Annotated in this window: 54 protein-coding genes (2 of these 54 cut by a window edge); 36 read left to right on the top strand and 18 right to left on the bottom strand. The window is 60.9% G+C overall.

Annotated features, from left to right (window positions below; all coding sequences use genetic code 11):
- The 3 genes in view from PF1751_RS01310 to PF1751_RS01300 are tightly spaced (at most 26 nt apart) and all read left to right on the top strand, a layout consistent with a single transcriptional unit that may run on beyond the window.
- Positions 1–484 carry the end of a sensor histidine kinase gene (locus PF1751_RS01310; protein ID WP_021492341.1) on the top strand. Its footprint begins 1,325 nt before the window's first position, so only the last 484 of its 1,809 coding nucleotides appear in the window; its start codon lies beyond the left edge, outside the window; the stop codon is at positions 482–484.
- Complete coding sequence (locus tag PF1751_RS01305) at positions 481–1,857, top strand: sigma-54-dependent transcriptional regulator (RefSeq protein WP_010214047.1); 1,377 nt, start codon at positions 481–483, stop codon at positions 1,855–1,857. Before PF1751_RS01310 ends, PF1751_RS01305 begins: the two co-directional genes overlap by 4 nt.
- Positions 1,858–1,883: 26 nt before the next feature.
- On the top strand, positions 1,884–2,339 hold the full coding sequence (locus tag PF1751_RS01300; protein ID WP_021492342.1) for a YiiD C-terminal domain-containing protein: 456 nt from the start codon (positions 1,884–1,886) through the stop codon (positions 2,337–2,339).
- A gap of 126 nt (positions 2,340–2,465) precedes the next feature.
- On the opposite strand, the gene cysQ is transcribed toward PF1751_RS01300, so the two are convergent.
- A complete protein-coding gene (cysQ, locus tag PF1751_RS01295; protein WP_010214052.1) occupies positions 2,466–3,302 on the bottom strand; it encodes a 3'(2'),5'-bisphosphate nucleotidase CysQ in 837 nt (278 codons plus the stop codon).
- Entirely contained in the window at positions 3,299–3,865 is a 567-nt protein-coding gene (gene nudE, locus PF1751_RS01290) for an ADP compounds hydrolase NudE (protein ID WP_010214054.1), read from the bottom strand. The genes cysQ and nudE overlap by 4 nt, the downstream gene beginning before the upstream one ends.
- Positions 3,866–3,952: 87 nt before the next feature.
- On the opposite strand from nudE, the gene yrfG reads away from it, so the two are divergent.
- Positions 3,953–4,615 (top strand): GMP/IMP nucleotidase, encoded by a 663-nt coding sequence (gene yrfG / locus PF1751_RS01285; RefSeq protein ID WP_010214058.1) that lies wholly within the window; start codon positions 3,953–3,955, stop codon positions 4,613–4,615.
- A gap of 141 nt (positions 4,616–4,756) precedes the next feature.
- On the opposite strand, the gene lysM is transcribed toward yrfG, so the two are convergent.
- A complete protein-coding gene (gene lysM, locus PF1751_RS01280) occupies positions 4,757–5,197 on the bottom strand; it encodes a peptidoglycan-binding protein LysM (RefSeq protein WP_010214059.1) in 441 nt (146 codons plus the stop codon).
- 132 nt (positions 5,198–5,329) lie between these two features.
- Between lysM and PF1751_RS01275 the strand changes: the two genes are divergently transcribed.
- The 4 genes from PF1751_RS01275 to PF1751_RS01260 all read left to right on the top strand — a co-directional run bounded on the left by PF1751_RS01275 (position 5,330) and on the right by PF1751_RS01260 (position 10,182).
- Positions 5,330–6,217 (top strand): LysR family transcriptional regulator, encoded by an 888-nt coding sequence (locus tag PF1751_RS01275; RefSeq protein WP_038452531.1) that lies wholly within the window; start codon positions 5,330–5,332, stop codon positions 6,215–6,217.
- Between the two features lie 97 nt (positions 6,218–6,314).
- Entirely contained in the window at positions 6,315–7,154 is an 840-nt protein-coding gene (gene fdhD, locus PF1751_RS01270; protein ID WP_044286470.1) for a formate dehydrogenase accessory sulfurtransferase FdhD, read from the top strand.
- Positions 7,151–9,499, top strand: a complete 2,349-nt coding sequence (locus PF1751_RS01265) for an FdhF/YdeP family oxidoreductase (protein WP_021492346.1) — start codon at positions 7,151–7,153, stop codon at positions 9,497–9,499. The genes fdhD and PF1751_RS01265 overlap by 4 nt, the downstream gene beginning before the upstream one ends.
- 203 nt (positions 9,500–9,702) lie before the next feature.
- Positions 9,703–10,182 carry a glycine zipper domain-containing protein gene (locus PF1751_RS01260; protein WP_010214066.1) on the top strand — a complete coding sequence of 160 codons (480 nt, stop codon included), beginning with the start codon at positions 9,703–9,705 and terminating at the stop codon, positions 10,180–10,182.
- 25 nt (positions 10,183–10,207) lie between these two features.
- On the opposite strand, the gene PF1751_RS01255 is transcribed toward PF1751_RS01260, so the two are convergent.
- The 3 genes from PF1751_RS01255 to PF1751_RS01245 form a co-directional block, all read right to left on the bottom strand.
- Positions 10,208–10,639 carry an acyl-CoA thioesterase gene (locus PF1751_RS01255; protein WP_010214067.1) on the bottom strand — a complete coding sequence of 144 codons (432 nt, stop codon included), beginning with the start codon at positions 10,637–10,639 and terminating at the stop codon, positions 10,208–10,210.
- A gap of 22 nt (positions 10,640–10,661) precedes the next feature.
- Positions 10,662–12,599, bottom strand: a complete 1,938-nt coding sequence (locus tag PF1751_RS01250; RefSeq protein ID WP_021492347.1) for a RecQ family ATP-dependent DNA helicase — start codon at positions 12,597–12,599, stop codon at positions 10,662–10,664.
- Between the two features lie 284 nt (positions 12,600–12,883).
- A complete protein-coding gene (locus tag PF1751_RS01245) occupies positions 12,884–14,059 on the bottom strand; it encodes a tetratricopeptide repeat protein (protein WP_044286469.1) in 1,176 nt (391 codons plus the stop codon).
- Positions 14,060–14,234: 175 nt separating this feature from the next.
- On the opposite strand from PF1751_RS01245, the gene PF1751_RS28130 reads away from it, so the two are divergent.
- From PF1751_RS28130 to PF1751_RS01225, 5 genes are all read left to right on the top strand, one after another.
- A complete protein-coding gene (locus PF1751_RS28130) occupies positions 14,235–14,405 on the top strand; it encodes a YhfG family protein (RefSeq protein WP_010214072.1) in 171 nt (56 codons plus the stop codon).
- A complete protein-coding gene (locus PF1751_RS01240) occupies positions 14,405–15,004 on the top strand; it encodes a putative adenosine monophosphate-protein transferase Fic (RefSeq protein WP_021492348.1) in 600 nt (199 codons plus the stop codon). Before PF1751_RS28130 ends, PF1751_RS01240 begins: the two co-directional genes overlap by 1 nt.
- Positions 14,977–15,222, top strand: coding sequence for a hypothetical protein (locus PF1751_RS01235; RefSeq protein WP_021492349.1), 246 nt, complete (start codon positions 14,977–14,979; stop codon positions 15,220–15,222). The genes PF1751_RS01240 and PF1751_RS01235 overlap by 28 nt, the downstream gene beginning before the upstream one ends.
- 610 nt (positions 15,223–15,832) lie before the next feature.
- Positions 15,833–16,189 carry a DUF1493 family protein gene (locus tag PF1751_RS01230; RefSeq protein ID WP_021492351.1) on the top strand — a complete coding sequence of 119 codons (357 nt, stop codon included), beginning with the start codon at positions 15,833–15,835 and terminating at the stop codon, positions 16,187–16,189.
- Between the two features lie 16 nt (positions 16,190–16,205).
- Positions 16,206–17,069: a DMT family transporter gene (locus PF1751_RS01225; RefSeq protein WP_010214083.1), complete on the top strand. Its 864-nt coding sequence runs from the start codon at positions 16,206–16,208 to the stop codon at positions 17,067–17,069.
- Between the two features lie 56 nt (positions 17,070–17,125).
- On the opposite strand, the gene PF1751_RS01220 is transcribed toward PF1751_RS01225, so the two are convergent.
- Together PF1751_RS01220 and hslO are read right to left on the bottom strand one after the other, a co-directional pair.
- Complete coding sequence (locus tag PF1751_RS01220) at positions 17,126–18,667, bottom strand: phosphoenolpyruvate carboxykinase (RefSeq protein WP_021492352.1); 1,542 nt, start codon at positions 18,665–18,667, stop codon at positions 17,126–17,128.
- Positions 18,668–18,846: 179 nt separating this feature from the next.
- Entirely contained in the window at positions 18,847–19,749 is a 903-nt protein-coding gene (hslO, locus tag PF1751_RS01215; RefSeq protein ID WP_010214086.1) for an Hsp33 family molecular chaperone HslO, read from the bottom strand.
- Between the two features lie 104 nt (positions 19,750–19,853).
- Between hslO and PF1751_RS01210 the strand changes: the two genes are divergently transcribed.
- Positions 19,854–20,654: a phosphatase PAP2 family protein gene (locus PF1751_RS01210; protein WP_010214087.1), complete on the top strand. Its 801-nt coding sequence runs from the start codon at positions 19,854–19,856 to the stop codon at positions 20,652–20,654.
- A 39-nt stretch (positions 20,655–20,693) separates the two neighbouring features.
- Here the strand turns inward: PF1751_RS01210 and PF1751_RS01205 are convergent, their stop codons facing one another.
- Positions 20,694–21,101: an RNA-binding S4 domain-containing protein gene (locus PF1751_RS01205; protein ID WP_010214088.1), complete on the bottom strand. Its 408-nt coding sequence runs from the start codon at positions 21,099–21,101 to the stop codon at positions 20,694–20,696.
- A 115-nt stretch (positions 21,102–21,216) separates the two neighbouring features.
- Between PF1751_RS01205 and rimA the strand changes: the two genes are divergently transcribed.
- From rimA to rimK, 3 genes are read left to right on the top strand one after another with little or no spacing between them, the layout of a single operon-like run.
- Complete coding sequence (gene rimA, locus PF1751_RS01200; RefSeq protein ID WP_010214089.1) at positions 21,217–21,996, top strand: S6 modification regulatory phosphodiesterase RimA; 780 nt, start codon at positions 21,217–21,219, stop codon at positions 21,994–21,996.
- A 13-nt stretch (positions 21,997–22,009) separates the two neighbouring features.
- Positions 22,010–22,492, top strand: a complete 483-nt coding sequence (gene rimB, locus PF1751_RS01195; RefSeq protein ID WP_016979043.1) for a retropepsin-like aspartic endopeptidase RimB — start codon at positions 22,010–22,012, stop codon at positions 22,490–22,492.
- Entirely contained in the window at positions 22,489–23,394 is a 906-nt protein-coding gene (rimK, locus tag PF1751_RS01190; RefSeq protein WP_010214091.1) for a 30S ribosomal protein S6--L-glutamate ligase, read from the top strand. Before rimB ends, rimK begins: the two co-directional genes overlap by 4 nt.
- A 140-nt stretch (positions 23,395–23,534) precedes the next feature.
- Here the strand turns inward: rimK and PF1751_RS01185 are convergent, their stop codons facing one another.
- Both PF1751_RS01185 and ompR read right to left on the bottom strand, forming a co-directional pair.
- Complete coding sequence (locus PF1751_RS01185; protein WP_010214092.1) at positions 23,535–24,848, bottom strand: ATP-binding protein; 1,314 nt, start codon at positions 24,846–24,848, stop codon at positions 23,535–23,537.
- A 117-nt stretch (positions 24,849–24,965) separates the two neighbouring features.
- Positions 24,966–25,706: an osmolarity response regulator transcription factor OmpR gene (gene ompR / locus PF1751_RS01180; RefSeq protein ID WP_010214095.1), complete on the bottom strand. Its 741-nt coding sequence runs from the start codon at positions 25,704–25,706 to the stop codon at positions 24,966–24,968.
- Positions 25,707–26,063: 357 nt separating this feature from the next.
- On the opposite strand from ompR, the gene PF1751_RS01175 reads away from it, so the two are divergent.
- The 7 genes from PF1751_RS01175 (at position 26,064) to tauD (ending at position 34,268) form a co-directional block, all read left to right on the top strand.
- Positions 26,064–28,388: a Tex family protein gene (locus tag PF1751_RS01175; protein WP_044286467.1), complete on the top strand. Its 2,325-nt coding sequence runs from the start codon at positions 26,064–26,066 to the stop codon at positions 28,386–28,388.
- On the top strand, positions 28,388–28,771 hold the full coding sequence (locus tag PF1751_RS01170; protein ID WP_010214097.1) for a PaaI family thioesterase: 384 nt from the start codon (positions 28,388–28,390) through the stop codon (positions 28,769–28,771). The genes PF1751_RS01175 and PF1751_RS01170 overlap by 1 nt, the downstream gene beginning before the upstream one ends.
- Positions 28,772–28,985: 214 nt before the next feature.
- Entirely contained in the window at positions 28,986–30,569 is a 1,584-nt protein-coding gene (gene gshA / locus PF1751_RS01165; RefSeq protein ID WP_010214098.1) for a glutamate--cysteine ligase, read from the top strand.
- A 241-nt stretch (positions 30,570–30,810) separates the two neighbouring features.
- Complete coding sequence (gene tauA, locus PF1751_RS01160) at positions 30,811–31,788, top strand: taurine ABC transporter substrate-binding protein (protein ID WP_010214099.1); 978 nt, start codon at positions 30,811–30,813, stop codon at positions 31,786–31,788.
- Positions 31,789–31,804: 16 nt separating this feature from the next.
- Positions 31,805–32,584, top strand: a complete 780-nt coding sequence (gene tauB, locus PF1751_RS01155) for a taurine ABC transporter ATP-binding subunit (RefSeq protein ID WP_029529277.1) — start codon at positions 31,805–31,807, stop codon at positions 32,582–32,584.
- On the top strand, positions 32,581–33,417 hold the full coding sequence (gene tauC / locus PF1751_RS01150) for a taurine ABC transporter permease TauC (RefSeq protein WP_010214101.1): 837 nt from the start codon (positions 32,581–32,583) through the stop codon (positions 33,415–33,417). The genes tauB and tauC overlap by 4 nt, the downstream gene beginning before the upstream one ends.
- A gap of 14 nt (positions 33,418–33,431) precedes the next feature.
- Positions 33,432–34,268: a taurine dioxygenase gene (gene tauD / locus PF1751_RS01145; RefSeq protein WP_010214103.1), complete on the top strand. Its 837-nt coding sequence runs from the start codon at positions 33,432–33,434 to the stop codon at positions 34,266–34,268.
- A gap of 128 nt (positions 34,269–34,396) precedes the next feature.
- Here the strand turns inward: tauD and mgrA are convergent, their stop codons facing one another.
- The 4 genes from mgrA to epsC form a co-directional block, all read right to left on the bottom strand.
- Positions 34,397–35,434: an L-glyceraldehyde 3-phosphate reductase gene (gene mgrA, locus PF1751_RS01140; protein WP_010214105.1), complete on the bottom strand. Its 1,038-nt coding sequence runs from the start codon at positions 35,432–35,434 to the stop codon at positions 34,397–34,399.
- A 108-nt stretch (positions 35,435–35,542) separates the two neighbouring features.
- Positions 35,543–36,871: an OprD family outer membrane porin gene (locus tag PF1751_RS01135; protein ID WP_029529278.1), complete on the bottom strand. Its 1,329-nt coding sequence runs from the start codon at positions 36,869–36,871 to the stop codon at positions 35,543–35,545.
- A gap of 179 nt (positions 36,872–37,050) precedes the next feature.
- Positions 37,051–39,012, bottom strand: a complete 1,962-nt coding sequence (gene betT, locus PF1751_RS01130; RefSeq protein ID WP_206759194.1) for a choline BCCT transporter BetT — start codon at positions 39,010–39,012, stop codon at positions 37,051–37,053.
- A gap of 309 nt (positions 39,013–39,321) precedes the next feature.
- A complete protein-coding gene (epsC, locus tag PF1751_RS01125) occupies positions 39,322–40,248 on the bottom strand; it encodes a serine O-acetyltransferase EpsC (RefSeq protein ID WP_010214109.1) in 927 nt (308 codons plus the stop codon).
- A 165-nt stretch (positions 40,249–40,413) separates the two neighbouring features.
- Here epsC and PF1751_RS01120 point away from each other — a divergent pair, with 165 nt between their 5' ends.
- From PF1751_RS01120 to PF1751_RS01065, 12 genes are all read left to right on the top strand, one after another.
- Positions 40,414–41,406, top strand: coding sequence for a D-cysteine desulfhydrase (locus PF1751_RS01120; RefSeq protein WP_021491622.1), 993 nt, complete (start codon positions 40,414–40,416; stop codon positions 41,404–41,406).
- A 175-nt stretch (positions 41,407–41,581) separates the two neighbouring features.
- On the top strand, positions 41,582–42,376 hold the full coding sequence (gene tcyJ / locus PF1751_RS01115; protein ID WP_010214111.1) for a cystine ABC transporter substrate-binding protein: 795 nt from the start codon (positions 41,582–41,584) through the stop codon (positions 42,374–42,376).
- A complete protein-coding gene (gene tcyL / locus PF1751_RS01110) occupies positions 42,376–43,041 on the top strand; it encodes a cystine ABC transporter permease (RefSeq protein ID WP_010214112.1) in 666 nt (221 codons plus the stop codon). Before tcyJ ends, tcyL begins: the two co-directional genes overlap by 1 nt.
- A gap of 3 nt (positions 43,042–43,044) precedes the next feature.
- The gene (gene tcyN, locus PF1751_RS01105; RefSeq protein WP_010214113.1) at positions 43,045–43,791 is read left to right on the top strand and encodes an L-cystine ABC transporter ATP-binding protein TcyN; all 747 of its coding nucleotides are present in this window, start codon (positions 43,045–43,047) and stop codon (positions 43,789–43,791) included.
- A 371-nt stretch (positions 43,792–44,162) separates the two neighbouring features.
- On the top strand, positions 44,163–44,927 hold the full coding sequence (locus PF1751_RS01100; protein ID WP_010214115.1) for a hypothetical protein: 765 nt from the start codon (positions 44,163–44,165) through the stop codon (positions 44,925–44,927).
- A gap of 186 nt (positions 44,928–45,113) precedes the next feature.
- A complete protein-coding gene (locus tag PF1751_RS01095) occupies positions 45,114–46,355 on the top strand; it encodes an SfnB family sulfur acquisition oxidoreductase (protein WP_010214117.1) in 1,242 nt (413 codons plus the stop codon).
- Positions 46,356–46,379: 24 nt separating this feature from the next.
- Positions 46,380–47,573, top strand: a complete 1,194-nt coding sequence (locus tag PF1751_RS01090; protein ID WP_010214119.1) for an SfnB family sulfur acquisition oxidoreductase — start codon at positions 46,380–46,382, stop codon at positions 47,571–47,573.
- Positions 47,573–48,925: an LLM class flavin-dependent oxidoreductase gene (locus tag PF1751_RS01085; RefSeq protein WP_010214121.1), complete on the top strand. Its 1,353-nt coding sequence runs from the start codon at positions 47,573–47,575 to the stop codon at positions 48,923–48,925. Before PF1751_RS01090 ends, PF1751_RS01085 begins: the two co-directional genes overlap by 1 nt.
- Positions 48,926–48,978: 53 nt before the next feature.
- Positions 48,979–49,794, top strand: a complete 816-nt coding sequence (locus tag PF1751_RS01080; RefSeq protein WP_010214122.1) for a MetQ/NlpA family ABC transporter substrate-binding protein — start codon at positions 48,979–48,981, stop codon at positions 49,792–49,794.
- On the top strand, positions 49,791–50,906 hold the full coding sequence (locus PF1751_RS01075; RefSeq protein ID WP_010214124.1) for a methionine ABC transporter ATP-binding protein: 1,116 nt from the start codon (positions 49,791–49,793) through the stop codon (positions 50,904–50,906). Before PF1751_RS01080 ends, PF1751_RS01075 begins: the two co-directional genes overlap by 4 nt.
- The gene (locus tag PF1751_RS01070) at positions 50,896–51,540 is read left to right on the top strand and encodes a methionine ABC transporter permease (protein ID WP_010214125.1); all 645 of its coding nucleotides are present in this window, start codon (positions 50,896–50,898) and stop codon (positions 51,538–51,540) included. The genes PF1751_RS01075 and PF1751_RS01070 overlap by 11 nt, the downstream gene beginning before the upstream one ends.
- Positions 51,541–51,671: 131 nt before the next feature.
- The gene (locus tag PF1751_RS01065) at positions 51,672–52,298 is read left to right on the top strand and encodes a class I SAM-dependent methyltransferase (protein ID WP_010214127.1); all 627 of its coding nucleotides are present in this window, start codon (positions 51,672–51,674) and stop codon (positions 52,296–52,298) included.
- Between the two features lie 117 nt (positions 52,299–52,415).
- Here the strand turns inward: PF1751_RS01065 and PF1751_RS01060 are convergent, their stop codons facing one another.
- The 3 genes in view from PF1751_RS01060 to PF1751_RS01050 are tightly spaced (each overlapping or abutting the next) and all read right to left on the bottom strand, a layout consistent with a single transcriptional unit that may run on beyond the window.
- Entirely contained in the window at positions 52,416–55,481 is a 3,066-nt protein-coding gene (locus PF1751_RS01060; RefSeq protein WP_010214129.1) for an efflux RND transporter permease subunit, read from the bottom strand.
- Positions 55,478–56,548 (bottom strand): efflux RND transporter periplasmic adaptor subunit, encoded by a 1,071-nt coding sequence (locus PF1751_RS01055; protein ID WP_044286465.1) that lies wholly within the window; start codon positions 56,546–56,548, stop codon positions 55,478–55,480. Before PF1751_RS01055 ends, PF1751_RS01060 begins: the two co-directional genes overlap by 4 nt.
- Positions 56,545–57,418, bottom strand: partial view of an efflux RND transporter periplasmic adaptor subunit gene (locus tag PF1751_RS01050; protein ID WP_010214134.1) — the 3' portion only. Its footprint extends 209 nt past the window's final position; only the last 874 of its 1,083 coding nucleotides appear in the window; the start codon falls outside the window, past its right edge; it ends in the stop codon at positions 56,545–56,547. The genes PF1751_RS01055 and PF1751_RS01050 overlap by 4 nt, the downstream gene beginning before the upstream one ends.

The raw sequence follows: 57,418 nt of genomic DNA, 5'->3' as shown, positions 1-57,418 counted from the left end.
CCTGCAACCGGCGCTGGACGATGCCCTGGCGCTGCTGGCCAAGCGGCGGCGGTCGATGGAGGTGGAACTGGTCCGTGACTTGCCCGAAGCCACCCTCTGGGTACAGGCGGGCGAAACCCGTTTGCGCCAGGTTCTGGGCAACCTGCTGGCCAACGCCCTCGACGCCCTCACCGAAAAAGGTCCGCCGCGCAAACTGTGGCTGAGTGCCGAAACCACCGATCAGGGCGTCAACCTGTACATTCGCGACAACGGCCCGGGCTTTTGCATGGAAGCCCTGGGCCGCGCCAGCGAGCCGTTCTACACCACCAAGACGCGCACCCAGGGCCTGGGGTTGGGGCTGGCGATCTGCGACACTCTGATGCGTGCCTTTGGCGGCGAACTGCTGTTTGCCAACCACAAGGAAGGCGGTGCGCTGTTAACCTTGAAATTGCGTGCCGGTGCGCCGGGCGTCAGTCTGCAACCGTCCGAGGACCGCAGTGTATGAGTATCGATAACCAGATTCAGGTGGTGTTGATCGACGATGATCCACACCTGCGTCAGGCGCTGTGCCAGACCCTGGACCTGGCCGGGCTGAACGTCCTGACCCTGGGCGAAGCCACCGGCCTCACTGCGCGCCTGTCGCGGGACTGGCCGGGCGTGGTGGTCAGCGACATCCGCATGCCCGGCATGGACGGCCTGGAGCTGCTCGCCGAGCTGCACGGCCAGGACCCGGAGTTGCCGGTGCTGCTGATCACCGGCCACGGCGATGTGCCGCTGGCGGTGCAGGCCATGCGTGCCGGGGCCTATGACTTCCTGGAAAAACCTTTCGCCAGCGACGCCCTGCTCGACAGTGTGCGCCGCGCCCTGGCCCTGCGCCGCCTGGTGCTGGACAACCGCAGCCTGCGCCTGGCCCTTAGCGACCGTCAGCAGTTGAGCACGCGACTGGTGGGCCACTCGCCGCAAATGCTGCGCCTGCGCGAGCAGATCGGCGCGCTGGCCGCGACCCGGGCTGACGTGCTGATCCTCGGCGAAACCGGCGCCGGCAAAGAGGTGGTCGCCCGCGCGCTGCACGATTTGTCGAGCCGCCGTAGCGGGCCTTTTGTGGCAATCAACGCCGGGGCACTGGCCGAGTCGGTCGTGGAGAGCGAACTGTTCGGCCATGAGCCGGGCGCCTTTACCGGCGCGCAGAAACGCCGTATCGGCAAGTTCGAATTCGCCAACGGCGGCACCTTGTTCCTCGATGAAATCGAAAGCATGAGCCTGGATGTTCAGGTCAAACTCTTGCGTCTGTTGCAGGAGCGCGTGGTGGAACGCCTGGGCGGCAATCAGCTGATCCCACTGGATATCCGCATCATCGCCGCCACCAAGGAAGACCTGCGCCAGTCCGCCGACCAGGGCCGCTTCCGTGCCGACCTGTATTACCGCCTCAACGTGGCGCCGCTGCGCATTCCACCCCTGCGCGAGCGCGGCGAAGATGCGTTGATGCTGTTCCAGCACTTCGCCGACGAAGCCAGCAGCCGCCACGGCCTGCCGCTGCATGAACTGCAACCGGGGCAGCGCGCGCTGTTATTGCGCCATAGCTGGCCGGGCAATGTGCGCGAATTGCAGAACGCGGCAGAGCGCTTTGCCCTGGGCCTGGAACTGGCGCTGGATAACACGCCGGACAATCCATCAGCTGGCACCCTGACCTCTACGCCCGGTGGCTTGAGCGAGCAAGTCGAGCAGTTCGAAAAAAGCCTGATTGCCGCCGAGCTGACCCGCCCCCACAGCTCCATGCGCAGCCTCGCGGAAGCCCTGGGCGTCCCGCGCAAGACCCTGCACGACAAGCTACGCAAGCATGGCCTGAACTTCGCCAACCAAAGCAGCGACGACGAATGACAGCCCCCACCCGCCAAGAGGCCCCCATGAGCCGCGACAGCCGTTACCTGGAATCCATCCTTCACCACGACATCCCCCTCACACGGGACATGGGCCTCAAGGTGCTCGACTGGACACAGGGGCAGTTGGAACTGCATCTGCCCTTGCAAGCCAACATCAATCACAAGAGCACCATGTTCGGCGGTAGCCTGTATTGCGGCGCGGTACTGGCGGGCTGGGGCTGGCTGCACTTGCAGTTGCGTGAAGAAGGGATTGAAGACGGGCATATCGTGATCCAGGAAGGCCAGATCAGTTACCCGTTGCCGGTTACGCGGGATGCGACGGTGGTGTGCCCGTCGCCGGAGGAAAAGGTGTGGAAGCGGTTTGTGGCGACGTACAAGCGCTATGGCCGCGCGCGGCTGACGCTGCAGACGTGGGTTGTGAATGAGGGCAGTGAAGCGCGAGCAGTCGTTTTCACCGGCCAATACGTCCTGCACCGCTAAAAGCTCCGGCACCGCCCACTGTAGGAGCGAGCTTGCTCGCGAAAAACCTGAGAGCGCCGCGATCAACCAGGGTCACTGCGTTATCGTTGACGATTTTCGCGAGCAAGCTCGCTCCTACACAAGGCGTCAGGAACGGGCGAGGGTCAGCAATCGCTCGCGCCATGCGGCTTTGGCCGGCAACGCTAAAAAGAACGGGTTCAACAACGATGCCCGCGCCGGGTAGCTGAACGGCTCACCGCTCAATTCCAGCACTTCCCCTCCTGCGCCTTCCAGCACACCCTGGGCCGCCGCCGTGTCCCACTGCGAGGTCGGCGCCAGGCGCGGATAGCAATCCGCACTGCCCTCGGCCAACAGGCAGAACTTCAGCGAGCTGCCGATATTCGCCAACTTCAACGCGCCCAGGCCTTCACTCAAGCCATCCAACAGACGCTCCTGCTCCGGGCTGGTATGCCGGCGACTCGCGACCACGGTAAACGACTCGCCCGCTGCTGGCGCCTCGCGCACTTGAATCTGCTTGGGTGCTTCATTCACATCGGAGCGCCAGGCGCCCAGGCCCGCACCCCCGAAGTAGCAACGCCCATTGGTGGGCATCGACACCACGCCAAACACCACGCGCCCTTGTTCGATCAACGCGATGTTCACGGTAAATTCTTCGCTGCCGGAGATAAACTCCTTGGTACCGTCCAACGGGTCCACCAGCCACCAGCGCTGCCAGCCGGCGCGCACGTTCTGGTCAATGTCGGCGTCTTCCTCGGACAGCACCGGAATGCTGGGGTCCAGTGCGGTCAGGCCCGCCAGGATCAAGTGATGGGCGGCCAAATCCGCTGCCGTCACCGGCGAATCATCGGCTTTGGAGGTGACGGCCACGTCGGCACGCCAGAACGGCAATATCACTTCACCAGCCTGACGAGCCAGTTCAATCACAGGGGCAATAAACGGGTGGCCTAAAAAAAGCTCGCTCATGCGGTAAACGCTCCACGCTGGGTCAACAGGTCTCGTACCAGGTACAGCGCGGCCAGGGCACGGCCTTCGCTGAATTGCTCGTTCTGCGCGAGCATCGACAGCTCGCGCAGATTGACCCGGTCCACACGCATCGGCTCAGGTTCATCGCCTTCCAGGCGCTCTTCATAAAGATCGGTGGCCAATACCACCTGGATTTTCTGGCTCATGTAGCCAGGCGACAGCGACAGTTCGGTGAGGTGTTCCAACTGACGTGCGCCGTAACCAGCCTCTTCCTTGAGTTCCCGGTCTGCCGCCGCCAATACGTCTTCGCCGGGTTCGATCAAGCCCTTGGGCAAGGACAATTCGTATTCGTCGGTGCCGCCGCAGTACTCTTCCACCAGCAACGCATGGTCTGCGTCGATCATTGCTACGATCATCACTGCGCCGTAACCGGCACCGCGACCCACCAGGCGCTCGTAGGTCCGCTCGACGCCATTGGAAAAGCGCAGTTGCACTTCCTCCACGCGGAACAAACGGCTACTGGCGACTATTTCGCGGGCGAGGACGGTGGGTTTCTGGCGCATAAGCGGCTCCTTGGCGTGATCGGGTTACTATACCGTGGCTTTTCCGATTGTCTGTGTCGGATATCTTTACTTACATGAGAACGCCCCATGCCCTCTTTGCCCTGGCACGCCATCGACACTGTCCTGCTGGACATGGACGGCACCCTGCTCGACCTGCATTACGACAACCACTTCTGGATGGAACACCTGCCCCAGCGATACGCCGAACTGCACGGGGTAAGCCGGGCGATGGCCGAGATGGAGCTGCAGCCGCTGTTCGAGCGTAACGCCGGACAGTTGCAATGGTATTGCCTGGATTTCTGGAGCGCAGAACTGAAGATCCCGGTGCGCGAACTCAAACTGGAAACCGCCCACCTCATCGCCCTGCGCCCGGATGCCGACACCTTCCTGGCGGCAATCAAACAGGCCGGCAAGCGTGTGATTCTGATCACCAACGCTCATCGTGATTCGCTGTCATTGAAGTTGGAACGCATTGAACTGGCGCCGCATTTCGAACGGTTGATCAGCTCCCACGATTACGGTTTCGCCAAGGAACACCCGCAGTTCTGGGACGCCCTGCAAGCCGACCTCCGCTTCGACCCGGCCCGCACCCTGTTTATCGACGATACCCTGCCCATCCTGCGCAGTGCCCAGGCATTTGGCGTGGGGCATTTGCTGGCGGTGAAAGAACCGGATAGCAAGAAGGGGCCTAAAGACACCGCAGAATTCGCGGCAGTCGGGGATTACAGAGAACTCATCGCCGGACTCTGAACGCCAAGTGGGAGAAGATCTCTGTGGGAGCCGGGCTTGCCCGCGATGCAGGCACCGCGGTGTTTAGCTCAAACCGAGGCGATGCTATCGCGGGCAAGCCCGGCTCCCACACAAACCCGCGCCCACATTGACGCCTTCGTATTACTTGGGAATACGCAGCGTCTGGCCTGGATAGATCTTGTCCGGATGGGACAAAAGCGGCTTGTTCGCCTCAAAAATCTTGTTATACAGATTAGCGTTACCGTACACCGAGAGAGAAATAGCGCTCAGCGTGTCACCCTTTTTCACGACGACAAAAGTCGCAGCCTCGACAGCCGGCCCCGTTACAGTGATCTGATCATCCACACTGGCCACACCGGCAATATTGCCCAGCGCCAGCAAAATCTTCTCTTTCTCCTCCTGAGTGGCGACTTCACCGGTCACGGTCACCTTGTCGCCATCCACTGTGGTCTGCACGTTCGGATTACCCAGACCCACCTTGGACACGTGATCTTTCAACTGCTCACTGGCGTTCGCATTACCCGGCGTCAACAGGTCGACAATCTTTTCGCCGGCTTCCTTGATAAAGCTGAAAATACTCATAGTGCGCTCTCCTTGGTTTTTGATTTCCAGATGCCCAAGACTAGACCAGTCCTGTGGATTTGGGTTCCGACCCGGCCAAAGATCCAAACGCGCTAGAATCCCCCCGCCATTGGAATAAGACCTGGAGCGAAGATGGACATCAAACAGCTGAAATTCCTCATCGCCCTCGACGATACCCGTCACTTCGGCCAAGCGGCGGCGCGTTGCCACATTACCCAACCGACCCTGTCGATGCGCTTGCGTAACCTTGAGGAGGAGCTTGATCTGCCACTGGTCAATCGCGGCCAGCGCTTCGAAGGCTTTACCGCACCCGGTGAGCGGGTGCTGGCGTGGGCACGCACAGTGCTGGCGGCGTATGACGGCCTGCAGGCCGAAGCCGCGGCTTGTCGCGGCAACCTGGTGGGGACGTTGCGCCTGGGCGTGGTGCCGCTGTCGAGTTTCGATCCCTTGGCATTAATGCAGCAGTTGCATAAAGAACACCCAAGCCTGCGCTTTGAGCTCTCGGCGCTCAGCTCGGAGCAGATCCTTGAACAACTGGCGAGTAACCGGCTGGACCTGGGCGTGTCTTACCTGGAACGGCTGGATAACGAACGCTTCGACTCACTGGCCTTGGGCGAAACCCGCATGGGCCTGCTCTACGACCAGCGCTTCTTCTCTTTCGGCGACACGCCGTTGAGCTGGGAAGCGTTGATCAAGCTGCCGCTGGGCATGCTCACCAGTGGCATGCACTTTCGCCAGTCCATCGATCACAACTTCCACAGCCGTGGGCTCATCCCGCAACCGTTGTTACAGACCGATGCCGTCCATCAGTTGCTACAAGCGGTACACGGCGGACTGTGTTGCGCGGTAATGCCGCTGGATGGGGGCCTGGATGCACTCACCGAGCACTTGCGCCTGCAACCGATCGAAGACGCCCATACCCTCGCGCGCCTGGGGCTGATCATGCGTCGCAGCGCCCCGCGTTCAGCACTGGCCGAGGCGTGTTTCGCGCTGTATCAGAAATCGCAAATCCAATCTTGATCGACGTCATCTATCGGTAGATCAATACTGGCAATTAGACGCGACGCTTTGTCGCGCCTAGTCTAACCACTGATCAATCCGCCGGTGGTACTGCCCCATGAACGCCAAGCGTCCTGTCTGCGCGGCGCCCGCTCTCGAAACGCCAGCGCCCGTCGCCAGCCACAGCTACCAGTATTGCAATCTCGAACACACTGAATCTGCCAGCACAGCCTTGGCGGAAGAAGTGGCGTTGGCGATCGCCTACAACGACATCAGCCAAGCGGTGATGTTGGTGACGCCGACGGACCTGGAAGACTTCATTGTTGGCTTCAGCATCGGTAGCGGCATTATCGCCGACGTTAGCGACATTTATGACCTGAAACTCAGCGGCTCGGGCTCTGCCCAATATGCTCAGGTGCAAATCTCCAGCCGCGCCTTCTGGAACCTCAAGCAGCAGCGCCGCCAGTTAGCCGGCACCAGTGGCTGTGGCTTGTGCGGCGTGGAAGCCGTTGAGCAGGCCCTGCCAGACCTTCAGGTATTGCCCGGTGCGCCCTTGCCGCCCGCCGAGTGGTTCGATGGCCTGCGCCAACGCATCAGTGCCTTTCAACCCCTGGGCCAATACAGCGGCGCTGTGCATGCGGCGCTGTTCATGAACGGCCAGGGCGAATTGCTGATGGGCCGCGAAGATATCGGCCGACACAACGCGCTGGACAAGTTGATCGGCGCGTTGATCCGCCAAAAAATTCCGACCGAAGGCGGCCTGGCGATTGTGACAAGTCGTTGCAGCCTGGAGTTGATCCAGAAAGTCCTGCGCGCTGGCATCCAGACGCTGGTCAGCCTGTCGTCGCCCACCGGCCTGGCCCTGCAATGGGCCCGCCGGCATAACCTCAATCTCATCCACCTGCCGCAGAAAAGTGCGCCGCGGGTCTACAGCCCTGCGATGGAGAACCAGCCATGAGCCAGCACCACCAAGCCGACCAAACCCCGACCCCGCGCTACAAGCCCTACAAGGGCCCGGCCGGCGGCTGGGGCGCACTGATCAGCGTGGCGCAGGCCTGGCTGACCAGCGACAACGCGCTGAAAAACCTGCGCATGATGCTCAAGACCAACCAGAACGGCGGCTTTGACTGCCCGGGCTGCGCCTGGGGTGACTCGCCGGAAAGCGGCATGGTCAAGTTCTGCGAAAACGGCGCCAAGGCGGTCAACTGGGAAGCCACCAAACGCCGCGTGGATGGTGCATTCTTCGCCAAGCACAGCGTCACCGCCTTGCTGGAGCAGAGCGACTACTGGCTGGAATATCAGGGCCGCCTGACCGAGCCGATGCGCTACGACGCCGAAACCGACCGCTACAAGCCCATCAGTTGGGAGGCAGCCTTCGACCTGGTCGGCAAACATCTCAACGCCCTGCCCAGCCCGGACATGGCCGAGTTCTACACATCGGGCCGTGCCAGCAACGAAGCAGCGTACTTGTACCAGCTGTTCGTGCGCGCCTACGGCACCAACAACTTCCCGGACTGCTCGAACATGTGCCACGAAGCCAGCGGCGTTGCCCTGGCGCAAAGCGTGGGCGTCGGCAAAGGCACCGTGACCTTTGATGACTTCGAACACGCCGATGCGATTTTCGTCTGGGGCCAGAACCCCGGCACCAACCACCCGCGCATGCTCGAACCGTTGCGTGAAGCGGTCAAGCGTGGCGCCCAGGTGGTGTGCATCAACCCGCTGAAAGAGCGCGGCCTGGAGCGCTTCCAGCACCCGCAACACCCGCTGGAAATGCTCACCAACGGCGACAAACCGACCAACACCGCCTACTTCCGCCCGGCGCTGGGTGGCGACATGGCGATCCTGCGCGGCATGGCCAAGTTCCTGCTGCTGTGGGAACGCCAGGCCCAGGCCGAAGGCAAAGAGGCCGTGTTCGATCACGACTTCCTCAACGAACACACCACCAACGTGCTGGATTACCTGGGCAAGATCGACGACACCTCTTGGGAAGAAATCGTCGAGCAGTCCGGTTTGACCCTGGTCGAGATCGAGCAAGCGGCGCGCATGTACGCCAAAGGCAAGAACGTGATCATGTGCTGGGCGATGGGCATCACCCAGCACCGCCACTCGGTGCCGACCATCCAGGAAATCGCCAACCTGATGCTGCTGCGCGGCAACATCGGCCGCCCAGGCGCCGGCTTGTGCCCAGTGCGTGGCCACAGCAACGTACAGGGCGACCGCACCATGGGCATCAACGAACGTCCGCCCGTAGCGTTTCTTGACGCCCTGGAGCGCCGCTTCCAGTTCCAGGTGCCACGTGTCAACGGCCACAACGTGGTCGAAGCGATTCACGCCATGCTCGAAGGCCGCGCTAAAGTATTTATCGGCCTGGGCGGCAACTTCGCCCAAGCCACGCCGGACAGCCCGCGCACCTTCGAAGCACTGCGCAATTGCGACCTGACGGTGCAGATCAGCACCAAACTCAACCGCAGCCACCTGATGCACGGCAAAGACGCGCTGATCCTGCCGTGCCTGGGCCGTACCGACATCGACATCCAGGCCGAAGGCCCGCAAGCGGTGACGGTGGAAGACTCGTTCAGCATGGTCCACGGTTCCAACGGCCAGTTGCAGCCGCTGTCGAAGCTGATGAAATCCGAGCCGGCTATCCTGGCCGGTATCGCTGCCGCCACCCTGGGCACTAAGCCAGTGGATTGGAACTGGCTGGTGGCCGACTACAGCCGCATCCGCGACCTGATCGCCGACACCATCCCCGGCTTCAAGGATTTCAACGAGAAGATCAAGCATCCGGGCGGCTTCTACCTGGGCAACTCCGCCGGTGCACGCCGCTGGAACACGCCATCGGGTCGCGCCAGCTTCCGCCCGAACATCCTGCCCAAGGACTTGATCCACGAACGCACCCACGCGACGGGCAAGGTGCCGGACCTGATCATGCAATCGATGCGCTCCCACGATCAGTACAACACCACCATCTATGGCCTGGACGACCGCTACCGTGGGGTCAAGGGTCAGCGTGACGTGCTGTTCGTCAACGAAGCCGACATCATCCGCCTAGGTTTCAAGCCGGGGCAGAAGGCCGACATCGTGTCGCTGTGGGAAGACGGTCGCGAGCGCCGCGTGAAGGGCTTTACCTTGCTGGCGTTTGATATTCCGGCTGGGCAGGCTGCAGCCTACTACCCGGAAGTGAACCCGCTGGTGCCGCTGGAAAGCACGGGGGATGGCAGCCATACGCCGACGTCGAAGTTCGTGGCGATCCGCTTGGAAGCGGCGAGCGACAATGGGCTGATCATGGCGCGCTCTGCATAAATCTCCGGGCACAAAAAAGGCCGCTTTTGCATAAAAAGCGGCCTTTCCGAAGTAGTTAAAGACTCACTAAATCGACTTAAGTTCCCTAGCCAAAACAGTAACTTAGAGAATTGTGTACAACTCGTGTTACTGGTCGGATTTCTATTGTCACCTTCTCGATACAGCCTCAGGATCGCGCCGTCATCCTCTTGAGGTCTCCCCTAATGAAGTTCTCCTCGATTCTCTTGTTGTCCCTTGGCCTGGTCAGTGGCGCAGCCATGGCCGGTGGCACCACCGAAGCCGGTGTGGGCGGCGCATTGGGCGGGGTTCTAGGCTCGGTTGTCGGCCAGCAGATCGGCGGCAACACCGGCTCGACCATCGGCGCCGCCCTGGGCGGCGCAGGCGGCAGCGCGGTGGGTGCGGACAAACGCAGCCGTGGTGAAGCAGCCATTGGCGGCGCTCTGGGCGCGGCGGGCGGCAACGTGGTAGGCCGCAGTGTCGGCGGCAGCACCGGTGCACTGATCGGTTCAGCGGCCGGCGGTGGTGCAGGTGGCGCGCTGGGTAACTACATGGGCAACAAGAGCGATGACGATGATCGTCGTTCGCGTGGCCGTGATGGTCGTCGTTACGACCGTGATGACCATCCGGGCCGCGGCCATGCCTATGGTCATCGCAAGAACAAGCATCACTACCGTCACCGGTAAGGGCTGAGGGTGTAGGCGTTCGCGCCTACACCACTAACCGCTGCAACGCCTCGCGCAACATCCCCGGAATCGTCACCGGCTGGTTCGAACCCCGATCCACAAACACATGCACGAAGCGCCCCGCCGCACAGGCCTCGTCTTCGCCAGCCTTGAACACTGCCAATTCGTACTGCACTGAACTATTACCCAGTTTGCCCACCCGCAAGCCGATTTCAATGCGTTCGGGAAAGGCGATCGACGCGAAATAATCACACGCCGAACTCACCACGAATCCCACCACCTCACCGTCATGAATATCCAGACCACCTTGCTCGATCAGGTAGGTATTCACCGCCGTGTCGAAGAAACTGTAGTAGGTCACGTTGTTCACATGACCATACACATCGTTGTCGTGCCAGCGCGTAATGATCGGCTGGAAGTGCAGGTAATCGGCGCGTTGAGGCACTGAGTCGGGCATCGGTTCATCTCGCTAAAGTGAATTACAGGTCATTCAAATGGGCCTGGGCCCACTCGCGCACCTCGGCATACGGATAATCTTCCAGCGCAGCAAAGCCCGGAATGCCTCGCGCCTTCAACTTGGTAAACAACGGCACACTGATGCCGCCGAGGAAACGCGTCAGGCGTTCCGCCCCAGGCAAATGGCCGGTGTGCTCATGATGCCTGTGGATAAAATCACCGCACAGCCCCATGAAGTCTTTATCCACAAGCGCTGGCAAACCGGGCGGTGGCGCAAGGTGCGCAACATGGCCGTGGCACACCGAGCAATGCCCACAACGTTGGGGCGCGTTTTCATCGCCAAAATACTGTGCCAGGCGTTGGCCCAGGCAGCGTTCTGTGGCGAACAGATCCAACATGGCGTGAATCCGCGCGACTTCGCCCACCTCATGCTGCTTGAAGCCTGTGTATAACTGTTTGCTCAATACATCAGCGTCAAAATCGGCATCAAGCAGACTGTAAACCTCAGTCATCTGCTTGCTCTCAAGCTCGATCAGGCCTTGCTCCTGGAAGTAATCCAGCGCCTTCACCACTCGACCGCGCTCGGCATTGTGCTGTTGATAAAGCGCGTCGAAATCCACCGTCGCCCAGGTTTTCGCCCGCTTGCACACGTCGATGATCGCCGCGACAAACTGCTGCCGCTCACCGGAGAAGCGCGCGAGCAAAGCCTCAGGTTCAACCAAGTACTTGAAGCGGTACTCGGCATAAAAAGCGTAGCGCGGCGCAATGACGCCCTTGAGTTCCAATTGCACCAACAGCGTCTTCAACGGCAGCTCGCGGATGTTGCTGTGGTCCGACAGGGATCGGAGCAAAAACTCCCACTGCCCATCGGCCCGAGCAGCCTGCAACTCTTCCAGCACCCGCCGAATGCCCTCCTGCTCCGGCGTATCGCCATACACAAAGTTTTCCAGCACGTTGAGGCTGTCGCGGTTGGCCAGCACCAGGCAATCGGAAGGTTGCCCATCACGCCCCGCGCGGCCGATTTCCTGGCTGTAGTTCTCGATGGATTTGGGCAGGTCGAAGTGCAACACATTGCGGATGTCACTCTTGTCGATGCCCATGCCGAACGCGATGGTGGCGACGATGCAATGGGAGCGCCCACTCATGAAGCGCTGCTGGATACCCTCGCGTTTATCGTGAGGCAAACCCGCGTGATAGGCCTCGGCCTGGATGCCGTTGCGGTTCAGGTGCTCGGCAATCTGCTCGGCGGTTTTCTGCAACGTGACGTAGACGATGCTCGGCTGGCCGGCACGCTCGCTCATCCACTGCACCAGCCGACGACGCTTGTCCGCACCACTGACCGGCTCCACCAACAGGTTGAGATTGGGCCGGTAGAAGCCCGTGGTAACCACATCGCCCGGAGCAATGGCGAACTTAGCCTGCATGTCGGCAATCACCTTGGGCGTCGCTGTAGCCGTCAACAACAGCGCTTGTGGGATATTGAACTGACGCTGGTAGTCCGGCAGTTTCAAATAATCCGGACGGAAGTTGTGGCCCCACTCGGAAATACAGTGCGCCTCGTCCACCACCAACAGCGAGATCTGCACGCTTTGCAGGAAGTTACGAAATCGCTCGTTCTTCAAACGCTCCACGGAAATCATCAGGATCTTCAACTCGCCCGAACGCGCGCGGGCCATCACATCATTGGCGTCCTCGCGGCTTTGCGCCGAATCGATACTGCCCGCCGAGATACCGTGGCGCTGCAAGAAACCCAGTTGGTCCTGCATCAGCGCCAGCAGCGGCGACACCACCAGCGTCAGGTGCGGCAGCAACACCGCCGACAGCTGATAGCACAGGGACTTGCCTGACCCCGTAGGAAAAATGGCCGCAGCCGAACGGCCGGCCAGTACGGCGCTGACCGTTTCTTCCTGGCCCAGACGAAACTGTGAAAAACCGAAGACCTGCTGGAGGGTGTCGTGCATAAGCTGTCACTCCATTGACCGCTGAGTAGGCTCAAAAACATAGCCTGGGAATCTCAGCGAATCGAGAAAGGTCGCAAGGAAAAAAGAGACAGGATGATACACAGGGTGCAGCAATGGCCTTGGGCCAAATTCGACAAGTTCGACTGTGGCTGTAGGAACACCACAAACCAAATGTGGGAGGGGGCTTACCCCCGATTGCGATGGATCAGACACACATATCTGACTGATCCAACGCTATCGTGAGCACCCCCCCTCCCACATTTCAGAACTGCACTACAGCTGAATCAGCGATTCTGCACCCGCTCAATCGCCGTGTCATACACCGGGTTGGCCTTCTGTTCCTTGGCCAACTGGTAGTGACGCAACGCATCCGGGAACTGCCCCGCCGCTTCGTAGATCCGCGCAATGTTGTAATAAGCACCTGCACGCACGGTGGCAGCATTGGCGCCGGTGGCAAGGGCGATAGCCTTGCGGTTAGCCCAGATCGACTCGGCAGTGTTGCCGGCTTTCTGATACGCCAGGCCGAGGTTGCCGTAGGCTTTGCCAAAGCCATTGTCCAGTTCGATGGCCTGGCGGAACAGGTCGATCGCCTCGTCCAACTTGCCCGCCTGGTAGGCCGCTTCACCCTGCAGGTTCAGGCGCTTCGCATCGGTTTGTACGGAAGAGCTGACGGTGACCGCGGTGACCGCCACGCTGTCATCCAGCAGCGGTTTGACTTCGTTCAGAACATTCGCGGCATTCACTGTCACGCCACTGAAGGTGTTGATGTCCTGGAAGTCGCCGCTGCCGGTCATGCGGAACACCGTCCACAGGTTGCCGCTGCGGTTTTTAGGCACATAGTAGGTACGCACCAGCGATTGCCCCATGTACACGAACACCTTGGCTTCGCTGTCGGACAACTGGCGCGAGCCTGGGTTGCCGCCATTGCTGTAGTCGTGCACGGCATAAACGTAGCTTTCGCCGTAATGTTTTTTCTGCAGGGTGATGGTTTCCGGGCCGTAGCTGTCGGTGTCATCCACATCCAAATCGGCGTCGGTACCCTTCTGGTTCTCGAAATAGATGTTATTGCCGGGGAAAATCATGTGGGAGTCGAGGTCACTCGGCGTCTTGCCCCACGTCAGCACCACACGCAGGCCGTCGAGGTTCTCCATCACCGGGCTGATAGCGTAGGTCATGCCTTTGCACGGGCATTTCACCACGAGGTTGGAATAGCCGGGCTTCTTGATGATCAGCAGGCTTGAGGCGTCGTCAGCGGCTTCGCTGTTCAGCGTGACCTGACCCTGGCCGTTGGTGCGGCCCACCACGTTCTGCGCGCCGTTACGTTGCAGCAACACTTCGGCGTCGGCAATTTTCTGGTCCTTGACCACCGCACTGAGTACTTCAATCGGCAATTGCTCGGCCTGGACCGAAAACGCCACCGCACACAATGACATCGCCGAGGCGACACGCAGCAAACCCATGCTTAACTCCCTTTAAGTAGTGGGCGGAATCGCCCTACAAGATTTTGCGGTGAAACATACGCTGAAATCAGGCGACTGGCAGACTTTTTGTACAGAATGTGACGTGGTTTTTATCCCGCCTGCCCACTGAAGCATTGCGCTACAATCAAGCCTTGCTAACCAGGAGTACGCTGCCATGAGCGAACCGACGTTTGAGCAAAAACAGGATCACTATCACAAGATCCGCCGTTCCAATTACCTGGCCAGCCTGCGCCTGGAAGGGTTCGACACCCAACCGGCCGACGTCGACAAACCCTTGCCGACCCGCGAAGCCGTTCTTGCCAAGTACCGCAACAGCCCACGCTGATGCTCGACAAATACGGGGTGGGCCAGGATCCGTACTGCTATTCCGGTAGCAGCGTCCTGCGCAACCGCCTCGATTTGCTCGACGAAGCCCGCTTGCATCAAGCCGAGCGGGAATTATCCGAAATTGCCGTAGGCAACCTCCCTCTCTTCCCGCCACCCTACGACCTCGACCGTCTGCAACATATCCACCGCACCCTGTTCGGCGACCTCTACGACTGGGCCGGCGAACTGCGCAGCGTCAACATCCAGAAGGGCGACACGCTGTTCTGCACCCCGGAACGCATCCCACCGGAAGCGGCGAAGGTCATCCGGCGCATGCAAGAGTCGCACTGGTATGTCGGTGTGAGTCAGGCTGAGCTGGTAACGCGCATTGCCGAAGCCTACGGCGACCTCAACGTCATCCACCCCTTCCGCGAAGGCAACGGCCGGGCGCAGCGGATCTTGTTCGAGCAGATCATCGTGAATGCAGGGTTTTCGGTGAATTGGTGGCTGGTGAAACACGCCGCGTGGATACCGGCGAATATTGACGCGGTGGGGTGTGATTATCGGGGGTTGGAGGCGATTTTTGAGCGGTGTATCAGCAGGCCTGCCAGCGCCTGATCGAACCACGAACGATTAAACCATCTGTTTATTGCCCGAGCGCACAGTCCGCCGCCCACCAACGCATCCGCGCTGCCACTGACTTACTGGAAACCTTCTCCTGCCTGACCTTCGAACACTCGGACCTCAAAGACATCTCCCACATCACCAACGATGACGCGGTAAGCCAAAAGAAACGCGACGTCATTGACGTTTTTCGCGAGCAAGCTCGCGCCTAAAACTGACCCGCTTGCCTGTTAAATCACTGCCAAGCCACAAACGCCGGAAACGCCTGTAGGAAACCTCCAAAAAAAGCGACATCCCCTTCCCAAACTGCTCCAAACGCCCGCTTGCCCCTCTACAGAAGTTACCCGTAGCTGAATGAAAATAGCGCGGTTTCAACTTTCTCGGCAGAAACCTGTGAACATCGAAAGGACTCAACACATCGGCCCGGCAAGCTTCGTAGATATCACGCTGGAGACATCATCATCGATCTGGATGCCAGTGTGAGAGGAGGCATAGGGCCTCGGCGGTCAACACTCTCAATGCATGTCTACTCGGACGAGTCTTAGTGACATGGCCCTTTACCTTCAATCCGCTTCCTTTCTCATTATCTATTTGGTGCTGCACCACCAAATCACAGACCCAATACTCAGAAAGCACTTCGCAGTCACATGTCTTACAACAGGCCTTATTTTGACGTTCCTACTACCCTATGTAGCGGTGATCCTCAGAATGCCCCTCCTGCCTGTCTTTGTATTCCTGATAGGCTTGGCGCTCTTCATCACTCGAAACAAATACCGCCGCCAACGCAACCAGCCCCTTCATCCACTCCTGCGCGCACCCACCATGAACCTCGCCCCCAACTTTCCCGAAGACTCCGTCATGCAACAACTCCTGCAGCTGCTGCACGAAGAAATCGGCCTGCCGAAACACAAGACGATCCGCCTGCAAACCTCAATCAACTTCGACCTCGGCTGCGACGGCAGTGAGGCCAAGCAACTGATGGATGCACTGGAGCAGGAATTTGCGCTCGACCTGGGCGACTTCGACACTTATCGTTACTTCAACCCGCCGGGGTTCGACGTGTTTCTCAAGCGTCGCGCCAAGGGGCGCGGCGAAAAAGTGCCGCTGACCATCGGCATGCTCTACCTGGCCATCAAGACCCACAAATGGGACACGCAGACGCTGGAAAACCTGAGCTGAAACACAAGGACCTTACATGGACGTCACGATGGGCCTGCTGGCCGCCCTGCTCTGGGGCGGCACCGATTTTCTCGTGGGTCTCAATGCCCGAGCCGTGGGCGTTAAACGCGCGGTGTATTTCGGCCAAGCCCTGGGCTTCCTGATCATGACCCTGTTACTGGTCATTCTCCCAAGCCTCCTGTTCAAATCCCTGGAAGCTGCGCTGAGCGTCTGGCTCCTGGGCATCGCCGCCGCCCTGCTCACTGTCTCCGGCGCCCTGGCGCTGTCCAAGGCCTTCGCCCTCGGCAAAGCAGCCATTGTCGCGCCGCTCGTGACGTCCTACGGCGTGGTGACCACCTTGCTGTCCTGGGCCAGCGGTGAGCACATCAGCCTGACGCAACTGGGTTGCATCGCCTTGTGCGTGATCGGCGTGATCCTCTCCAGCCTGCACAAGGACAATGGTGTTCCCCACAACAACCCACGCCTGTCCATCGCCTACGCCATGCTCGCCGCTTTGCTGTATGGCACCAGCTTCTGGCTGCAAGGCCGCTACACCCTGCCAGCGCTTGGGCCGATCACCATGCTCTGGCTCGGCTACCTGGTGGGGCTGTGCGTGCTGGTGATGATGGTGCTGAAGATCACAGACGGCCTGAAAATCCCACCGCTGAAAAACTGCGCGACGCTGACCGGGGCAAGCTTGATGAACCTGGGTGGGTTCTCGGCGTTTTCGTGGGGAGCGATGGCAGGTTCGGTGTCGGTGGTGACGGTGATCAGTACATTGTCGGGCGGGATCGCGGCGATTCTGGGGTTTGTGTTTTTCAAGGAGCGGTTGTCGGCGGTGCAAGTGTTGGGCGTTGTGCTGGTGCTGGTCGGCGCGGTGGTTTTGCACATCGTCGACTAAGTGTTCGCGCACAAAAAAGCCGCCTCAAGAGGCGGCTTTTTCACAACGCTCGAATCTTACAACTTAGGACCCGCAGCCTTGATCGCATCGCTCACTTCAAACTTCTTGAAGTTTTCGATGAACAGACCCGCCAGCGCCTTCGCCGCTTCGTCATACGCAGCCTTGTCAGCCCAGGTATTACGTGGGTTCAACAGGCCGGTCTCAACGCCTGGCACAGCCAGTGGCACGTCGAGGTTGATGGTGTCGAGGTGTTCGGTTTCTGCACCGATCAACGCACCGCTCTGGATCGCTGCGATGACGCCGCGAGTAGTCGGGATGTTGAAGCGCTTGCCGACGCCGTAGCCGCCGCCGGTCCAGCCGGTGTTGACCAGGTAGACCTTGGAGCCGAAGCCACGGATGCGCTTGATCAGCAGCTCAGCGTATTCGCCAGCCGGGCGCGGGAAGAACGGTGCGCCAAAGCAGGTGGAGAAGGTTGACTTGATACCACCGCCGGAACCCATTTCGGTCGAACCCACCAGTGCGGTGTAGCCGGAGAGGAAATGGTAGGCCGCTTGTTCTTCGCTGAGGATGGACACAGGTGGCAATACGCCGGTCAGGTCGCAGGTCAGGAAGATCACTGCGTTTGGCTCGCCGCCCAGGTTCTTCTCGGAACGCTTGGCAACGTGCTCCAGCGGGTAGGCGGCACGGCTGTTCTGGGTCAGGCTGACGTTGGTGTAGTCGGCGTGCTTGGCACCGTCGATCACCACGTTTTCCAGCACGGCGCCGTGCTTGATGGCTTTCCAGATGACGGGCTCGTTCTTCTCGGACAGGTCGATGCACTTGGCATAGCAACCGCCTTCGATGTTGAACACCACGCCTTCGCCCCAGCCGTGTTCGTCGTCACCGATCAGGTAACGGCTTTCGTCGGCGGACAGGGTGGTTTTACCGGTGCCCGACAGACCGAAGAACAGGGTCACGTCGCCTGCTTCGCCAATGTTGGCAGCGCAGTGCATCGGCAGCACGTCGGAAGCCGGCAGCAGGAAGTTCTGCACCGAGAACATGGCTTTTTTCATTTCACCGGCGTAACGCATGCCGGCGATCAGCACTTTCTTCTGGGCGAAGTTGAGGATCACGCAACCGTCGGAGTTGGTGCCGTCACGCTCAGGCACGCACTCGAAGTTGGCCACGTTAAGCACTTGCCACTCTTCACGACCGGCCGGGTTGTACTGGGCCGGGTTGATGAACAGGCAACGACCGAACAGGTTCTGCCAGGCAGTCTGGGTGGTCATTTTCACAGCCAGGTAGTGGTCTTCGGAAGCCCCTACGTGAACGTGGGAAACGAAGTGCTCTTGCGCGTTGTTGAACGCCTCGACGCGAGCCCACAGGGCATCGAACTTGTCGGCCGGGAACTTGCGGTTGATCGGGCCCCAGGCGATAGCGTCCTGGGTAGTAGGCTCTTCAACGATGAAACGGTCGACCGGCGAACGGCCAGTACGGTGACCGGTTTCGACGACCAGCGCGCCAGTATCGGCGAGCACGCCTTCACCACGCTGCAGGGCTTCTTTAACCAGATCGTCAACACTCAGATCGGTGTATACGGCGTTGTTGGCTTGCGTCATGAGGTTCCCCGTCGGCCTATGGCCGAGTGCTCCAAACGTTTTGTAGTAGAAAGTTGCGCACTACTACCGCGAAAAAAGTGGGCCGGATTATGCCAGAAAAGCCCAAAAAGAGTAGGGCCCTCCCGTCAGAACTGCGCTAATCCGGCGTTTGTCAGGTGATTTACCTGTGCTTAAACGTTTTAGTGGCGGGTGTCGGAAGGGGTGTCGATGCCTGCACCGGCGAACAATTGGGCGACGTCGGCGGCATCGAACAGGTAGCGCTGGTTGCAGAACTGGCAGTCAATCTCGATATGCCCGCCGTGCTCCACTACCAAATCCTGCGCATCTTCCAGGCCCAGGCTGACCAAGGCGTTGGCCGAGCGCTCGCGCGAGCAGCTGCAATGGAAACGCAGGCCCTGTTCGTCGAACAGCCGCACGGCCTCTTCGTGGTACAGGCGATGGAGAATGGTTTCGTTGTCCAGGCCCAGCAGTTCTTCAGCTTTCAGGGTGTCGGCCAGGGCGATGATGTGGCGCCAGCTTTCAGCACGATCATCGTCGTCCTTGATGCGGTCAGCCGGCAACTGCTGCAGCAACAGGCCACGGGCACGCTTGCCGTCAGCGTTAAGCCAGAACTTGGTGCCGACTTGCTGGGACATTACGAAATAGTTGGTGAAGCAATCCGACAGGGTTTCGCCGTCCAGGTCGACGATGCCTTGATAGCGCTGGCCCTCGGTCGGATCGACGGTGATGGCCAACACGCCGTTGGCCATCAGGTCAGACAAGGTGGCGTCCGGGGCAATCTGGTCGGCTTCGTAACGGGCCAAACCACGGATTTCACGCTCGCTTGAGCATTCGATCATCAGCATCGGCACCGGACCCTCGGAACGCGCCTGCAGGATCAGCAACCCATCGAATTTCATGGTGCCCACCAGCAGCGCCGCCGCCGCCATCAGCTCACCGAGCAATTGCGCGACCGGCTCCGGATAGGGGTGCTTGGCGAGGACTTCGGCGTAGCTGCGCTCCAGCGAGACCAGTTCGCCGCGGGCGTCGTTCTCGTCGAAGATGAAGCGTTGGGTGAAGTCGGTATCCGGTAGATCAGTCATAGGTCTGGGTATCTGAATTGATGACAAATTGATTACAAGGTTTATAGAATCAAACGCTTTAGCACCATTTTGGTGCGATTTTCTAGAGCCGTGGGGGACAGTTTATGAATAATCCGGGTTTGTTCCAAGCCAAGTGGAACCTCGGGCGATGGGCCTTTTGCAATCTACTCGCTATCGGACTGCTGTGTTTTTGGCTGTGGCCCACGGGGCAGATGCTGTGTGTGCTTTTCGACGAGTGGCTGTTTCATCTGCTCAATGACCCGCTGGCAAGCAACTCGACCTGGCTGCACGTATGGGCTGTCGCCAGTTTGCGACCGTTCGACGCGGTGGTTGGAGTGATTCTGCTGTCGCTGTTGATTCGCGGCGACTGGGTATTCAAGGCCGTGCAGGTGCGCCAGGCACTGCTAGGTTTTATTGGCATTCTGCTGCTCTTGCTGTTTATCCGCATGCTGTTTTCCAAATTCGCTGCGCATATGGGCTGGCAACACAGTAGCCCGTCAATGGTGATCAGCGGAGCGATCCAGATGAGCGACTTCTTCCCGGGGCTGGAGAAAACCTGGGAGTTGAAGGACCGTTCGAGCCAGAGTTTTCCAGGCGATCACGCTTCGGTGCTGTTGATCTGGGGGATGTTCATGACGGTGTTCGCCAAGCGCATCGGCCAGGTGCTGGTGATCTGGGGCCTGGCACTGTTGTTCATGATGCCGCGCCTGGTGGCGGGCGCGCATTGGGGCCAGGATGACTACATTGGCGGTGTATTGCTGGCGCTGTTGGCGTTGGGGTGGGGGTACTACACGCCGTTTGCGGCGAAGGTATCGAGTGGGTTGTTGCGGGTGACGGCGCCGGTGTTTGGGCTGCTTCAACACCTGCCGCTGATTGGTCGATTGAGTGTGGTTCGCCCAGCATGATGGCCAAGGGTGAGGGAGCTTGCTCCCTCACTGTCGCAGTCAGTCATCATTGCCACTGCCGCGAAACTTGAACAGATCACGACGCTGCTTCTTGCTCGGCTTGCCATCCGTGGTCATGCCTGTGGCGCCCGCCTTGCGCATTGCCGCCGCATTTTCACGCTTGGCAATGCTGGCTTCGGTCTCGGTGTACAACGCCTGCGCTTCAGGCGCGCCACGGCGCACGATGGAAAGCGCCTGAACCACGACTGTCTTTTCATCAAACCCGACACGAATCTGGAATTCATCGCCGATGCGCGGTTCCTTGCCTGGCTTGCAGCGCTCGCCGCGATGGTGCACCTTGCCACTCTCGATAGCAGCTTTGGCCAGGGCGCGGGTTTTATAGAACCGTGCCGCCCATAACCACTTGTCCAATCGGACCTTTTCTTCCTCTTCCTGCTTTTGAGCCACTTGAATTCCTCGCTCTGAAAAATGTCGCAACTTTACCGTTGAAACCCTTCGACGCATAAACCCCAAGGCTCACCTAAGATACGCCAGGTACACCCTGTTTTCGCGAGGATACGCCGTGACCGACTTTCCCATTTCACTCACCTCGCCCGACCAGCGGTGCGTGGGCTGCCAGCAAAGCGAGCCCTTGGGCTTTGATTTCGCTTTCGCTTACCAGCCTATCGTAGACCTTCGGGATCATTCTATTTTCGCCCACGAAGCCTTGGTGCGGGGTACGCAAGGTGAAGGCGCGTTGTCGGTACTTGAACAGGTCAATGAACACAACCGTTACCGCTTCGACCAGCGTTGCCGTACACAGGCCATTGCCGGGGCTGCTGCATTGGGGATGCAAACCCGCTTATCCATCAACTTCATGCCCAATGCCGTATATCGGCCTGAGCTCTGTATTCGCAGCACCCTGGAAGCGGCGCAGGCACATAACTTTCCGCTGGATCGCTTGATTTTCGAGACTCTGGAACACGAGCACATAGATAACTATCGCCATTTGACGAATATTCTGCGTGAATACCGCGAATTCGGCTTCATGACCGCCATCGACGATTTCGGCGCGGGTTATTCGGGGCTGAATCTGCTGGCCGATTTCCAACCTGACTTGATCAAACTCGACATGGCGCTGATCCGCGATGTCGACCAGGACCGTGTCCGCCAGGTGATCGTCCAGGGGATTGTCACAATCTGTGAGCAGTTGGGGGTTACTGTCATCGCCGAAGGCATCGAAAGTGCCGGCGAGCGCGACTTCCTGTTCGATTGCGGAATATTTCTGATGCAGGGCTACTGGTTCGCCAGGCCCGCATTCAAAGCGTTGGCCGAGGTTTCTCCTCAAGCCTGGGCGAATTAACCGGTTACCCATATTGAAGACATTTGACCATTTGACCGTTGTGGGTCTGCGTGAGTGGGTGGCACTTCCCGACTTGGGAGTGGCAGGCCTGCGCGCGAAGATCGACACCGGCGCCAGCACCTCAAGCCTGCACGCTACCGATATCGAGCCGTTTGAGCGCGACGGTGAGAAGTGGGTGCGTTTTACCGCGCACCTGGGCAGCGTTGTGCAACTGCGTCACCGCCGCTGCGAAGCACCCTTGGTGACGATGAAAACCATCAAAAGCTCCAACGGCCATGCCCAGGTGCGTTATGTCATCAGCACCACGCTGGCGCTGGGTGACAGGGTGTGGCGGGTGGAGTTCACCCTGGCCTGCCGCAAAGCCATGCGTTACCGGCTGTTGCTGGGCTCCAAAGCCTTGATTGACGGCCAACTGGTGGTCAACCCCGGCATCAAGTACGTTCAAGACAAGCCGGTGTTCCCGGTCTCTACTCTTTCTGTCCCAGGTGCTGCATGAAGATTGCTGTGCTGTCGCGAAACCCGCGTCTGTATTCCACCCGCCGCCTGGTTGAGGCCGGCACCGAACGTGGCCACGAAATGGTGGTGATCGACACGTTGCGTGCCTATATGAACATTGCCAGCCACAAGCCGCAGATCCACTACCGGGGCAAGCCGCTGGAGGGGTTTGATGCCGTGATCCCGCGCATTGGTGCCTCAGTAACGTTTTATGGCTGCGCGGTCTTGCGTCAGTTTGAAATGATGGGGGTGTTTCCCCTTAATGAATCGGTCGCCATAGCCCGTTCACGGGACAAGTTGCGTTCGCTACAGTTGTTGTCGCGCCGAGGTATCGGCCTGCCGGTGACTGGCTTTGCCCACTCCCCCGATGACATCCCCGACCTGATCGACATGGTCAACGGAGCCCCCCTGGTGATCAAGGTGCTGGAAGGCACCCAGGGTATCGGCGTGGTGCTCTGTGAAACCGCGACGGCGGCCGAATCCGTGATCGAGGCGTTCATGGGTCTCAAGCAGAACATCATGGTTCAGGAGTACATCAAGGAAGCCGGCGGCGCGGATATCCGCTGCTTCGTGGTGGGCGACAAGGTGATTGCGGCGATGAAACGCCAGGCCAAGCCGGGGGAGTTCCGCTCCAACCTGCACCGTGGCGGCAGCGCCAGCCTGATCAAGATCACCCCGGAAGAACGCATGACCGCGCTGCGGGCAGCCAAGGTGATGGGGTTGAGCGTGGCGGGCGTGGATATCCTGCGCTCCAATCACGGGCCATTGGTGATGGAGGTGAATTCGTCACCGGGCTTGGAAGGCATTGAAACCACCACCGGCAAGGACGTGGCAGGGATCATCATTCAGCATCTGGAGAAGAATGGCGGGCCGAATATGACCAGGACCAAGGGCAAGGGCTGATAAGAAACGGCGTTTGAAACAACGCAAAACCAATGTGGAAGCGGGGTTGCTCGCGAAGGCGTAGTGTCAGTCAGACCACCTGTGACTGATACACCGCTTTCGCGAACAACCCCGCTCCCACCTATGGCCTGCGTTGTTGCTTAGACCGCGTCTCGGGGTAGCATCAGGCCAAGCGGCAAGCGTACCCGCGCTTCCAGGCCACCCTCTTCTCGATTGCGCAGCTCAACATTGCCGCCATGCATCGATGCAATCCGCCGCACAATCGCCAGCCCCAAGCCGGTTCCCTTGCCACCTCGTGCACGGTCGCCGCGGGTGAAGGGGTTGAAGATACCTTCCAACTCGTCCGGGTCGATGCCTGCGCCCCGGTCCATCACGCTCAGCACCACATAAGGTGCAGCACTGTCGCCGGACAAATAAGCCGCCACTTCTACATCGGAACCGGCGTGATGCAAGGCGTTGCCGATCAGGTTGTTCAACAGGCGCTTCATCGATACCCGACGCAAGGCAAACGGCTGGATCGGCTCCAGGCGCATGCGCACCTGCTCACCATTCTGGTTGTAGGGCGCGACCACCTCACGCACCAAGTCCGTCAGGTCGACTTCTTCCACCACTTCATCACGGCCATCCCGGATAAACGCCAGGAACTGGTCGAGAATCGCATCCATGTCCTCGATGTCGCGGACCATGTCATCGGTGAGGTCCGTATGGTTGCCCATCAACTCCAGAGACAAGCGCAGTCGCGTCAACGGTGTGCGCAAGTCATGGGACACCCCCGCCAGCATCAACTCGCGCTCGCGCCCGGCCTGTTCGACGTCTTCCGCCATCTGGTTGAACGCGCCGTACACCTCGGTCATCTCGCTGGGCGTGTCGCTGACCGGCAGGCGCACGCTGCGCCCCTGGCCCAATTGACGGGCGGCGAACACAAGGCGTTTAAGCGGCTGGTTGAGCTGGCGCACGAAAATCCACGCCGACGCCGTTGACAGCAAGCCGATCGCCAGGAACCAACCCAACACGTTCCAAATCTTCTGCCCCCGAAGCGGATGCGGGTACAGCGGCACTTTCAGCCAGTCCTCGCCCAGGCTTGGCGCACGCACCCACAATGCCGGCGACACATGCATGCGCAGCCGTACCTCGGTGTCTTCACCCAGTTCGGCCTGCATCTGGCGTTGGTAGATTTCACTGTAGGGCCAATGCTGCTCGCCCTCCGGCACACCCGCACCGGCGACACGTACCAGGGTCGCGGCCTTGGCGATCTTCTCGCGGTTCTCAGGGTCTGCCGCCCAATAGGCGCGCAGCGTCAGGGCGACACCGTGACTGTATTGTCGATCCACCAGCACGTCCTCGTTCATCAACAGATAAACCAGTGTGAGTGCCTTGGAAAACAGAACGACGATCAGCACCAGCCAGAGGGTGCGGGAGAAGAAACTTTGGGGGAACCACAGCGGGGTTTTCATAGAAGACTGCTAGATACCTTGCAGAAACGAGCGGCGCTCGCAGAATTGCAGACGCCGGGCATCCCGTCGACCCTCATGGAGTCAAACGCCAGGATGCCCGCCCCTGCAAATCACCGGTCAACTGGTTTTATTGCCGTCCGGAACAAACACATAACCGACGCCCCACACCGTCTGGATATACCGCGGCTTGGACGGGTCCGGCTCGATCATCCGACGCAGACGGGAGATCTGTACGTCGATGGACCGCTCCAGCGCATCCCATTCCCGGCCACGGGCGAGGTTCATCAGCTTGTCGCGAGTCAGCGGCTGGCGAGCGTTCATCACCAGGGCCTTGAGCACGGCGAATTCGCCGGTGGTCAGCATGTGCACTTCATCGCCACGCTTTAGCTCACGGGTCGCCAGCGACAGTTCGTAGTCGCCAAAGGTGACGCTTTCGTCTTCGCTGCCTGGTGCACCCGGTACCGGGGCTGCCTGGCGACGCAACACGGCCTTCACCCGCGCCATCAGCTCGTCAGGGTTGAAAGGCTTGGCCAGGTAGTCATCGGCGCCCAGTTCGAGGCCCTTGATGCGACTCAGCTCATCACCCTTGGCGGTGAGCATGATGATTGGAATCTGGTTGTTTGCGCCGCGCAGGCGTTTGCAGGCGGTCAGGCCGTCTTCGCCGGGCAGCATCAGATCGAGTACGACCAGGTTGAAGACTTCACGCCCCAACAGGCGGTCCATCTGCTCGGTGTTCGGCACCGCACGGGCGCGATAGCCCTTGGAGTTGAAGAAACGCTCCAGCAGGCTGCTCAGCCCCGGATCGTCGTCAACGATGAGAATTTTTTCGCCTTCAGCAGTTTGTGCAGTGCTGCTCATTAGATGCTCCTCTTATCTCGGCGCGCATTATGGCCTAGCTGCCGTTATACGCACCGTGTGCATTGTTAGCAGATTTTTCCTCAACTGCCAGCGAACCCGCGCCCTACAACCGTTGGCGCAATCCCCCCCAAGGGCAGAACGCTGGTTATAATGCGGCGCCGTCGCGCAGGGCAACGTCCGATCGTTACCGTTTGATGCCGAGGCTTTTTTCACCCCGCTTGTGTGATTTTTTCGATTTCGAGGGTCAATAGGCTGCCTCTTGACCCAGGCAGCGGCGCCAGTCGGGCCGCTCAACCAGCCTCCCAGGGCCTTGTTTTCCGGGCCTGCGAGCTGCTTTTCAGAATTTCAGGTGGTTTTATGGACAGCATCAACAGCCGCATCGCCGAGGAACTCGGTGTACGCCCACAACAGGTCGAAGCGGCCGTCGCTCTACTGGATGAAGGCTCCACCGTGCCCTTCATCGCCCGTTACCGTAAAGAAGTGACCGGCAGCCTCGACGACACCCAACTGCGTCACCTGGAAGAGCGCCTGCGCTACCTGCGAGAACTCGACGAACGGCGCATCAGCATCCTCGCCAGCATCGAGGAACAAGGCAAGCTGACCCCGCAGTTGGAACGCGATATCAAACTCGCCGACACCAAGACCCGCCTCGAAGACCTCTACCTGCCGTACAAGCAGAAGCGTCGCACCAAGGGCCAGATCGCCCTGGAAGCCGGCCTGGGCGACCTCGCCGACGGCCTGTTCAACGACCCGTCGCTGACCCCGGAAACCGAAGCCGCGCGCTTTATCGACGCCCAAAAAGGCGTCGCCGACGTCAAGGCCGCCCTCGAAGGCGCCAAGTACATCCTCATGGAGCGCTTCGCCGAAGACGCCAGTTTGCTGGAAAAACTGCGTAACTATTTGAAGCAAGAAGCCATCCTCAGCGCCCGCGTCATCGCTGGTAAAGAGGAGGAAGGCGCCAAGTTCCGCGATTACTTCGAACACGACGAACCGCTGAAAAGCATGCCGTCCCACCGTGCGCTCGCCATTTTCCGTGGCCGCAACGAAGGTATTCTCAGCTCCGCGCTGAAGGTCGGCGACGAATTGCCGGGCACCATGCACCCGTGCGAAGGCATGATCGGTCAACAATTCGGCATCCAGAATCAGAACCGTCCTGCGGACAAGTGGCTCGGTGAAGTGGTGCGCTGGACCTGGAAGGTCAAGCTCTACACCCACCTGGAAACCGACCTGCTCGGTGAGCTGCGCGACGGCGCCGAGACAGAGGCGATCAACGTGTTCGCCCACAACCTGCACGACCTGCTGCTGGCCGCCCCGGCCGGCCCGCGCGCCACTCTGGGCCTCGACCCGGGCCTGCGTACCGGCTGCAAGGTCGCCGTGGTCGACTCCACCGGCAAGTTGCTGGACCACGCCACGGTGTATCCGCATGTACCGCACAACAAATGGGACCAGACCCTCGCGATCCTGGCCGCCCTGTGCGCCAAGCACGCGGTGGACCTGATCGCCATCGGCAACGGCACCGCCAGCCGTGAAACCGACAAACTGGCCGCCGAGCTGATCAAGAAATACCCCGCCATGAAGATGACCAAAGTCATGGTCTCCGAGGCCGGCGCTTCGGTGTACTCGGCGTCGGAACTGGCCTCCAAGGAATTCCCGGACCTCGACGTGTCGATCCGTGGCGCGGTGTCCATCGCCCGTCGCCTGCAGGATCCACTGGCCGAACTGGTCAAGATCGACCCTAAATCCATCGGCGTCGGCCAGTACCAGCACGACGTGTCGCAGCTGAAACTGGCACGTGGCCTGGACGCAGTGGTGGAAGACTGCGTAAACGCCGTCGGCGTGGATGTGAACACCGCCTCCGTCGCCTTGTTGGCGCGTATTTCCGGCCTCAACGCCACCCTGGCGCAAAATATCGTGAACCACCGCGACGAAAACGGCGCGTTCAAAACCCGTGCAGCGTTGAAAAAAGTCGCACGCCTGGGTGAAAAAACCTTCGAACAGGCCGCCGGTTTCCTACGCGTAATGAACGGCGACAACCCGCTGGATTCCTCCGCGGTTCACCCGGAAGCGTACCCACTGGTGCAACGCATCGCCGCCGAGACCGACCGCGATATCCGTTCGCTGATCGGCGACGCCGCGTTTCTCAAGCGCCTGGATCCCAAGAAGTACACCGACGAAACCTTCGGTGTACCGACCATCACCGACATCCTGCAAGAGCTGGAAAAGCCGGGCCGCGACCCCCGTCCCGAGTTCAAGACCGCCGAGTTCCAGGACGGCGTCGAAGACCTCAAGGACCTGGAGCTGGGCATGATCCTCGAAGGCGTGGTCACCAACGTGACCAACTTCGGCGCGTTTGTGGACATCGGCGTTCATCAGGACGGTTTGGTGCATATCTCCGCGCTTTCGGAGAAGTTCATCAAGGATCCGCGTGAAGCGGTAAAAGCCGGTGACGTGGTCAAGGTCAAGGTCATGGAAGTCGACATCCCGCGCAAACGCGTTGGCCTGTCGATGCGCATGAGCGACACCCCTGGCGAGAAAATCGACGGTGCCCGCGGCGCACGTCCTGGTTCGGCGCCGCGCCAGTCGCAAAACAACGCGCCGCGCAAGGAAACGGCCACCACCGCGCCAAGCAACAACGCCATGGCCTCGCTGTTTGCCAACGCTAAACAGTTGAAGAAACGCTGATGGAAATCCCGGCCGGTTTGACCCAGAGCGCGTTCAGCGAACTGATCGGCTGCCGCCTGCAACGCCTTGAGGAAGGCGTTGCCGAGGTGGCCCTGACCCTGGAGCCGCACCTGCGCAACCGCGCGGGCAAGCTCCATGGCGGGGCGATTTTCAGCCTGGTGGACATTACGATGGGGCTGGCCTGCTCCAGCGCCCATGGTTTCGACCAACAAAGTGCGACCATCGAGTGCAAGATCAACTATATCCGAGCCGTGTCTGACGGTGACGTGCTGTGCACCGGTCGGGTGATCCATGCCGGTCGTCGCACGTTGGTGGTCGAAGCGGACGTGTACCAGGACGAAAGACTTGTCGCAAAAGCACAGGGCACCTTCGCTGTCCTATAGCTCCCCACCCCCGATTTGAGTTAATTTCGGCGCTGCAATCACGGCGTCGGAATTTTCTCGCCGCGCTGTAGCCAAATTCATGGAGTGAAGTCGGCATTTTCAGAGCGGGTTAAATCGACTCTAAACCAGGCGATCACGCCAGTTTTAACTTCACCCTTGTAGACCGTCCTGCCCACCCCCATATTGGGGCGACTGACGCGTGAAGGAATCCAACTTGAGCGAACTTCTCAACCGCCGCCTGGCCCTGCTCGGCAAGCGCGAACACCTCTCCCTGCTAGAGCAGTGCTTGCACGGCATCGAGCGCGAATGCCTGCGTGTCACCGGTGAGGGTCGACTGGCGCAAACGCCGCACCCTGAAGCCCTGGGCGCCGCGTTGACCCACGAACAGATCACCACCGACTACTCGGAATCGCTGCTGGAGTTCATCACTCCCGCCCTGCCCAACCCGGCCGATACCCTGAGCAGCCTGGACAAGATCCATCGTTTTGCCTACACCAAGCTCGGCAGCGAATACCTGTGGAGCCCTTCGATGCCGTGCCCGTTGCCGGCCGAGGAAGACATTCCGATTGCCTACTACGGCACGTCCAACATCGGGCAGCTCAAGTACGTGTACCGCAAGGGCTTGGCGCTGCGTTACGGTAAGACCATGCAGTGCATCGCCGGCATCCACTACAACTTTTCCCTGCCGGAACAGTTGTGGCCGCTATTGAAGGAAACTGAAGGATTTGTCGGCACTGACCGCGACTACCAGTCCAATGCCTATATCGCGCTGATCCGCAATTTCCGTCGCTACAGCTGGTTGCTGATGTACCTGTTCGGTGCTTCGCCTGCGCTGGACGCCGGTTTTCTGCGCGGTCGCTCGCACCAATTGGAGGTGTTGGACGCCGATACGCTGTACCTGCCCTACGCCACCAGCCTGCGCATGAGCGACCTGGGTTACCAGAGCAACGCCCAAGCGGGCCTGACGCCGTGCTACAACGATCTGAGCAGCTACACCGATAGCCTGCGTGAAGCGGTGGCAACGCCCTACGCGCCGTACGTCGAAGTCGGCACGCATAAGGACGGTGAGTGGGTTCAGCTCAACACCAACATCCTGCAGATCGAGAACGAGTACTACTCCAACATTCGCCCCAAACGCGTGACCTACACCGGCGAACGGCCGATCCAGGCGCTGATGGCCCGTGGCATTCAGTACATCGAAGTGCGTTGCCTGGACATCAACCCGTTCCTGCCGATGGGTATCGACCTGCCGGAATCGCGCTTCCTCGACGCGTTCCTGCTGTACTGCGCGTTGAACGACAGCCCGCTGTTCGCCAACAACGAGTGCGGCAATGCGACCTCCAACTTCCTCAGTGTGGTCAAGGAAGGTCGCCGCCCCGGCCTGCAATTGCAGCGTCAGGGCCAGGCAGTGGACATGAAGGAATGGGCCGCCGAGCTGCTGGAGCAGATTGCTCCGTTGGCTGCTTTGCTCGATGAAGCCCACGGCATCACCGAACACAGCCAGGCGCTGGACGCTCAGTTGGCCAAGGTCGAGGACCCGTCCCTGACGCCATCGGCACAGGTGCTGGCGGCCATGGCCGAGCGCAAAGAGAGTTTTGCGCAGTTCTCCCTGCACCAGAGCCAACTGCATGCCGAGCACTTCCGCAAGGAGCCCTTGCCGGCTGAAGAGCAGGCACGCTTTGAAGAGCTGGCGCGTCAGTCGCTGGTGCAGCAGGCGGAGCTGGAACAGAACGAAGTGGGCGATTTTGATGTGTTTGTCGGGTCATACCAGGCGAGCATTCTGGCGATCAGCAACTAAATCCTTTCGCGGTCCGCTGTGGGAGCTGGCTTGCCTGCGATAGCATCAACTCGGTCTATCTGGAATACCGAGTTGTCTGCATCGCAGGCAAGCCAGCGCCCACATTTGCCCCTCAGCCTGAAGACCGGGTCCCACTTTTCTGCTCATAAGCTAATTCGAAAACGTTATTTATTTTCGGATTCTTAGATCATTTAGTCTCCTCGCATGCCGACCCTCGGCCGCCTGATTGAGGAGCTTCCCCTTGAAACTGCTTACCCCTTTGCGCCTCTTGGCCGCATTGTCCCTGGCCGGTGCCAGCCTGTTTGCCCAGGCGGCGGATGTGACCATTGCTTACCAGACCACCGTAGACCCGGCCAAAGTCGCCCAGGCCGACGGCGCCTACGAAAAAGCCACCAACGCCAAGATCAACTGGCGCAAATTCGACAACGGCGCCGACATCATCGCCGCCATTGCGTCCGGCGACGTGCAGATCGGCTACCTCGGTTCCAGCCCGCTGACCGCGGCGATCACCCGCAAAGTGCCGGTGGAAACCTTCCTCGTCGCCACCCAGATCGGTGGTGCCGAAGCCTTGGTGGCGCGCGACGGCTCGGGGATCAACGGCCCGCAGGACCTGATCGGTAAAAAGGTCGCGGTGCCCTTCGTGTCCACCGGGCACTACAGCTTGTTGGCCGCGCTGAAGCACTGGAACATCGACCCGTCCAAAGTAACCATTCTCAACCTCGCACCACCGGCGATCATCGCCGCCTGGAAGCGCGGTGATATCGACGCGACTTACGTGTGGGACCCCGCCCTGGGCGTGGCCAAGGAAAACGGCAAAGTGCTGATCACCTCCGGCGAACTGGCCAAGTTCGGCGCGCCGACCTTCGATGCCTGGATCGTGCGTAAGGATTTTGCCGAGAAGCACCCGCAAATCGTCACGGCTTTTGCCAAAGTCACCCTGGATGCCTACGCCGCCTACCGCAAAGACCCGCAAGCCTGGCTCGCCGACAAAGGCAACGTCGACAAACTGGTGAAACTCTCCGGCGCCAAGGCCAGCGACATCCCGCTGCTGCTGCAAGGCAACGTCTACCCGCTGGCCGCCGACCAGGTGACCCTGCTGGGCGCACCGACTACCCAGGCCGTGACCGACACCGCTGCGTTCCTCAAGGAACAAGGCAAGGTCGACGCCGTGCTGCCGGACTACGCCCCTTACATCAGCGCCAAGTTCATTACCCACTGATCAGGAGTTAATTGCGATGGCCTTGCTACAACTGGAGCGCATCAGCGCACAGTACCCAGGCGCCACAGAACCGGTACTGTCCGACATCTCACTCGACCTGGGGCCCCAGCAATTGCTGGTGGCCCTCGGCCCGTCCGGCAGTGGCAAGACTTCGCTGTTGAACCTGATTGCCGGCTTTGTCGAACCGTCTGCCGGGCGCATCACCCTCGATGGCGTGCCGGTCAAAGGCCCGAGCGCCGAGCGCGGCGTGGTGTTTCAGGACGACGCCCTGCTGCCCTGGCAGGACGTGCTGGCCAACGTGGGTTTCGGCCTGGAGCTGGCCGGCGTGTCCAAGGCACAACGTGAAGTGCGCGCTCGGGAAATGCTGGCCCTGGTGGACCTGGTCGGCTTCGACAGTCGTCGTATCTGGCAGCTCTCCGGTGGGCAGAAGCAACGCGTCGGCCTGGCCCGCGCGCTGGCTGCCGATCCTCGCGTACTGCTGATGGACGAACCCTTCGGCGCCCTCGATGCCTTCACTCGCGAACAGATGCAGGAGCTGCTGCTGCAAGTCTGGCGGCGCACGGCCAAGCCGGTGTTCCTGATTACCCACGACATCGAAGAGGCGGTATTCCTCGCCACTGACCTGATGCTGCTGGCGCCCAATCCCGGCCAGATCGTCGAGCGTCTGAGCCTGGACTTCGGCCAACGCTACGCTGCCGGAGAGTCGGCACGGGCGATCAAGTCCGACCCGCGTTTTATCGAAACCCGCGAACACGTGTTGGGCAAAGTGTTCTCCCAACGGCAGGTGTCCGCATGAGCAGCTACGAACTTCCCGTCATGACCGCCAAGCCGGCGGCGCACGCGCCTATCCCCGTGCGTCGCAGCTTGAGCACGCGCTGGATCAGCCTGTTGACCCTGGTCGCCTTGCTGATCATTTGGTGGGCCGTGACCGCTACCGGTGTGATCGAACCGCTGTTCCTGCCGCCGCCGTCCGCCGTACTGCAAAAAGGCTGGCTGCTGGCGACCACGGGCTACATGGACTCCACCTTGTGGCAACACTTGAGTGCAAGCCTCAGCCGCATCGGCCTGGGCCTGGGGTTTGCGGTGCTGACCGCCGTGCCGGTGGGGATCGCCATCGGCTCCAACCGTATCGCCCGTGGCATCCTCGACCCGCTGATCGAGTTCTATCGACCGATCCCGCCGCTGGCCTATCTGCCGCTGATCGTGATCTGGTGCGGCATTGGCGAGCTGTCCAAGGTGTTGCTGATTTACCTGGCGATCTTCGCGCCGATTGCCATCGCCACCGCCACCGGTGTGCGCACTGTCGACCCGGCCAAGCTGCGCGCGGCGCAGTCGTTGGGCGCCACCCGTGCCCAGTTGATTCGCCATGTGATCCTGCCGAGTGCCCTGCCCGACATCCTCACCGGCGTCCGCATCGGCCTGGGGGTGGGCTGGTCGACATTGGTCGCCGCCGAGTTGATCGCCGCCACCAGCGGCCTGGGCTTCATGGTGCAATCGGCGGCGCAGTTCCTGGTGACCGATGTGGTGGTGCTGGGCATCCTGGTCATCGCCCTGATCGCCTTCGCCATGGAAATGGGCCTGCGTGCCCTGCAGCGTAAATTAGTGCCCTGGCATGGCCAGGCACATTGAGTGATGAGAACAGTATGAGCAGCCTCACCATTACCCCCTTGAGCACCGCCTTGGGCGCCCAGATCAGTGGCGTCGATATCACCCGCCCGCTGAGCCTCGAACAGCGCGACGCCATCGAACAGGCGTTGCTCACCCACTCAGTGCTGTTCTTCCGCGGCCAGGAAATCAACCCGCAACAACAGGCACGGTTCGCGGCGAATTTCGGTGACCTGCACATCCACCCGATCTACCCCAACGTGCCGGAACAGCCTGAAGTACTGATCCTCGATACCGCCGTCACCGATGTGCGCGACAACGCCGTATGGCACACCGACGTGACCTTCCTGCCCACTCCGGCACTCGGTGCGGTCCTCAGCGCCAAGCAGCTGCCAGCATTTGGCGGCGATACGCTGTGGGCCAGCGGGATTGCGGCGTATGAGGCGTTGTCCAAGCCGTTGCAGCGGTTGCTCGATGGGCTGACGGCGACCCATGACTTCACCAAGTCCTTCCCACTGGAGCGCTTTGGCAACACCGCCGAAGACCTGGCGCGCTGGGAAGAAACCCGCAAGAAGAACCCGCCGCTGTCACACCCGGTGGTGCGCACGCATCCGGTGAGCGGCCGCAAGTCGCTGTTTGTGAGTGATGGGTTTACCACCAGGATCAATGAGCTGGAGCCGGCGGAAAGCGAGGCGATCCTGAAGCTGTTGTTTGCCCACGCAACACGCCCGGAGTTCACCATCCGCTGGCGCTGGCAGGAAAATGACGTGGCGTTCTGGGATAACCGCGTGACGCAGCATTACGCGGTGGACGACTACCGGCCGCAGCGGCGGGTGATGCATCGCGCGACCATTCTTGGGGATGTACCTTTCTAGAGACAACCAGCGATCAAAAGGTAGGAGCAGGCTTGCTCGCGAAGGCGGAGTGTCAGTCAACAGATTCAGCGACTGATCCACTGCGTTCGCGAGCAAGCCCGCTCCCACATTGACCGTGTTACGCCAGGTTATTCAGCAGTAGATGGCTTTTCCCACAAGTTGATCCCACCTTCCTGCGCAAACCGATCAATCTCCGCCAGTTCTTCCGCGCTGAAGCTCAGGTTCTTCAACGCACCGACGTTCTCGATAATCTGCTCCGGCCGGCTCGCACCAATCAACGCACTGGTGACCCGTGGATCACGCAGGGTCCAAGCCAACGCCAGTTGCGCCAGGCTCTGGCCACGACGCTGGGCGATTTCATTCAGCGCCCGCACGTGGGCGATGTTGGCTTCGGACAGGTGCTTGGCCTGCAGCGAACCACCGCCGGGACGGTTCACCCGCGCATCCGCCGGTACGCCGTTGAGGTACTTATCGGTCAGCAGCCCCTGGGCCAACGGCGTGAACGCGATCACGCCAGCGCCGAGTTCTTCGGTGGTGTCCAGCAGGTCTTTTTCCACCCAGCGGTTGAGCAAGTTGTAGGCTGGCTGGTGAATCAACAGCGGCACTTTCCACTCTTTCAGCAGCGCAGCGATTTCGCGGGTTTTGACACCCGAGTAGGACGAGATGCCGATGTACAACGCCTTGCCTTGTTGCACGGCGGTGGCGAGGGCGCTGGCGGTTTCTTCCAGAGGGGTGTCGGCGTCAAAACGGTGGGAGTAGAAAATATCCACGTAGTCGACACCCAGGCGTTGCAGGCTCTGGTCGAGGCTGGCCAGCACGTATTTGCGCGAACCACCGCCCTGGCCGTAGGGGCCGGGCCACATGTCCCAGCCGGCTTTGCTGGAGATGATCAGTTCATCGCGGTAATGCTTGAAGTCTTCGCGCAGCAAACGGCCGAAGTTGATCTCGGCGCTGCCGTAGGGCGGGCCGTAGTTGTTGGCCAGGTCGAAGTGGTTGATGCCCAGGTCAAACGCGGTGCGCAGCAGGGCGCGCTGGGTGTCGATCGGGGTGCTGTCGCCAAAGTTGTGCCACAGGCCCAGGGACAGCGCCGGCAGCACTAATCCACTGCGACCTACGCGGCGGTACGGGATAGATTCATAGCGGTTTTCGGCAGCAATGTAAGTCATCGAATCCTCTCTTGGACGTCGGCAAATAAGGCCTGGGAATAAGGCTATTCCCGGGCCTTTCAACCAGCTGAATCGCTTAAGTCTGCCCGTCCTTTTTACAGCAATTTCCTACCAGAGTGGAACGACATAGCTGACATAGAAGCGGTTTTCATCTTGCACGGTCGCGCCGCTGATATCCGGGCTGGCGTGGGCGTTTTTCCAGGTAACGCCCAGGCCCTTGAGGGAGCCGGTGGGCACTTGATACGCCACGGCGACGTTGCGTTCCCATTCGCTGGTGGTGCCTTGCGCCGTTCGGATGTCATCGCCGTGGGCGTAGGCGGCTGAGAACGTCAGGCCGGTGAGGCCGAGTTTGCCGAAGTCATATTTGTACTGCGCCAGCCAAGTGCGCTCGCCGGCGTGCTGGAACTTGTTCAATTGCAGGTTGGTGAGTGCCGGGGTGTCAGCGCCTGAGCCTGGCCCCTGGCGGTTGTCGCCACTGTTCAGGCCGGAATCCAGGTACGGGAAGTCGCTGTCACCGCTGTTCTTCTGGATACCCAGACCGACGGTATGGCCGTCCAGGCTGTAGCTCTCAAGCAAACTGGCGGTGGTCTGGTTGATGCGTCCCTTGCTCGCGCCGTCCCCGTAGAGGCCAGAGGCTGCGTAGTCATTGTCGCCAGCCGCGTTGCCGCCCACACCCAAACTGCGGAACACACGCAGATCGGTGTCGATCGCGCCCACGGACAAGGCGTCATGCCGCTTGGCGCCCAGGAAGAACTGCTGGTAGTAATCCTCAAGGTTGGAGTACCACAGGCTGACCGTGGTGTTCTGGATGCCGGTGTAATCCGCACCGCCAAACAGGAAGCGATCGCTCTGTTGGGTGCCCCCGGCGGTGATCATGCCTTGGTCGCCGGTTTCGTTGCGGATCTTGGTCTTGAAGATATCGCCGCCGGTGAAAGTGAAGTCGCTGAGGTCCTTGGACACCAGTTGCACACCGGTGTTGGTCTGCTGGTACAGGCGCCCGTCCGTGTTGGCGAGTATCGGATTGTTGCCGTAGAGCGTGCCGACACGCAGTTCATCCTGGGCGAAACGCATCTTGAACGTCGGGCTCAACACACCGAACTGGTCAGCGGACTTGCCGTTGTCCAGCGGAAACATGCTGCCGGGGTAGCGGCCCTGGTGATCCTTGTCGTTGAGGTCGCCACCGGAGTCCAGCTTCAATCCATAGAACGCCTGCAGGTCCAGGCCAAAACCCACCGGGCCATCGGTGTAGCCGGACTTGAAGTTGAACTCGAACCCCTGGCCCCAATCACGAATGCTGTGGGCCTTGGCGTTGCTGTTCACCACATCACGCCCCTGCTGGTTCAGGTAGCGATTGAGCAAGGTCACATCGGCGTGGCTGTCATCGATAAAGTCGGCGTGGGCGGACAGCATAAAGCTCGCCATGGCGGCACCCACCATAGGGCTTATCAACGTCTTCATTGTTACCGGTCTCCGTCACTGTGCTGAAATGAAAGCGTCAAACGCTTCACACAATTACGCAGTGGCCAGATGACAGTTCCGCGTCAAAACAGCGCCTTGACGGATGAAATTAAGTTTAAAAAAGCCCCGTAGAACGGGGCTTTGCGGGGAGTTGAGCGTCAGCGCACCAAGTGCAGGAACTGCAGGTGCCGCTCGTACTGGTCGAGGATGTCGTTGATGATCTGTTCCTTGGTGTAGCCCACCAAGTCATAGTCCTGGCTGCCCTCGGCCAAGTGCACTTCCGCACGGTAGTAGCGGCGGTTGTTGATCTCTTTGGAGCCCATGCCACCACGGGCAAATGACGGCGTGAAGTAGCCGCGCATCTGCACCTGGTAGACGAATGGACGTTCCTCGCCATGGCCGATTTCCAGGCTGACGCTGTCGTTGGACGGGTCAGGCTGAGTGACCACGTTCAGGCCTTTCTCGACGAACACCGCCGTCACCTCTTCAATCGCCGGGCGAACCGTCGATTCAAGGAAGCGATACACCTCATCCCGCGAAGGAAAGTGCACCGCCTGGCTCAAGCGCTGACGCCAGCCACCACGCCCCTTGCGTGCAGCAGAGACCGGTGCCAGCGAATGCAGCTGGGCGATCTGCTTCTGCGACTCCAGGTAGAACGCCTTGTGCAGCCCCCACATCATCAGCAGCAGGATCATCGAAAACGGTAACGAGGTCAGCACCACCGCTGACTTGAGCGAATCAATACTGCCCGCAAACAGCAAGGCACTGGTGACCAGCGCGGTCATCGCACCCCAGAACACCCGCAGCCATTTCGGCCCGTCTTCATCGGCGTTGCCACCTTTGGACGACAAGGTAGACAGCACCACAGTGCCCGAGTCGGCGGAGGTCACGAAGAACACGAAGCTGATGAACACCGTGACCGCGATAACCGTCTTGCTCCACGGGTAGGTTTCCAGCAGCAGGTACAGACTCATCGACGGGTCATCGATGGCCGACTGGCCGAGTGCGACCAGTCCGTGGTTGAGCACCTGGTCGATGGCGCTGTTGCCGAAGATCGACATCCACGCCAGGGTGAAGCCCAGCGGGATCAGCAGCACGCCGAACACGAACTCGCGGATGGTACGCCCCCGGGAAATACGCGCGATAAACAGGCCCACAAACGGCGACCATGCGATCCACCAGGCCCAGTAGAACACCGTCCAACCGCCGAGCCAGTCGCTGGGCTTGTCATAGGCGTACACGTCGAAACTCTTGGTCGGCAAGGCGCCCAGGTAGTCACCGATGTTCTGGATCAGGGTGTTGAGCAAATGCTGGGTGGGCCCGGCGAACAACACGAACAGCAGCAGCGCACAGGCCAGCAGCATGTTGATGTCGGACATCACCCGCACGCCTTTGTCGACGCCGGCCACGGCGACGATGATCGCGGCGCCCATCATCAGCGTGATCAAACCGACCTGGATCCACTGGGTATGGGCGATGCCAAACAGGTAGTCGAGGCCGGAGTTGAGGTGCAACACGCCGAAGCCCATGTCGGCGCCAAGCCCGAACACCGTAGCGATGATGCCAAAGCCATCCACCGCGTAACCGATCGGACCGTTGATGCGCTTGCCGATCAGCGGGTACAGCGCCGAACGCAGCGCCAGCGGCAAGTTATGCCGGTAGGCGAAATACGCCAGGGCCATGCCGACAAACGCGAACACCCCCCAACCGTGCAGGCCCCAGTGCAGAAACAGGATCTGCATGGCCTGGCGGGCGGCATCGGCGTTCATCGGTGCGCCTTGCGGCGGTTGCACCAGGTGTGTCAGCGGCTCGGACACGCAGAAGAAAAACAGCGTGATGCTGATCCCTGCGGCGAACAACATGCCGGCCCAGGACAGGTAACTGAATTCGGGCTCGTCGTGGTCGGCACCGAGTTTTATCTTGCCGTAGCCCGATAGCGCGGTGACCACCACGAAGACCAGATACAGGGTCATCGCCAGCATGTAGTACCAGCCGACCGTATTGGCCGCCCAGTTTTGCGCCGCCAGCAGCCAGGCACCGGCCTGTTGCGGGATAGCGATGACAGTAATACCGAACAGCAGGATAAACGTCGCGGCAAAGTAGAAAACCGGCGCATTCATGCGCACCTGGCCGCTGGAAGGGGTGGACGATGCACTCATGAACGATGCACCCCGAGGGTATGAGATGTGGCTGTAAATAACGGACTCAGCAAAGGTAAGCCTCCTGTTGTGAGCGGGCAGCGAACCACCGGGTTTAACTTGAACGAGCATTCAAGTTAAACATAGGAAGGCGGTCTGGGACTAATCGCAGGGCCGAGTGGTAGATAATTCCTACACTAGCTCAAGGACTGGTATGACGGGTGCGGGAGGCAAATCGTTCAGCGATTACTGGCACAAATACGCGCTCCCACAGAGGATTGTGCGGGTTCGTTACTTTTGCGCGCCATCCTCATGCTGCAGGTTCGCCTGGGTGATATTCGCCCCCGCCGGCACGCTGCGGGTCAGCCACACGTTGCCGCCAATGGTCGACCCCTTGCCGATGGTGATGCGCCCCAGAATCGTCGCGCCGGCGTAGATCACCACGTCATCCTCGACAATCGGGTGACGTGGGTGGCCTTTCTGCAGCTGTCCGTCCTCATCCGCCGGGAAGCGCTTGGCGCCCAAAGTCACGGCCTGGTAGATGCGCACACGCTCGCCGATGATCGCGGTCTCGCCGATCACCACGCCGGTCCCGTGGTCGATAAAGAAGCTCGGGCCGATCTGTGCGCCGGGATGGATATCGATCCCCGTGGCCGAATGGGCGATCTCGGCGCTGATCCGCGCCAACAGCGGCAAGCCGGCGCGGTACAGGTGGTGAGCCAGGCGGTGGTGAATCACCGCCAGGACGCCGGGGTAGCACAACAGCACTTCATCCACACTGCGCGCGGCCGGGTCGCCGTGGTAGGCAGCTAGCACGTCGGTGTCCAACAAGCTCCGCAGGGACGGCAAGGCCAGGGCGAAATCCTGGATCAGGCGAATGGCGAGCACATCGACTTCGCTGTCATCCTTGGCGCCCTGCCGTGCGGCGTAGCGCAGTTCCAGACGGGCCTGGCCGAGCAAGGCATTCAACGCCACATCGAGGGTATGGCCGACGTAGAAATCTTCACTCTCTTCACGCAGGTCCACCGGCCCCAGGCGCATGGGAAACAGTGCACCGCACAACGACTCGAGAATCTGCGCGACCGCCTCGCGGGACGGCAACTCGCGGCCGCCATGCTCGCCACTCAAACGCCCATTGCGCGTTCGCCACTGGTCCCGGGCGCTGCGCAGTTGGCTGACGATGGTCTGTAATTGCCAATGACTGGAACGCTCACTCACGGTACTCACTCCTGAGGAAATGGCCATCACTTTACGGTATGCACCCTGGCCGCCCTTAAGAACCAATGGTGTGGTATCAAGAACCATCAGGAATAAGCGATTGACGGTTGCCCGATGAAAAGTGCCTGCCTATAGTCGCCCCATACTTATCAACCGTGCGTAGCCATGATCAAACAACAGCTCGACCGTTTTAACCGCCTGGAACTGCTGGGCGGCGCCACTGCCCTGGAAAAACTGGAGCGGCTGTCGGCCTGGTTGGGCAGGGACATCTACGTCAAGCGCGACGACACCACACCGCTGGCCATGGGCGGCAACAAGCTGCGCAAACTTGAATACCTCGCCGCAGATTCCATCGCCCAAGGCGCCGACACCCTTGTAACCGCTGGCGCTATCCAATCCAACCACGTGCGCCAGACCGCCGCGCTGGCCGCCAAACTCGGCCTGGGCTGCGTGGCCCTGCTGGAAAACCCCACCGGCACCGAAGACCCCAATTACCTGGGCAACGGCAACCGTCTGCTGCTTGAGCTGTTCGACGCCAAAGTGGAACTGGTGGAGAACCTCGACAACGTCGACGACCAACTCAACGCCCTCGCCGACCGCCTGCGCAACAACGGCAAGAAGCCATACCTGGTGCCGATCGGCGGCTCCAATGCCCTCGGTGCATTGGGTTATGTACGCGCCGGGCTGGAACTGGCCGGGCAAATCGAAGACAGCGGCATCGAGTTCGCCGCGGTCGTCTTGGCCTCCGGCAGCGCGGGGACGCACAGTGGCTTGGCGTTGGCGTTGAGCGAAGTGCTGCCGAACCTGCCCGTGATCGGTGTGACCGTCTCGCGCACCGACGAAGCCCAGCGCCCGAAAGTAGCAGGCCTGGCCGAACGCACCGCCGAGTTGCTGGGGGTGGAGATTCCCGAGGCGTTCAAGGTGATTCTGTGGGACGAATACTTCGGCCCGCGCTACGGTGAACCGAACGCCGGCACCTTGGCAGCGATCAAGCTGCTGGCGAGCCAGGAAGGCCTGCTCCTGGACCCGGTCTACACTGGCAAGGCCATGGCCGGCTTGCTGGATGGCATCGGGCGTCAGCGATTTGAAGACGGGCCGATCATTTTCCTGCATACCGGTGGCGCGCCAGCGTTGTTCGCTTATGACTCGGCATTCTAAAAAAACGGACCCGGTTATTCTTAAAGCGAATAACTGATTTATTTTATATTATTTTCAAGTCTTAAAAACCGGCCTTATAGTCGCGCCGTAGGCGAAGACGCGCTACGCGCTTTAAGGCAGGATACGACCACTGCGTCACCTGCTTCGCTCAACATAAAAAACACAGGGGCTCTTCATGACTATTTCTGTATTCCGTCGCACGTTGTTGGTTGGCACTTTGGGCCTGGCACTCGGGGCTGGCCTGCTGGGCCAGGCAGTGGCTGGCGAGCAGTTGGATAACATCAAGAAAGCGGGCGAGATCAAGATCGGCCTGGAAGGCACCTACCCACCGTTCAGCTTCGTCGATGAAAGCGGCAAACTCAGCGGTTTCGAAGTGGAGCTGTCCGAAGCGCTGGCCAAGGAGCTGGGCGTGAAGGTCAAGCTGCAGGCCACCCCATGGGATGGCATCCTCGCCGCCCTGGAATCCAAGCGTCTGGATGCGGTCGTCAACCAAGTGACCATCTCTGAAGAGCGCAAGAAAAAGTACGATTTCTCCAAGCCTTACACCGTCTCCGGTATTCAGGCGCTGGTCCTGACCAAGAACGTCGGCACCATCAAGACCGCTGACGACCTGGCTGGCAAGAAAGTCGGTGTGGGCCTGGGTACCAACTACGAGCAATGGCTCAAGGACAATCAGCCTAAAGCCATCATCAAGACTTACAACGACGACCCGACCAAGTTCCAGGACCTGCGTATCGGCCGTATCGACACCATCCTGATCGACCGCCTGGCCGCCCTGGAATACGCCAAGAAAGCCAAGGACACCTCGGTGACCGGCGACGCCTTCTCCCGTCAGGAAGCCGGTATTGCCCTGCGCAAAGGCGAGCCAGAACTGCTCGACGCCGTGAACAAGGCCCTCGACAAACTGCGCGCCGACGGGACCTTGAAGAAGCTGTCCGAGAAGTACTTCAACGCTGACGTCACTCAATAATGGAAGCAGGTTTCCAACTCGCGCTGGACTCCGCGCCCTTTCTGCTCAAGGGCGCGTATTACACGGTGATCCTCAGCCTCGGCGGGATGTTTTTCGGTTTGCTGCTGGGCTTCGGCCTGGCCTTGATGCGCCTGTCGCGCTTCAAGCTGGTGAGCTGGCTCGCCCGAGTCTACGTGTCGTTCTTTCGCGGCACGCCCTTGCTGGTGCAGCTGTTCTTGATCTACTACGGCTTGCCGCAAGTGGGCATCGAGCTGGATCCGATCCCCGCCGCCATGATCGGCTTTTCGCTGAACATGGCCGCCTACGCCTGTGAAATCCTGCGCGCCGCCATCGGTTCCATCGAGCGCGGCCAATGGGAAGCTGCGGCCAGTATCGGCATGACCCGCGCGCAGACCCTGCGCCGGGCCATCCTGCCGCAGGCCATGCGCACGGCCTTGCCGCCGCTGGGCAACAGCTTCATTTCGCTGGTCAAGGACACGGCGCTGGCGGCCACTATCCAGGTGCCCGAGCTGTTCCGCCAGGCGCAATTGGTGTCGGCACGGACCTTCGAAATCTTCACCATGTATCTCTCCGCAGCCCTGATCTACTGGATTTTGGCGAGCATCCTGGCGCATTTGCAGAATCGCCTGGAAGACCGGGTCAACCGGCATGACCTGGAGTCCTGAAGCATGATCGTGGTTGAAAAACTGACCAAACAATTCAAGGGCCAGGTGGTGCTCAACGGCATCGACCTGGAGGTCAAGGAAGGCGAAGTCGTCGCCATCATCGGCCCCAGCGGTTCTGGCAAGACCACCTTTCTGCGCTGCCTGAATTTCCTCGAACAACCCACCAGCGGGCGTATCAAGGTGGGCGACATCGAGATCGACAGCAGCAAGCCGGTCAACCAGCAGGCAAGCCTGGTGCGGCGCCTGCGCCAGCACGTGGGTTTTGTGTTCCAGAGCTTCAACCTGTTCCCCCACCGCACCGCGCTGGAAAACGTCATCGAAGGCCCCACCGTGGTCAAGAAGATGCCGCGTGAAGCCGCTGACGCCTTGGGGCGCAAGTTGCTGGCGAGGGTGGGCCTGGCGGGCAAGGAAGACGCCTACCCACGGCGCCTGTCGGGCGGCCAGCAACAGCGCGTGGCGATTGCCCGTGCGCTGGCGATGGAGCCGGAGGTGATTCTGTTCGACGAACCCACCTCGGCCCTCGACCCGGAACTGGTGGGTGAAGTGCTGGCAACCATCCGCAGCCTCGCCGAAGAAAACCGCACCATGGTCATCGTCACCCACGAGATGAGCTTTGCCCGGGATGTGGCCAACCGGGTGATCTTCTTCGACAAGGGGGTGATCGTGGAACAAGGCGAAGCCAAGGCATTGTTCGCCAACCCCAAGGAAGAGCGCACCAAGCAGTTCCTGAGCAAATTCCTGGCTCACTGACCGACCCTGTGGGAGCTGGCTTGCCTGCGATGCAGAGACCTCGGTATGACGGATAAACCGAGGTATCTGCATCGCAGGCAAGCCAGCTCCCACACAAGCGTGTTCCTACAGAAACGCCTCATTGCACGTTGTAAAACACCCCGTCGTATCCATCTGAAACGCCCGCTCCCAGTCAGACCCTTCTGAATCTGCTCCAACCCGCCGTTTAGCCCTTTGCCGCCATTGACGCTCCTTGCCCAACCCTCTTATCTAGCGCCCAGAGGATTGGATCCTATCCCGGCTATTCACTGAATCGTTCTGTTCGGCCCACTGCGCTTACCTGCGCCAAAGGTCCGGAGCGAATGCTGCTGGCTGCATCAAGGAGATTACTTATGACGCACCCCCTGCTCACCGCGCCGACACTGCCTCAGGCCATCGGCAATGGCATCAATGCCCTGGCTGCCACCCACCTGCAGGTCGACATCGCACCCTATCCCGGCATGGACGAAGGCGACTTGATCGAGCTGTTCTGGAATAACTGTTTCGCCGCTTCACGTCGGATAACCGCCTGCAAGGTCGGCGCGTTCACACACCTGCGGGTGCCGGAGAGTTTCGTGCTGGATGGCCCGGCCCGGGTGCATTACCAAGTGATGCAAGTCGGCCAGTGCCCGGCCCGCTCTGCCGTCAGGCGAGTACGTGTGAAGACCTGTTGTCCGGGCGGCCAACCGTCGCCACAGTACCTCGACGAAAACCAGAACCTCGCCCCCGTGGGCTTGCCCGACACCATCCGCCGCTTTGGCGTCAACGCCAGTCAGGTACGGCGCGGTATTCCCCTGACCATCGCGCCCTACCTGAACATGGACACTGGCGATGCGATCACCCTGCGCTGGGGCGATGTGCGCCTGGACCTGCCGAAGATCCAGGCCGTTGAAGTCGGTCTGGCGGTGCAGGTATGGGTGCCTTCATCAGTGATCACCGAAGCCGGCGACGACTGCCGACTGGAGGTGACGTACTGCGTTCTGGATCGCGTCGGCAACAATTCTCGCTGGGCGCCCTCGCGCACCCTACGCATTGCCGCCGGGGTGCCGCCCGCTGTGGCCGGGACGGTGCTGATCTATCAACCGCGGACACCGGGATCGCCCTGCGAGCCGGGGTAACAGACCTTCTATGCATATTCCCAAAAGTTAGTTTATTTATATATTTAACAAGCTTAGGGTATATGCACCGGACCACCGGACATCGCTGATTTTTCTTTTTTATTTCATTGAATGCGAGGTCGGTATGGTCAGGATCACCCCGGTGCACAACGCCAGGGCATTACGTGCAGCCAAGGAGCGGCGCTGATGTCTAACTTGGCTCAAACACCCCCCCAGAGCGATCAGGATGTTGCTCCCCTGCTGTTGCCAGCCACCGTGCTGCGCAACGATGCTGAGGCACTGAAAGCTGCCCATGAACTGGCCCAGGCTGCGCGCCTGCAAGCCTCCAAGCGCGACCAGCAACGCAAGCTGCCATGGGCACAGATCGAACAGTTCACCCGCAGTGGGCTCGGCAGTATTTCCATTCCCCGTGAGTACGGCGGCCCGCAGGTGTCTTTCGTGACCCTGGCCGACGTGTTCGCAATCATCAGCGCGGCAGACCCGGCCCTCGGGCAGATCCCGCAGAACCACTTCGGCATCCTGCACCTGCTGCAGGGTGCCGCCACCGAACGCCAGAAAAAGCTGCTGTTCCAGAGCGTCCTCGACGGCTGGCGCATCGGCAATGGCGGCCCGGAACGCGGCACCAAAAACACCCTGGAACTCAAGGCGCGCATCACCGCCGAGGGTGATGGTTATGTGCTCAGCGGTCAGAAGTTCTACTCAACCGGAGCGCTGTTTGCGCACTGGGTGGCCGTCAAAGCATTAAACGATGACGGCAAGCAGGTCATGGCGTTTGTGCGTCGTGGCACCGAAGGGCTGCGCATCGTTGACGACTGGTCAGGCTTCGGTCAACGCACCACCGCCAGCGGCACCGTGCTACTGGACCAGGTGCCAGTGGACGCCGAACAGGTCGTGGAAAACTGGCGTATCGGCGAGACACCGAATATCCAGGGCGCCGTCTCCCAATTGATCCAGGCGGCCATCGACGCCGGCATCGCACGCGGCGCGCTCGACGACACCATCGCGTTCGTACGTGAACACTCGCGCCCGTGGATCGATGCCAAAGTCGAACGCGCCAGCGATGACCTGTATGTGATCGCCGACGTCGGCAAATTGAAGATTGAATTGCACGCCGCCGAGGCCCTGCTGCGCAAGGCCGGCCAGGTGCTTGACCAGGTCAGCGCCGCGCCGATCACTGCGCAGTCCGCCGCCCGTGCCTCGATTGCCGTGGCCGAGGCCAAGGTGCTGACCACCGAAGTGTCGCTGCTGGTCAGCGAAAAACTCTTCGAGCTGGCCGGCAGCCGCGCAACGCTCGCGGAGTTCAACCTCGACCGTCATTGGCGCAACGCCCGCGTACACACCCTGCACGACCCGGTGCGCTGGAAGTATCACGCGGTGGGCGCTTATCGCCTGAACGGCACCTTGCCGGCTCGTCATTCCTGGATCTGACCGACCAGACATCTGGAGAACACCATGACTTTCTCTCACCCCGTCGCGGTCATCACCAGCGACGAACAAGCCCTTATTGTCGCCAGCGACCTAGCCGAAGATTTGCGCCGCGACAGTGCCCAGCGTGACCGCGAGCGCCGCCTTCCCCTGCCCGAACTGGAGGTGTTTTCGCGCTCCGGCCTGTGGGGTATCAGCGTACCCAAGGCATTCGGCGGGGCGGGCGTTTCCAACGTCACCCTGGCCAAGGTCATTGCCCTGATCGCCCAGGCGGATGCGTCCCTGGGCCAGATCCCGCAGAACCATTTTTATGCACTGGAAGTGCTGCGCGTGAACGGCAGCCCGGCGCAGCAAAAGCGTCTGTACGCCGAAGTCCTCGCTGGCCAACGCTTCGGCAACGCCCTGGCGGAACTGGGCACCAAGACTGCTCACGACCGCGTCACCAAGATCACCCGCGACGGTGACGGTTTCCGTATCAGCGGCCGCAAGTTCTACGCCACCGGCGCGATTTACGCCCAGCGCATCCCCACCTCGGTGGTGGATGAACAGGGCGTGCAGCAACTGGCTTTTGTCCCGCGTGACAGTGAAGGGTTGAGCGTGATCGACGACTGGAGCGGCTTCGGCCAGCGCACCACCGGCAGCGGCTCGGTGGTGTTCGATAACGTGTGGGTCGCCGCACAGGACGTGATCCCATTCCAGAGCGCCTTCGAGCGCCCTACAACCGTCGGCCCGCTGGCGCAGATCCTCCACGCCGCAATCGACACCGGTATCGCCCGCGCGGCCTTTGAAGACGCACTGCACTTTGTGCGCACCAAGACCCGCCCGTGGATCGATTCCGGCACCGACAAAGCCACTGACGACCCACTGACCCTGAAAAGCTTCGGGCACCTGAGCATCCGCCTGCATGCCACCGAGGCACTGCTGGAGCGTTCGGGCGAATTCCTCGACCGCGCCCAGGCCGACAGCAACGCCGAGACTGTTGCAGCCGCCTCCATCGCCGTCGCCGAAGTACGCGCCTTGAGCACCGAAATCTCCCTGGCCGCCGGCAGCACCTTGTTCGAACTCGCAGGCAGCCAGGCGACCCTGGCCGAACATGGCCTGGACCGCCACTGGCGCAACGCCCGCGTGCACACCCTGCACGACCCGGTGCGCTGGAAGTATCACGCGGTGGGCAACTATTACCTCAACGATGAGAACCCACCACTGCGGGGGACCATCTGATGAGCAAAAAGAAGATCCTGCTCAATGCGTTCAACATGAACTGCATCGGGCATATCAATCATGGCCTGTGGACCCATCCACGGGACACGTCCACCGAATACAAGACGATCGAGTACTGGACCGAACTGGCCAAGACGCTGGAAAGGGGGCTGTTCGATGGCTTGTTCATCGCCGATATCGTCGGCGTGTACGACGTCTATCAGAATTCCATCGACGTGCCGCTCAAAGAGTCGATCCAGCTTCCGGTGAATGACCCGCTGCTGCTGGTCTCGGCCATGGCGGCCGTCACCCGAAACCTCGGCTTTGGCCTTACGGCCAACCTCACCTACGAGCCGCCTTATCTGTTCGCCCGCCGCATGTCGACGCTGGATCACCTGAGCCGTGGCCGAGTCGGCTGGAACATCGTCACCGGCTACCTCGACAGTGCCGCCAAGGCCATGGGCCTGACCGAGCAGGTCGAGCATGACCGCCGTTACGACCAGGCCGATGAATACCTAGAGGTGCTGTACAAACTCTGGGAAGGCAGCTGGGAAGACGGCGCGGTGCTCAATGATCCGCAGACGCGGGTGTATGCGCAGCCGGGCAAGGTGCACAAAATCGAGCATCACGGCGAGTTCTACCAGGTGGAGGGTTATCACCTGTGCGAACCGTCGCCACAACGTACGCCGGTACTGTTCCAGGCCGGCAGTTCGGACCGTGGTTTGCTGTTCGCCGGCCGGCATGCCGAATGTGTGTTTATCAGCGGGCAGAACAAGGCCGCGACCAAGGTCCAGGTGGACAAGGTACGCGCCAGCGCCGTGGAGGCCGGGCGCAACCCGGATGACATCAAGGTGTTCATGGGCCTCAACGTAATCGTGGGCGCCACTGAAGCGCTGGCCTGGGAAAAGCACGCCGAATACCTGAGCTACGCCAGCGCGGAAGCCGGCGTGGCACATTTTTCGGCGTCCACCGCGATTGATTTCGCCCAGTACGAGCTGGACGAGCCGATCCAGTACGTAAAGAGCAACGCGATCCAGTCGGCCACCAAGAACCTGCAAAACAACGACTGGACCCGGCGCAAGTTACTGGAACAGCACGCCTTGGGCGGACGCTACATCACCTTGGTCGGCTCACCGGAACAGGTCGCCGATGAGCTGGAATCCTGGATCAGCGAAACCGGCCTGGATGGCTTCAACCTCACGCGCATCGTCACGCCGGAAAGCTACGTGGACTTCATCGACCTGGTGGTGCCGGAGTTGCAAAAGCGCGGGTCGTACAAGACCGCCTATGAGCACGGCACGCTGCGCGAAAAGGTCTTCCATGGCAGCGCCCGCTTACCCGAACAGCACACCGGCTCCACCTACAGACACTAATCAAAAATAGATCCTCATTGCTCGTACCTACACCTTATGACTGGAAATCGACTATGAAAAAGACACTGCTTACCCACCCAGTCAAAGCACTGGCACTGGCCTTGGGTTTGTTCAGCTCGGTGGTGTTCGCCGCCGAGGCACCGTTGAAGATCGGCACCACCGCAGCCTTCGCCATTCCCCTTGAGGCCGCCGTTGCCGAAGCCGGCAAGCAAGGCCTTAAGGTTGAACTGGTGGAGTTCACCGACTGGATTGCCCCTAACGTCAGCCTGGCGGCGGGGGATATCGACGTGAACTACTTCCAGCACATCCCGTTCCTGGAAAACGCCAAGGCCGCCGCCGGCTTTGACCTGGTGCCGTACGCGCCGGGCATCATCAACAACGTCGGCCTGTATTCGAAGCAGTACAAGAGCATCAACGACCTGCCCCAGGGCGCCAGCGTGGCGATTGCCAATGACCCGATCAACAGCGGCCGCGGCCTGCAACTGCTGGCGAAGGCCGGGCTGATCACCCTCAAACCGGGCGTAGGCTACAAGGCCACCGAAGAGGACATCGTTTCCAACCCCAAGAAGATCAAGATCCTGCAAGTCGAGGCCGTGCAACTGGTACGCGCCTATGACGACGCCGACCTGGTGCAGGGTTACCCGGCGTATATCCGCCTGTCCAAGACCTTCGATGCCGAGTCGGCACTGCTGTTCGATGGCCTTGACCACCCGGAGTACGTGATCCAGTTTGTGATCCAGCCCAAGAGCAAGACCGACCCGCGCGTGATCAAGTTCGTCGACATCTACCAGCACTCGCCCGCCGTCCGTGCGGCGTTGGACAAGTCACTGGGCAAGCTCTACCAGGTCGGCTGGGAAGATAAAAAATGACCGCCGCCAACGCCCAAGTGCGCGACCTGGGCTTGCCGCCCAGAGACGCCGAGCAGACAGAACTGCACCCTGACTTGAACCGTGCCCATGTGCGCTTTATCAACCTGGGCAAGACCTACGACGGCACCGTGCATGCCCTGCAAGGCATCGACCTGGCGATCCAGCGCGGTGAAGTGTTCGGCATTATCGGCCGCAGCGGCGCCGGCAAGTCGTCGCTGATCCGCACCATCAACCGACTGGAACAACCCAGCAGCGGGCGCGTGCTGATCGATCAGGTCGACATCGGCGCGTTCGACGAAGACCGCCTGGTGGCGCTGCGGCGGCGCATCGGCATGATCTTCCAGCACTTCAACCTAATGTCGGCCAAGACCGTGTGGCAGAACGTCGAATTGCCGCTCAAAGTCGCCGGCATCCCCAAGCTGCAGCGCGAGCAGAAGGTGCGTGAACTGCTGGAACTGGTGGGCCTCAAGGACAAGCACAAGGCCTACCCGGCGCAACTCTCCGGCGGGCAGAAACAGCGCGTGGGCATTGCCCGTTCGCTGGTCCATGACCCGGAGATTCTGCTGTGCGACGAGGCCACCTCGGCCCTCGACCCGGAGACCACCCAATCGATCCTCGGCCTGCTGCGCGAGATCAACCAACGCCTGGGCCTGACCATCGTGTTGATCACCCATGAGATGGCGGTGATTCGCGAAATCTGCGACCGCGTGGTGGTGCTCGAACACGGGCGCATCGTCGAGCAAGGCCCGGTGTGGCAGGTGTTTGGCGATCCGCAGCACGCGGTCAGCAAAACCCTGCTGGCACCGCTGCAACATGGGCTGCCGGAGGAGTTGCAAAGCCGTTTGCAGGCCAGACCGGCTACCGCCGATGCCGCAGTGGTGCTGCGCCTGCAATTCACCGGCAGTGATACCGACGAGCCGGACCTGGCCGCGTTGTTCAGCGCCCTCGGCGGGCGCGTGCGCTTGCTGCAAGGCGGTGTGGAACGTATCCAGGGGCATGCCCTCGGGCAACTGCTGCTGGCGGTGAATGGCTCGCCGCACACGGCTGAAGAACTGCGCAACCGCGCTGGGAATTGGGCGCAACAGGTGGAGGTGCTGGGCCATGTGGTTTGATCGTTTAGTGCAGGGCGCCATCGACACCTTGTTGATGGTCGGTGTGTCGTCACTGATCGCGTTGCTGGTGGGGATTCCGCTGGCGGTGTTCCTGGTCACCAGCGACAAGGGTGGTATCTACCAAGCCCCAGCGCTGAACCGCGTACTGGGAGCGTTCGTCAATCTGTTCCGCTCGATTCCGTTTCTGATCCTGATGGTGGCGCTCATACCGTTCACCCGGCTGATCGTCGGCACCACTTACGGCGTGTGGGCGGCGGTGGTGCCGCTGACCATCGCCGCGACGCCGTTCTTTGCACGCATCGCCGAAGTGAGCCTGCGCGAAGTCGACCACGGCTTGATCGAAGCCGCACAAGCCATGGGGTGCCGGCGCTGGCACATCATCTGGCATGTGCTGCTGCCCGAAGCGCTGCCGGGGATCGTCGGCGGCTTCACCATCACCCTGGTGACCATGATCAACTCCTCGGCGATGGCCGGGGCGATTGGCGCGGGTGGGTTGGGGGATATCGCTTACCGCTATGGCTATCAGCGCTTTGATACGCAGATCATGCTGACGGTGATTGTGCTGCTGGTGCTGCTGGTAGCGGTGATTCAGCTGGGCGGGGACCGCTTGGCGCGGGGGCTGAACAAGCGCTGAGTACTTGTTTGCACCTGTTAAGGCTGACAGTTGTTGGGTGACGTTTTCGCGTATTTAATCGGTTTGACACCGTCAGGCGCAGTCGACTGGACATGGTATATAGTCAGGATTTGGCCCTCGAAGCATCCCCCATGAAACTCGCCCCCGACGACCTCAACCAGATCACCGCCACCACCCTCGGCCACTACAACAGCGTGGCCGAGGACTTCCGTGAAGGCACCCGCGACCACGACGTGAGCCAGAACATCGACGCGCTGCTGCGGCATATCCAGGGTACAGCGCCGTTTACCGTGCTGGACTTCGGCTGCGGCCCGGGCCGGGATTTGCAGACCTTTACGCGCAGGGGGCATATCGCCGTGGGGCTCGACGGCTCCGAGCGATTTGCGCAGATGGCGCGGGAAGACAGTGGCTGTGAAGTGTTGCAGCAAGACTTTCTGAAGCTGGATTTGCCTGCCGAGCGCTTCGACGGGGTGTTTGCCAACGCGGTGCTGTTTCATATTCCCAAACAGGAGTTGCCGCGTGTGCTCAAGCAACTGCATGGAACGCTGAAACCTGGTGGCGTGTTGTTCAGTTCCAATCCACGCGGAGAAAACCAGGAAGGCTGGAATGGGCCGCGGTATGGGTCTTATCACGACTTGGCGGCGTGGCAAGCACTGCTGACGGCGGCGGGTTTTGTGGAGCTGGAGCATTACTATCGCCCGGCTGGGCTGCCTTTGGAGCAGCAGCCTTGGCTAGCCAGCGTCTGGCGTAAACCGTAGAGCCGACCTGGCAATACATTCCAAATGTGGGAGCGGGCTTGCTCGCGAATGCGGTGTGTCCGTCGCCAGATGTAGTGGTTGAACCACCGCTTTCGCGAGCAAGCCCGCTCCCACTTTTTAACCGCGTTTTTCCTGCTGCTCTTGCTTGGGCTCGCGGATTTTGTACCAGGCCACGTAGAGCGCCGGCAGGAACAACAGCGTCAACAAGGTGGCGATGATAATCCCACCAATCATTGCGTAGGCCATCGGGCCCCAGAACACTTCACGCGCGATCGGGATCATGCCCAGGCTCGCCGCTGCGGCCGTGAGCAGGATCGGCCGACGCCGGTGCTCGGTGGCTTCCACCACGGCATCCCACGGCGTATAGCCAGCCACTTCATATTCATGAATCTGCGTCACCAGGATCACCGAGTTGCGGATGATGATGCCGATCAACGCGAGAATGCCGAGGATCGCCACAAAGCCCATGGGCGTGCCCGTGGGGATCAACGCCAGCACCACACCGATCAGCCCCAACGGCGCGACACTCGCCACCAGGAACATCTTCTGCACGCTGTGCAGCTGGATCATCAGGAAGGTCGCCATCAGGAACAGCATCAGCGGCACCACCTTGGCAATCGGTCCCTGGGCCTTGCCGCTTTCTTCCACGGTGCCGCCGGTGGCGACCTTGTAGCCCACCGGCAAACCGGCGCTGAACTTGTCGATCTCAGGCTTGAGCTGTTTCACCAGGTCCGTAGGTTGCATCTCATCACGCACCGACGCCTTGATGGTGATCGTCGGGTTGCGGTCGCGGCGCCACACCAACGGCTGCTCCAACTCGTAGCGCACGGTGGCGAAGGCCAACAGCGGAATCGAGGTGCCGTTGGGCGTGACGATCTGCAGGTTCTGTAAGGTCTCCGGCGTACCGCGCTCGGCGTCCTCGGCGCGGCCGACCACATTGATCAGGTAGATATCGTCATGCACCTGGGTCACCGAGGCGCCGCTGACCACACTGTTCATCAACTGCGCCACGTCTTCCGACGACAGCCCCAATTGCCGCGCCTTGTCCTGGGCGATGTCGATGCGCAGTACTTTGCCCGGCTCGTTCCAGTCGTAGATGATCTCGCCCAGGTGGCTGTTCTTGTCCAGCAGGGTTGCCAGTTCGATGGCGTGTTTGCGCACCTGGTCAGTGTCTTTGCCCGACACGCGATACTGAATCGGCCTACCCACCGGCGGACCCATTTCCAGCGGCTGCACGTAGCTGCCGATGCCGACGAAATCATCGCGCAGGCGCTTCTGCAGGCGGGCGATCAATTCACCGCGCTCTTCCAGGCCCTTACTCACGATGACCAACTGCGCGTAGTAGGGGTTTTCCAGTTGCTGGTCGAGGGGCAGGTAGAAACGGATCGCGCCCTGGCCGATATAGGTGCTCCAGCGCGCAATGTCCGGGTCGTCCTTGATGATCGCTTCCAGGCGATCGACGGCCTTGCGCGTCTCGTTGATCGAGGCGTTTTGCGGCAGGTTCAGGTCAACCAGGAGCTCCGGGCGGTCCGACGATGGGAAGAACTGGTTCTGCACAAACTGCATGGAGAACACCGACGCCACGAACAGCGCCACGGTAATGCCGATCGCCCACCAGCGATTACGCATGGCCCACAGCATGCCGCCGTTGAACGCACGGCCAATCCGCCCCGGCTCGGCATTGTGGGGCTTCACGTTGGCACTGAGGATATGCACGCCGATCACCGGCGCAAACAGCACCGCCACCACCCACGACACCAGCATCGCCACGGCAATCACCGCAAACAGGGTGAAGGTGTACTCGCCCGCCGAACTGGCGTTGAGGCCGATCGGCACAAAACCCGCCACGGTCACCAGCGTACCGGTGAGCATCGGGAATGCCGTGGAGGTGTAGGCGTAAGTCGCCGCCTGCTCCTTGGTTTCGCCTTTTTCCAGGCGCGTGATCATCATCTCGACGGTGATCATCGCATCGTCCACCAACAGGCCAAGGGCGATGATCAGCGCGCCCAGCGACACCCGTTGCATGGTAATGCCGCTGTATTCCATGAACACAAACACCAGCGCCAGCACCAACGGAATCGAGCACGCCACCACCAACCCGGCGCGCATGCCCAGGCTGATAAAGCTCACCACCAGCACGATGATCACCGCTTCGAACAGCGCGCTGGTAAAGCCGCCGACGGCCTCTTCCACCACTTCTGCCTGGTCGGACACCTTGTGCACACCCACGCCCACCGGCAGGTCGGCGGTCAACTCGTCCATGCGCTCATGCAGGGCTTTGCCGAACGACTGGATATTGCCACCCTTCTGCATGGCGATCGCCAACCCGATCGCCGGCTTGCCGTTGAAACGGAACATGGGCCGCGCTGGGTCGACATAGCCTCGGCTGATGTCGGCAATGTCCGCCAGACGATAAAAGCGATCATTGAGCCGCAGGTTGACGTTGGCCAGGTCCTTCTCCGAGGCGAACTGCCCCGAGGTGCGCACCGAAATCCGCTCGGGACCTGCCTCGATCACCCCGGCCGGCGTCACCGCGTTCTGCGATTGCAGGCTTTGCACCACTTGGCGCTGGTCAATCCCCAGGGCTGCCAATTTGCGCGTGGAGAAATTCAGGTAAATCACTTCGTCCTGCTGGCCGATCATCTCGACCTTGCCCAACCCCGGCACCGAGCGGATCTCGGCGCGCACCTGCTCGACATAATCGCGCAGCTGACGCATCGACAGGCCGTCGCCGGTAAAGGCGTACACCGAGCCGAATACGTCACCGAACTCATCGTTGAACGATGGCCCCTGCAAGCCTTGTGGGAAGGTGCCACGGATGTCGTCGATCTTCTTGCGGACCTGATACCAGATCTCCGGGATGGCCTTGGCGCTGGTGGTGTCCTTAAGGAACACGAACACCGTGGACTCGCCTGGCCGGGTGTAGCTTTTCACGTAGTCGAGAGCGTCGAGTTCTTCGAGTTTTTTCTCAATGCGGTCGGTGACCTGCTTGAGGGTTTCTTCCTGGGTCGCGCCCGGCCACCGGGTCTGGATCACCATGGTCTTGATGGTGAACGAAGGGTCTTCCTCACGGCCCAGGTTCATGTAGGAAAACACGCCCATCAGCAGCGCGACGAACATCAGGTACCAGACGAAGGACTGATGCTTGAGGGCCCAGTCGGATAAGTTGAAGCTCCCTTTCATCGCGGGCTGTCCTCGTCGATTTTGACTTTTTGCCCAGGCTTCAGGCTGTTCACGCCGGCGATAACAATGCGCTCGCCAGGTTTGACGCCGTCATTGAGCAAGGCGCTGTCGGCGTCACGGCTGATCACGCTGATGTCGCGCGTTTGCACGGTCTGGCTGTGAGTGTCGAGCAGCCAGATGCGGGTCTTGCCGTCGACCTCCTGCAAAGCACTCAGGGGGACTTCGATGCGTGGCGCGATGGCCGTGCTCAAGGTCACACTGATCGCCGTGCCGAGGCGGAAAGCGGGCGGCGTTTCCGTCAAGGTCAGGCGTGCGCGACGGGTGCGCGTGGCGCTTTGGGCCTGGGGTTCGATCTCGCGCACGATGGCGGTGGTGTTCACGCTCGGATCGAGTTGCCCCGCGACCAGAAACACCACATCCGGCGGCAAACGCTCGGCAAGGCCGGCCGGCAGATCGATCACCGCTTCCTTGATATCCGGGCGCGCCAGGGTCACCACTTGCTGGCCGGCACTGACCACCTGGCCGGCCTCGGCATTCCAGGCGGTGACGATACCGGCGTGGTCGGTGCGCAATTCGGCATAGCGGAGTTGATCGTTGGCCTGATTGACTGAGGCTTTCGCCTGGTCGAGTGTGGCCTGGGTGGTTTTCAGGTCAGTCTGGGCGATGTCCAGTTGGGCCTGGGCGCCAACGCCCCGGTTGAACAGCTCCTGCTGGCGGCGGGCGTTGGCCTGGGCGTTGATGTATTGCGCCTGCACGCGGGCCAGGTCGCCCTGGGCCGAACGCAATTGGTTCTGCTGGTCAGTGGGATCCAGGACAGCAAGCAAGGCGCCCTTCTCCACCTCGGCGCCCACATCCACGACGCGGCGGGCAATGCGACCGGGCACGCGGAAGCCCAGGTTACTTTCATAGCGCGCCTGGATGGTGCCGGCGAAGCGGCCGAGGTTTTCCTGATCCTCGGCTTTCACTTCCATGGACAGCACCGGCCGCACGGGCTCCGGCGGCACGTCTTCCTTGGAGCAGGCCACCAGCAACAGGCTGGCGGCGAGTATCCCCGTCAGGCGCTTCATGGCTGGGCTCCTTGCTGGGCGATCTCGACCCGCATGCCGGGGTGCAGCAATTGCCCGCCGGCCACCACGACTTTTTCGCCGCCCTTGAGGCCGTCGCCAATGATGACTTTGCCGGTGAGGTAACGCGCCACGGTGACCTTGTGCAGTTGCGCCTTGCCGTCGCCGTCGATCAGCCACACGGCGGGCTCACTGAGGTCTTTCGTCAGCGCAGCCCAAGGCAATTCGATACTGGCCTTGGCCGGGCCATTGGCAGTGGCGCTCACCACCGAGCCCAGCTCCATCCCTTTGGGCAACGCTTGCAGGGCGATTTTCACCTGCACGGTGCCGGTATTGGCGGCCACGGCAGGCGTGACCTCACGCACTTTGCCCACAGCCTTGATGCTCGGGTTATCCAACAGGCTGACGGTGATCGGCGCATCCGGTGGCGGTTCCACCAGCAGGGATTCATACACATTGAACACCGCGTCGCGCTCGCCATCGCGGGCCAGGCTGAAAATCGGCACGGTAGCCTGTACCACCTGGCCCACCTCGGCCTGGCGTGCGGTGATCACACCAGGTGCGTCGGCGATCAGCGAGGTGTAGCCGAGTTGCTCGCGGGCATTGGCCAGTTGGGCCTGGGCGGCGGCCAGTGCGCTTTGACTGCTGCGCAGCGCGGCCTGGGCGGAATCGTATTCGCTGCGACTGGTGTAGCCCTTGGGCAGGAGTTTTTCCTGGCGTACGAAGGCGGCGGCGGTTTGCTTGACCCGTGCCTGCTCGGCCACGACCTGGGCCTGAGCGGAGTCGACGTTGGTCTGCAGGTCCTTGGGATCGAGCTTGGCCAGCACTTGCTTGGCGGTCACACGGTCGCCCACGTCCACCATGCGCTGGATG

This window comes from Pseudomonas simiae, assembly GCF_000934565.1.
GTDB classification, from domain to species: domain Bacteria; phylum Pseudomonadota; class Gammaproteobacteria; order Pseudomonadales; family Pseudomonadaceae; genus Aquipseudomonas; species Aquipseudomonas simiae.
This window is presented reverse-complemented; position numbering and strand designations above follow the sequence as displayed.

Bases quoted from the DNA above. Each gene is read 5' to 3' on its own strand.
- PF1751_RS01305 (WP_010214047.1), top strand. From the start codon at position 481: ATGAGTATCGATAACCAGATTCAGGTGGTGTTGATCGACGATGATCCA.
- PF1751_RS01300 (WP_021492342.1), top strand. From the start codon at position 1,884: ATGAGCCGCGACAGCCGTTACCTGGAATCCATCCTTCACCACGACATC.
- cysQ (WP_010214052.1), bottom strand. From the start codon at position 3,302: ATGAGCGAGCTTTTTTTAGGCCACCCGTTTATTGCCCCTGTGATTGAA.
- nudE (WP_010214054.1), bottom strand. From the start codon at position 3,865: ATGCGCCAGAAACCCACCGTCCTCGCCCGCGAAATAGTCGCCAGTAGC.
- yrfG (WP_010214058.1), top strand. From the start codon at position 3,953: ATGCCCTCTTTGCCCTGGCACGCCATCGACACTGTCCTGCTGGACATG.
- lysM (WP_010214059.1), bottom strand. From the start codon at position 5,197: ATGAGTATTTTCAGCTTTATCAAGGAAGCCGGCGAAAAGATTGTCGAC.
- PF1751_RS01275 (WP_038452531.1), top strand. From the start codon at position 5,330: ATGGACATCAAACAGCTGAAATTCCTCATCGCCCTCGACGATACCCGT.
- fdhD (WP_044286470.1), top strand. From the start codon at position 6,315: ATGAACGCCAAGCGTCCTGTCTGCGCGGCGCCCGCTCTCGAAACGCCA.
- PF1751_RS01265 (WP_021492346.1), top strand. From the start codon at position 7,151: ATGAGCCAGCACCACCAAGCCGACCAAACCCCGACCCCGCGCTACAAG.
- PF1751_RS01260 (WP_010214066.1), top strand. From the start codon at position 9,703: ATGAAGTTCTCCTCGATTCTCTTGTTGTCCCTTGGCCTGGTCAGTGGC.
- PF1751_RS01255 (WP_010214067.1), bottom strand. From the start codon at position 10,639: ATGCCCGACTCAGTGCCTCAACGCGCCGATTACCTGCACTTCCAGCCG.
- PF1751_RS01250 (WP_021492347.1), bottom strand. From the start codon at position 12,599: ATGCACGACACCCTCCAGCAGGTCTTCGGTTTTTCACAGTTTCGTCTG.
- PF1751_RS01245 (WP_044286469.1), bottom strand. From the start codon at position 14,059: ATGGGTTTGCTGCGTGTCGCCTCGGCGATGTCATTGTGTGCGGTGGCG.
- PF1751_RS28130 (WP_010214072.1), top strand. From the start codon at position 14,235: ATGAGCGAACCGACGTTTGAGCAAAAACAGGATCACTATCACAAGATC.
- PF1751_RS01240 (WP_021492348.1), top strand. From the start codon at position 14,405: ATGCTCGACAAATACGGGGTGGGCCAGGATCCGTACTGCTATTCCGGT.
- PF1751_RS01230 (WP_021492351.1), top strand. From the start codon at position 15,833: ATGAACCTCGCCCCCAACTTTCCCGAAGACTCCGTCATGCAACAACTC.
- PF1751_RS01225 (WP_010214083.1), top strand. From the start codon at position 16,206: ATGGACGTCACGATGGGCCTGCTGGCCGCCCTGCTCTGGGGCGGCACC.
- PF1751_RS01220 (WP_021492352.1), bottom strand. From the start codon at position 18,667: ATGACGCAAGCCAACAACGCCGTATACACCGATCTGAGTGTTGACGAT.
- hslO (WP_010214086.1), bottom strand. From the start codon at position 19,749: ATGACTGATCTACCGGATACCGACTTCACCCAACGCTTCATCTTCGAC.
- PF1751_RS01210 (WP_010214087.1), top strand. From the start codon at position 19,854: ATGAATAATCCGGGTTTGTTCCAAGCCAAGTGGAACCTCGGGCGATGG.
- rimK (WP_010214091.1), top strand. From the start codon at position 22,489: ATGAAGATTGCTGTGCTGTCGCGAAACCCGCGTCTGTATTCCACCCGC.
- PF1751_RS01185 (WP_010214092.1), bottom strand. From the start codon at position 24,848: ATGAAAACCCCGCTGTGGTTCCCCCAAAGTTTCTTCTCCCGCACCCTC.
- ompR (WP_010214095.1), bottom strand. From the start codon at position 25,706: ATGAGCAGCACTGCACAAACTGCTGAAGGCGAAAAAATTCTCATCGTT.
- PF1751_RS01175 (WP_044286467.1), top strand. From the start codon at position 26,064: ATGGACAGCATCAACAGCCGCATCGCCGAGGAACTCGGTGTACGCCCA.
- PF1751_RS01170 (WP_010214097.1), top strand. From the start codon at position 28,388: ATGGAAATCCCGGCCGGTTTGACCCAGAGCGCGTTCAGCGAACTGATC.
- tauB (WP_029529277.1), top strand. From the start codon at position 31,805: ATGGCCTTGCTACAACTGGAGCGCATCAGCGCACAGTACCCAGGCGCC.
- tauC (WP_010214101.1), top strand. From the start codon at position 32,581: ATGAGCAGCTACGAACTTCCCGTCATGACCGCCAAGCCGGCGGCGCAC.
- tauD (WP_010214103.1), top strand. From the start codon at position 33,432: ATGAGCAGCCTCACCATTACCCCCTTGAGCACCGCCTTGGGCGCCCAG.
- mgrA (WP_010214105.1), bottom strand. From the start codon at position 35,434: ATGACTTACATTGCTGCCGAAAACCGCTATGAATCTATCCCGTACCGC.
- PF1751_RS01135 (WP_029529278.1), bottom strand. From the start codon at position 36,871: ATGGTGGGTGCCGCCATGGCGAGCTTTATGCTGTCCGCCCACGCCGAC.
- betT (WP_206759194.1), bottom strand. From the start codon at position 39,012: ATGAATGCGCCGGTTTTCTACTTTGCCGCGACGTTTATCCTGCTGTTC.
- PF1751_RS01120 (WP_021491622.1), top strand. From the start codon at position 40,414: ATGATCAAACAACAGCTCGACCGTTTTAACCGCCTGGAACTGCTGGGC.
- tcyJ (WP_010214111.1), top strand. From the start codon at position 41,582: ATGACTATTTCTGTATTCCGTCGCACGTTGTTGGTTGGCACTTTGGGC.
- tcyL (WP_010214112.1), top strand. From the start codon at position 42,376: ATGGAAGCAGGTTTCCAACTCGCGCTGGACTCCGCGCCCTTTCTGCTC.
- tcyN (WP_010214113.1), top strand. From the start codon at position 43,045: ATGATCGTGGTTGAAAAACTGACCAAACAATTCAAGGGCCAGGTGGTG.
- PF1751_RS01100 (WP_010214115.1), top strand. From the start codon at position 44,163: ATGACGCACCCCCTGCTCACCGCGCCGACACTGCCTCAGGCCATCGGC.
- PF1751_RS01095 (WP_010214117.1), top strand. From the start codon at position 45,114: ATGTCTAACTTGGCTCAAACACCCCCCCAGAGCGATCAGGATGTTGCT.
- PF1751_RS01090 (WP_010214119.1), top strand. From the start codon at position 46,380: ATGACTTTCTCTCACCCCGTCGCGGTCATCACCAGCGACGAACAAGCC.
- PF1751_RS01085 (WP_010214121.1), top strand. From the start codon at position 47,573: ATGAGCAAAAAGAAGATCCTGCTCAATGCGTTCAACATGAACTGCATC.
- PF1751_RS01080 (WP_010214122.1), top strand. From the start codon at position 48,979: ATGAAAAAGACACTGCTTACCCACCCAGTCAAAGCACTGGCACTGGCC.
- PF1751_RS01075 (WP_010214124.1), top strand. From the start codon at position 49,791: ATGACCGCCGCCAACGCCCAAGTGCGCGACCTGGGCTTGCCGCCCAGA.
- PF1751_RS01070 (WP_010214125.1), top strand. From the start codon at position 50,896: ATGTGGTTTGATCGTTTAGTGCAGGGCGCCATCGACACCTTGTTGATG.
- PF1751_RS01065 (WP_010214127.1), top strand. From the start codon at position 51,672: ATGAAACTCGCCCCCGACGACCTCAACCAGATCACCGCCACCACCCTC.
- PF1751_RS01060 (WP_010214129.1), bottom strand. From the start codon at position 55,481: ATGAAAGGGAGCTTCAACTTATCCGACTGGGCCCTCAAGCATCAGTCC.
- PF1751_RS01055 (WP_044286465.1), bottom strand. From the start codon at position 56,548: ATGAAGCGCCTGACGGGGATACTCGCCGCCAGCCTGTTGCTGGTGGCC.